This is a genomic window from Micromonospora lacuserhaii, from assembly GCF_036902735.1.
In the GTDB taxonomy this organism is placed as follows: Bacteria; Actinomycetota; Actinomycetes; order Mycobacteriales; family Micromonosporaceae; genus Micromonospora.
In genome coordinates this window covers 1-57,371 of sequence record NZ_JBAKHO010000032.1, presented here as the reverse complement: position 1 = coordinate 57,371, position 57,371 = coordinate 1, and the positions used below count along the sequence as shown (strand labels likewise).

At 72.7% G+C, this 57,371-nt stretch carries 52 protein-coding genes and 1 riboswitch (1 of these 53 running past the window's edge); of the genes, 40 read left to right on the top strand and 12 right to left on the bottom strand.

From position 1 onward, the window contains the following. Positions 1 to 1,190, bottom strand: partial view of a peptidase C39 family protein gene (locus V6U81_RS19585; protein WP_334491290.1) — the 5' portion only. The gene continues 142 nt to the left of window position 1, outside the view; the window shows 1,190 of its 1,332 coding nt (coding positions 1-1,190); it begins with the start codon at positions 1,188 to 1,190; the stop codon falls past the left edge of the window. 204 nt (positions 1,191 to 1,394) lie between these two features. On the opposite strand from V6U81_RS19585, the gene V6U81_RS19580 reads away from it, so the two are divergent. The 4 genes from V6U81_RS19580 (at position 1,395) to V6U81_RS19565 (ending at position 6,499) form a co-directional block, all read left to right on the top strand. Further along, a complete protein-coding gene (locus V6U81_RS19580) occupies positions 1,395 to 3,254 on the top strand; it encodes a M14 family metallopeptidase (RefSeq protein WP_334491288.1) in 1,860 nt (619 codons plus the stop codon). Positions 3,255 to 3,318: 64 nt separating this feature from the next. After that, positions 3,319 to 3,478, top strand: a riboswitch (cobalamin riboswitch). Between the two features lie 87 nt (positions 3,479 to 3,565). Next, positions 3,566 to 4,504: an ABC transporter substrate-binding protein gene (locus V6U81_RS19575; protein WP_334491286.1), complete on the top strand. Its 939-nt coding sequence runs from the start codon at positions 3,566 to 3,568 to the stop codon at positions 4,502 to 4,504. A gap of 166 nt (positions 4,505 to 4,670) precedes the next feature. Further along, positions 4,671 to 5,699: a FecCD family ABC transporter permease gene (locus V6U81_RS19570; RefSeq protein ID WP_334491304.1), complete on the top strand. Its 1,029-nt coding sequence runs from the start codon at positions 4,671 to 4,673 to the stop codon at positions 5,697 to 5,699. Continuing rightward, entirely contained in the window at positions 5,696 to 6,499 is an 804-nt protein-coding gene (locus tag V6U81_RS19565; protein ID WP_334491284.1) for an ABC transporter ATP-binding protein, read from the top strand. Before V6U81_RS19570 ends, V6U81_RS19565 begins: the two co-directional genes overlap by 4 nt. Here V6U81_RS19565 and V6U81_RS19560 read toward each other — a convergent pair. From V6U81_RS19560 to V6U81_RS19550, 3 genes are all read right to left on the bottom strand, one after another. Next, complete coding sequence (locus tag V6U81_RS19560; protein WP_334491282.1) at positions 6,483 to 7,253, bottom strand: VOC family protein; 771 nt, start codon at positions 7,251 to 7,253, stop codon at positions 6,483 to 6,485. The genes V6U81_RS19565 and V6U81_RS19560 overlap by 17 nt on opposite strands. A gap of 83 nt (positions 7,254 to 7,336) precedes the next feature. Further along, on the bottom strand, positions 7,337 to 8,113 hold the full coding sequence (locus tag V6U81_RS19555; RefSeq protein WP_334491280.1) for a VOC family protein: 777 nt from the start codon (positions 8,111 to 8,113) through the stop codon (positions 7,337 to 7,339). Between the two features lie 127 nt (positions 8,114 to 8,240). Beyond that, positions 8,241 to 10,379, bottom strand: a complete 2,139-nt coding sequence (locus tag V6U81_RS19550; RefSeq protein ID WP_334491278.1) for a HelD family protein — start codon at positions 10,377 to 10,379, stop codon at positions 8,241 to 8,243. A gap of 388 nt (positions 10,380 to 10,767) precedes the next feature. Here V6U81_RS19550 and V6U81_RS19545 point away from each other — a divergent pair, with 388 nt between their 5' ends. From V6U81_RS19545 to V6U81_RS19535, 3 genes are read left to right on the top strand one after another with little or no spacing between them, the layout of a single operon-like run. Continuing rightward, entirely contained in the window at positions 10,768 to 11,352 is a 585-nt protein-coding gene (locus tag V6U81_RS19545; protein WP_334491276.1) for a helix-turn-helix domain-containing protein, read from the top strand. Positions 11,353 to 11,391: 39 nt separating this feature from the next. After that, positions 11,392 to 12,681, top strand: coding sequence for an MFS transporter (locus V6U81_RS19540; RefSeq protein ID WP_334491274.1), 1,290 nt, complete (start codon positions 11,392 to 11,394; stop codon positions 12,679 to 12,681). 33 nt (positions 12,682 to 12,714) lie between these two features. Next, positions 12,715 to 13,566, top strand: coding sequence for a menaquinone biosynthetic enzyme MqnA/MqnD family protein (locus V6U81_RS19535; protein WP_334491273.1), 852 nt, complete (start codon positions 12,715 to 12,717; stop codon positions 13,564 to 13,566). Positions 13,567 to 13,656: 90 nt separating this feature from the next. Here V6U81_RS19535 and V6U81_RS19530 read toward each other — a convergent pair whose 3' ends face one another. Next, complete coding sequence (locus V6U81_RS19530; RefSeq protein WP_334491271.1) at positions 13,657 to 14,607, bottom strand: serine hydrolase; 951 nt, start codon at positions 14,605 to 14,607, stop codon at positions 13,657 to 13,659. Next, positions 14,607 to 15,596, bottom strand: a complete 990-nt coding sequence (locus tag V6U81_RS19525) for a hypothetical protein (RefSeq protein WP_334491269.1) — start codon at positions 15,594 to 15,596, stop codon at positions 14,607 to 14,609. The genes V6U81_RS19530 and V6U81_RS19525 overlap by 1 nt, the downstream gene beginning before the upstream one ends. A gap of 373 nt (positions 15,597 to 15,969) precedes the next feature. On the opposite strand from V6U81_RS19525, the gene paaA reads away from it, so the two are divergent. From paaA to V6U81_RS19390, 27 genes are all read left to right on the top strand, one after another. Beyond that, positions 15,970 to 17,037, top strand: coding sequence for a 1,2-phenylacetyl-CoA epoxidase subunit PaaA (paaA, locus tag V6U81_RS19520; RefSeq protein ID WP_334491267.1), 1,068 nt, complete (start codon positions 15,970 to 15,972; stop codon positions 17,035 to 17,037). After that, on the top strand, positions 17,034 to 17,321 hold the full coding sequence (paaB, locus tag V6U81_RS19515) for a 1,2-phenylacetyl-CoA epoxidase subunit PaaB (RefSeq protein ID WP_167999671.1): 288 nt from the start codon (positions 17,034 to 17,036) through the stop codon (positions 17,319 to 17,321). Before paaA ends, paaB begins: the two co-directional genes overlap by 4 nt. Then, on the top strand, positions 17,318 to 18,043 hold the full coding sequence (gene paaC / locus V6U81_RS19510) for a 1,2-phenylacetyl-CoA epoxidase subunit PaaC (protein ID WP_334491261.1): 726 nt from the start codon (positions 17,318 to 17,320) through the stop codon (positions 18,041 to 18,043). The genes paaB and paaC overlap by 4 nt, the downstream gene beginning before the upstream one ends. Beyond that, complete coding sequence (gene paaD, locus V6U81_RS19505; RefSeq protein ID WP_334491259.1) at positions 18,037 to 18,513, top strand: 1,2-phenylacetyl-CoA epoxidase subunit PaaD; 477 nt, start codon at positions 18,037 to 18,039, stop codon at positions 18,511 to 18,513. Before paaC ends, paaD begins: the two co-directional genes overlap by 7 nt. Continuing rightward, the gene (paaE, locus tag V6U81_RS19500) at positions 18,510 to 19,619 is read left to right on the top strand and encodes a 1,2-phenylacetyl-CoA epoxidase subunit PaaE (protein WP_334491257.1); all 1,110 of its coding nucleotides are present in this window, start codon (positions 18,510 to 18,512) and stop codon (positions 19,617 to 19,619) included. Before paaD ends, paaE begins: the two co-directional genes overlap by 4 nt. Positions 19,620 to 19,949: 330 nt before the next feature. Further along, entirely contained in the window at positions 19,950 to 21,140 is a 1,191-nt protein-coding gene (gene mqnC, locus V6U81_RS19495) for a cyclic dehypoxanthinyl futalosine synthase (protein WP_334491255.1), read from the top strand. A gap of 241 nt (positions 21,141 to 21,381) precedes the next feature. After that, entirely contained in the window at positions 21,382 to 22,596 is a 1,215-nt protein-coding gene (locus tag V6U81_RS19490) for a hypothetical protein (protein WP_334491253.1), read from the top strand. 335 nt (positions 22,597 to 22,931) lie between these two features. Beyond that, the gene (locus V6U81_RS19485) at positions 22,932 to 24,137 is read left to right on the top strand and encodes a cell wall anchor protein (protein WP_334491251.1); all 1,206 of its coding nucleotides are present in this window, start codon (positions 22,932 to 22,934) and stop codon (positions 24,135 to 24,137) included. 181 nt (positions 24,138 to 24,318) lie between these two features. Then, positions 24,319 to 25,578, top strand: a complete 1,260-nt coding sequence (locus V6U81_RS19480) for an LPXTG cell wall anchor domain-containing protein (protein ID WP_334491249.1) — start codon at positions 24,319 to 24,321, stop codon at positions 25,576 to 25,578. A 109-nt stretch (positions 25,579 to 25,687) separates the two neighbouring features. After that, entirely contained in the window at positions 25,688 to 26,398 is a 711-nt protein-coding gene (locus V6U81_RS19475) for a demethylmenaquinone methyltransferase (RefSeq protein ID WP_334491247.1), read from the top strand. A 68-nt stretch (positions 26,399 to 26,466) separates the two neighbouring features. Then, positions 26,467 to 26,691: a hypothetical protein gene (locus V6U81_RS19470; RefSeq protein WP_334491244.1), complete on the top strand. Its 225-nt coding sequence runs from the start codon at positions 26,467 to 26,469 to the stop codon at positions 26,689 to 26,691. Between the two features lie 134 nt (positions 26,692 to 26,825). Then, positions 26,826 to 28,100, top strand: a complete 1,275-nt coding sequence (locus V6U81_RS19465; protein WP_334491242.1) for a geranylgeranyl reductase family protein — start codon at positions 26,826 to 26,828, stop codon at positions 28,098 to 28,100. A 131-nt stretch (positions 28,101 to 28,231) separates the two neighbouring features. Then, the gene (locus tag V6U81_RS19460) at positions 28,232 to 28,597 is read left to right on the top strand and encodes an NADH-quinone oxidoreductase subunit A (protein ID WP_088959279.1); all 366 of its coding nucleotides are present in this window, start codon (positions 28,232 to 28,234) and stop codon (positions 28,595 to 28,597) included. Positions 28,598 to 28,611: 14 nt separating this feature from the next. Beyond that, entirely contained in the window at positions 28,612 to 29,289 is a 678-nt protein-coding gene (locus V6U81_RS19455; RefSeq protein WP_334491239.1) for a NuoB/complex I 20 kDa subunit family protein, read from the top strand. Further along, complete coding sequence (locus V6U81_RS19450; RefSeq protein WP_334491237.1) at positions 29,286 to 30,023, top strand: NADH-quinone oxidoreductase subunit C; 738 nt, start codon at positions 29,286 to 29,288, stop codon at positions 30,021 to 30,023. The genes V6U81_RS19455 and V6U81_RS19450 overlap by 4 nt, the downstream gene beginning before the upstream one ends. Beyond that, positions 30,020 to 31,345 carry an NADH-quinone oxidoreductase subunit D gene (locus V6U81_RS19445; protein WP_334491236.1) on the top strand — a complete coding sequence of 442 codons (1,326 nt, stop codon included), beginning with the start codon at positions 30,020 to 30,022 and terminating at the stop codon, positions 31,343 to 31,345. Before V6U81_RS19450 ends, V6U81_RS19445 begins: the two co-directional genes overlap by 4 nt. Continuing rightward, entirely contained in the window at positions 31,342 to 32,409 is a 1,068-nt protein-coding gene (nuoE, locus tag V6U81_RS19440) for an NADH-quinone oxidoreductase subunit NuoE (protein WP_334491235.1), read from the top strand. Before V6U81_RS19445 ends, nuoE begins: the two co-directional genes overlap by 4 nt. Beyond that, positions 32,406 to 33,722, top strand: a complete 1,317-nt coding sequence (gene nuoF, locus V6U81_RS19435; RefSeq protein WP_334491233.1) for an NADH-quinone oxidoreductase subunit NuoF — start codon at positions 32,406 to 32,408, stop codon at positions 33,720 to 33,722. Before nuoE ends, nuoF begins: the two co-directional genes overlap by 4 nt. Beyond that, positions 33,722 to 36,229, top strand: a complete 2,508-nt coding sequence (locus V6U81_RS19430) for an NADH-quinone oxidoreductase subunit G (RefSeq protein WP_334491232.1) — start codon at positions 33,722 to 33,724, stop codon at positions 36,227 to 36,229. Before nuoF ends, V6U81_RS19430 begins: the two co-directional genes overlap by 1 nt. Before the next feature lie 61 nt (positions 36,230 to 36,290). Continuing rightward, complete coding sequence (gene nuoH / locus V6U81_RS19425; RefSeq protein ID WP_334491231.1) at positions 36,291 to 37,643, top strand: NADH-quinone oxidoreductase subunit NuoH; 1,353 nt, start codon at positions 36,291 to 36,293, stop codon at positions 37,641 to 37,643. Between the two features lies 1 nt (position 37,644). Continuing rightward, complete coding sequence (gene nuoI, locus V6U81_RS19420) at positions 37,645 to 38,307, top strand: NADH-quinone oxidoreductase subunit NuoI (RefSeq protein WP_334491230.1); 663 nt, start codon at positions 37,645 to 37,647, stop codon at positions 38,305 to 38,307. After that, positions 38,304 to 39,074 (top strand): NADH-quinone oxidoreductase subunit J, encoded by a 771-nt coding sequence (locus V6U81_RS19415; protein WP_334491229.1) that lies wholly within the window; start codon positions 38,304 to 38,306, stop codon positions 39,072 to 39,074. The genes nuoI and V6U81_RS19415 overlap by 4 nt, the downstream gene beginning before the upstream one ends. Beyond that, positions 39,071 to 39,370 (top strand): NADH-quinone oxidoreductase subunit NuoK, encoded by a 300-nt coding sequence (gene nuoK, locus V6U81_RS19410; protein WP_088959269.1) that lies wholly within the window; start codon positions 39,071 to 39,073, stop codon positions 39,368 to 39,370. Before V6U81_RS19415 ends, nuoK begins: the two co-directional genes overlap by 4 nt. Before the next feature lie 11 nt (positions 39,371 to 39,381). After that, positions 39,382 to 41,340 (top strand): NADH-quinone oxidoreductase subunit L, encoded by a 1,959-nt coding sequence (nuoL, locus tag V6U81_RS19405; protein WP_334491227.1) that lies wholly within the window; start codon positions 39,382 to 39,384, stop codon positions 41,338 to 41,340. Between the two features lie 61 nt (positions 41,341 to 41,401). Continuing rightward, positions 41,402 to 42,934, top strand: a complete 1,533-nt coding sequence (locus tag V6U81_RS19400; RefSeq protein WP_334491225.1) for an NADH-quinone oxidoreductase subunit M — start codon at positions 41,402 to 41,404, stop codon at positions 42,932 to 42,934. Further along, positions 42,931 to 44,484 (top strand): NADH-quinone oxidoreductase subunit NuoN, encoded by a 1,554-nt coding sequence (nuoN, locus tag V6U81_RS19395; protein ID WP_334491223.1) that lies wholly within the window; start codon positions 42,931 to 42,933, stop codon positions 44,482 to 44,484. Before V6U81_RS19400 ends, nuoN begins: the two co-directional genes overlap by 4 nt. 90 nt (positions 44,485 to 44,574) lie before the next feature. Continuing rightward, on the top strand, positions 44,575 to 45,660 hold the full coding sequence (locus V6U81_RS19390; RefSeq protein ID WP_334491221.1) for a polyprenyl synthetase family protein: 1,086 nt from the start codon (positions 44,575 to 44,577) through the stop codon (positions 45,658 to 45,660). A 45-nt stretch (positions 45,661 to 45,705) separates the two neighbouring features. Here the strand turns inward: V6U81_RS19390 and V6U81_RS19385 are convergent, their stop codons facing one another. After that, positions 45,706 to 46,893, bottom strand: coding sequence for an MFS transporter (locus tag V6U81_RS19385; protein WP_334491219.1), 1,188 nt, complete (start codon positions 46,891 to 46,893; stop codon positions 45,706 to 45,708). A 157-nt stretch (positions 46,894 to 47,050) separates the two neighbouring features. Between V6U81_RS19385 and V6U81_RS19380 the strand changes: the two genes are divergently transcribed. The 3 genes from V6U81_RS19380 to V6U81_RS19370 all read left to right on the top strand — a co-directional run bounded on the left by V6U81_RS19380 (position 47,051) and on the right by V6U81_RS19370 (position 49,194). Then, positions 47,051 to 47,833 (top strand): IclR family transcriptional regulator, encoded by a 783-nt coding sequence (locus V6U81_RS19380; protein ID WP_334491217.1) that lies wholly within the window; start codon positions 47,051 to 47,053, stop codon positions 47,831 to 47,833. Positions 47,834 to 48,004: 171 nt separating this feature from the next. Further along, the gene (locus V6U81_RS19375) at positions 48,005 to 48,499 is read left to right on the top strand and encodes a sigma-70 family RNA polymerase sigma factor (protein WP_280840715.1); all 495 of its coding nucleotides are present in this window, start codon (positions 48,005 to 48,007) and stop codon (positions 48,497 to 48,499) included. After that, positions 48,496 to 49,194, top strand: a complete 699-nt coding sequence (locus V6U81_RS19370) for an anti-sigma factor family protein (RefSeq protein WP_334491215.1) — start codon at positions 48,496 to 48,498, stop codon at positions 49,192 to 49,194. Before V6U81_RS19375 ends, V6U81_RS19370 begins: the two co-directional genes overlap by 4 nt. A gap of 8 nt (positions 49,195 to 49,202) precedes the next feature. On the opposite strand, the gene rarD is transcribed toward V6U81_RS19370, so the two are convergent. The 4 genes from rarD to eccE all read right to left on the bottom strand — a co-directional run bounded on the left by rarD (position 49,203) and on the right by eccE (position 53,055). Further along, positions 49,203 to 50,123, bottom strand: a complete 921-nt coding sequence (gene rarD, locus V6U81_RS19365; protein WP_334491213.1) for an EamA family transporter RarD — start codon at positions 50,121 to 50,123, stop codon at positions 49,203 to 49,205. Beyond that, complete coding sequence (locus V6U81_RS19360; RefSeq protein ID WP_334491211.1) at positions 50,120 to 50,617, bottom strand: GNAT family N-acetyltransferase; 498 nt, start codon at positions 50,615 to 50,617, stop codon at positions 50,120 to 50,122. The genes rarD and V6U81_RS19360 overlap by 4 nt, the downstream gene beginning before the upstream one ends. 117 nt (positions 50,618 to 50,734) lie before the next feature. Beyond that, on the bottom strand, positions 50,735 to 51,121 hold the full coding sequence (locus V6U81_RS19355; RefSeq protein WP_334491209.1) for a phage holin family protein: 387 nt from the start codon (positions 51,119 to 51,121) through the stop codon (positions 50,735 to 50,737). A 53-nt stretch (positions 51,122 to 51,174) separates the two neighbouring features. Then, positions 51,175 to 53,055: a type VII secretion protein EccE gene (eccE, locus tag V6U81_RS19350; protein WP_420884044.1), complete on the bottom strand. Its 1,881-nt coding sequence runs from the start codon at positions 53,053 to 53,055 to the stop codon at positions 51,175 to 51,177. 195 nt (positions 53,056 to 53,250) lie between these two features. Between eccE and V6U81_RS19345 the strand changes: the two genes are divergently transcribed. Next, positions 53,251 to 53,568 (top strand): WXG100 family type VII secretion target, encoded by a 318-nt coding sequence (locus tag V6U81_RS19345; RefSeq protein ID WP_334491300.1) that lies wholly within the window; start codon positions 53,251 to 53,253, stop codon positions 53,566 to 53,568. A gap of 26 nt (positions 53,569 to 53,594) precedes the next feature. After that, a complete protein-coding gene (locus V6U81_RS19340; protein ID WP_334491207.1) occupies positions 53,595 to 53,888 on the top strand; it encodes a WXG100 family type VII secretion target in 294 nt (97 codons plus the stop codon). A 48-nt stretch (positions 53,889 to 53,936) separates the two neighbouring features. On the opposite strand, the gene mycP is transcribed toward V6U81_RS19340, so the two are convergent. Beyond that, complete coding sequence (gene mycP, locus V6U81_RS19335; RefSeq protein WP_334491206.1) at positions 53,937 to 55,211, bottom strand: type VII secretion-associated serine protease mycosin; 1,275 nt, start codon at positions 55,209 to 55,211, stop codon at positions 53,937 to 53,939. A gap of 154 nt (positions 55,212 to 55,365) precedes the next feature. Here mycP and V6U81_RS19330 point away from each other — a divergent pair. Beyond that, positions 55,366 to 57,371: SseB family protein (locus V6U81_RS19330; protein ID WP_334491205.1), on the top strand; the 2,006-nt coding region annotated here is incomplete at its 3' end.

Below are 57,371 nucleotides of genomic sequence, written 5' to 3'. Positions count from 1 at the left end.
CGCGAATAGACGTGCCGGACCGCGTCGTTGCTCGGCGAGGCGGGGTCGTTGGCGATCACGTCGCCCGCGGCGGTGAAGCCGATCACCACCATCAGGTGCCCGGAGGTGCCGTAGCCGGCCCCGTCCAGCTCGCTGGCGAGGAAGGACTGGCTGGTCACCACGGGGATGCCGGCGGCGATGAAGTGTTCCAGCTCGTCCAGCGAGTGCAGCCGGGTGACCCGCCCCTCCAGGCCGGGGAAGCTGGCCGCGTACGCGGTGTTGAACGGCCAGTTGCCGGCGCCGTCGTACTGGTGGTCGTAGGTGGACCGGGCGGCGTGGTTGACGGTGGGGTCGGGGTAGGTCGGGTCGACCCAGGCGGTGTCGGCGGCGGTGGGCCGGCGACCCCAGTACTCGATCACCATCTCGGTCGAGGTGGGTGAGCACCAGGCCTCGCCGCCGCCGTCGTACTCGGGGTAGTGGCCGGCGTGGACGTTCTGCGAGTAGCGCGGTACGGCCAGCTCGGTGCCCCAGGCGATGCCGCCGGCGCTGGGCGGCACGGTGAACCGGTCGGGCACGGACGAGCTCATCGCGCCGACCGCCCGGACCGTCGGGGTGGCGGTGGTCGCCGGGTCCCGGTAGAGGGTCAGCCGGAGCTGGTACGCCCGGAGCAGCACACCCTTGGCCGCATCGTCGATGGCGAAGGTGTCGGTCCAGACGCTGGACGTCTTGTCGCCCTGCTTGTCGACGCTGGTCCGCTTGATGTCGGCGTCGCCGGAAGCCCAGCGCCCCATGACGTACCAGGGGGTGCGGGTGCCGGTGGTGTAGGTGCCCTGGAGTTCGACCTGGATCCAGGTTCCGGCGGGGGTGTCGGCGTTCCAGGAGGCGACCAGTTCGCTGGCGCCGAAGCCGACCTCGGTGACCGGTGTCGTCCAGGTGCCGTACGCCCAGGTCCGCTTGATGTTGGTGTGCGGGTCCTTGTAGACGGTGGTCCCGACCGGGGTGCCGAGGGTGAGCCCGGCGGCGGTGACGGCGGTGCCGGCGGCGGTGCCGGAGCGCCAGTCGGTGTCGCCGGTCCAGTTCTGCCAGGTGATCTGCTCGTCGTGCACGAGCGCGGTGACCGGGTCGGCCTGGGCGGCGGTGGTCGCGTCGAGGAGGGTCAGCGCGGCGACGCCGGCGAGGGCGACCGCGCGCAGGGGGATGCTGGCAACCATGGCAACTCCGCGAGGTGAGGCAGCGTTGCCGTTCACTGTCCCGCTCGGAGGGAAGTTTCGCCAGAGGGCTGCCGAAGGAAAATCGTTGCCGGTGTGAGGATCCGGTCGGGATGGGTCATGGCAGCGATGGATGTTGATATGACCATGTGACTGCTGGTGAAGTGGCGGACAACGGGATCTCCCCGTACCCCGAGGAGGTTGTCCATGGCCCTCCGCACATCCCCCCTCCGGCGCGGCCTCGCCCTGGCCGTCGCCGCCGGCCTCGGCCTCGTCACCGTCGCCGCCGGGCCGGTCTCCGCACGACCGTCCGCCGAACCCGCACCGGCCGCCGCCGGCTACCGGGTGCTCGGCCCGCGCACCTTCGCCGACCGCAACGCGGTCGCCCGCACCGGCGCGGCGATCGACTACTCCGAGCACGGCGTCCTGCACGTCTCGGCCACCCGCGCCGAGGCCGCCGCGATCGGCCGGCTGGGGTTCCGGCTGGAGGCCGACCCCGCGCCCGCCCCCGTCGGTGACGCCGGCACCCTCGCCTTCCCACCTGCCGACTCCAACTACCACGACTACGCGGAGCTGACCGCGCTGGTGAACCAGGTCGTCGCCGACCACCCGTCGATCGCCAAGAAGAGCAGCATCGGCACCTCGTACGAGGGCCGCGACCTGATGGCCGTGAAGATCTCCGACAACGTCGGCACCGACGAGAACGAGCCGGAGATCCTCTTCAACGCCCAGCAGCACGCCCGCGAGCACCTGACCGTCGAGATGGCGATCTACCTGCTCAACCTCTTCACCGACAGCTACGGCACCGACTCCCGGATCACCAACCTCGTCAACTCCCGGGAGATCTGGATCGTCCCCACCGTCAACCCGGACGGCAGCGAGTACGACATCGCCACCGGCTCGTACCGCTCCTGGCGGAAGAACCGGCAACCCAACAGCGGCTCGTCGTACGTCGGCACCGACCTGAACCGGAACTGGGCGTACCAGTGGGGCTGCTGCGGCGGCTCGTCCGGCTCCACCTCGTCGGAGACCTACCGTGGCCCGTCCGCCTTCTCCGCCCCGGAGACCCAGGCGCTGCGCAACTTCGTCAACAGCCGGGTGGTCGGCGGGGTGCAGCAGATCAAGGCCAACATCGACTTCCACACCTACTCCGAGCTGGTGCTCTGGCCGTTCGGCTACACCACCTCGAACACCCCCACCGGGATGAGCGCCGACCAGTACAGCACCTTCGCCACCATCGGCCAGCAGTTGGCGGCCACCAACAACTACACCCCGGAACAGTCCAGCGACCTGTACATCGCCGACGGCACCAGCATCGACTGGATGTGGGCCGCGCACGGCATCTGGGCGTACACCTTCGAGATGTACCCGGGCTCGTCCACCGGCGGCGGTTTCTACCCGCCCGACGAGGTGATCCCCGCCCAGACCTCGCGGAACCGGGAGGCGGTGCTGCTGCTCTCCGAGTACGCCGACTGCCCGTACCGGGCGATCGGCAAGCAGTCCCAGTACTGCGGCACCGGCGGCGGTGGCACCACGGTCTGGTCGGACACCTTCGAGACCGCCACCGGCTGGACCACCAACCCGGCCGGCACGGACACCGCCACCACCGGGGCGTGGGAGCGCGGCGCCGCCCAGGCCACCAGCTCGTCGGGGGCCAAGCAACTCGTCCCGTACGCCGGGAGCAACGACCTGGTCACCGGCCGGCTCGCCGGCACCGCGGCCGGGGACTACGACATCGACGGCGGGGCGACCAGCGCCCGCTCCCCGGCGGTGACCCTGCCCGCGACCGGCACGCTGACCCTCTCGCTGGCCTGGTACCTGGCGCACGGCTCCAACGCCTCGTCGGCGGACTACTTCCGGGTCAGCGTGGTCCACGCCGGCGGCACCACCACCCTGCTCAACCAGGCCGGTGCGGCAGCCGACCGGGACGGCGCCTGGGCGGTGGCGAACCTGAACCTCACCCCGTACGCCGGCCAGTCGGTGCGGATCCAGGTGGAGGCGGCGGACGCCTCCGGCGCCAGCCTGGTCGAGGCCGCTGTGGACAACGTCACGATCACCGCGTCCTGAATCCGGGTGGGGCCCCGGACAAACCCCCGCCGGGGCCCCACCCACCCTCCCGTCCGGACGATCTCCGCTGGTCGTGCGCTACCGTGACACCGATCAACCCGCAGCGAAGCCGGTGCGAAACCGGCGCTGTCCCGCAACTGTGATGCCCCCGCCCGGGGTCCGGCGCCGCCGGAGACCCGGAACGGGGGACGAGTCAGGTCGCCTGCGGTTGGTCGCGACACGCGCTCTCGAGGAAGGGCGCCTCGCGGACGGGTACGCGCAGGCGGCCCCTGTCGGCGAAGCAGCACACTCCTCGACCGACAGGAGGACAGATGTCCCGACGTACCCCCCGGCTCCTGGCCGCCACCCTCGCGGTGGCCGCCCTGACCCTCGGCGCCTGCGCCGAGAAGACCTCGACCGACACCCCCGCCGCCGGCGCCAGCTCCGCGGCCGCCACCTTCCCGGTCACGGTCGGCAAGTTGACGCTGGAGAAGCGCCCGGAGAAGATCGTCTCGCTCTCGCCGTCGGCGACCGAGATGCTCTTCGCGATCGGCGCCGGCAAGCAGGTCACCGCCGTCGACGACCAGTCGAACTACCCGGCGGACGCGCCGAAGAGCGACCTCTCCGGCTTCCAGCCGAACGCCGAGGCGATCGCCGGCAAGAGCCCGGACCTGGTGGTGCTCTCCAACGACACCAACAAGATCGTCGCCCAGCTCACCACGCTGAAGATCCCGGTGCTGCTCACCCCGGCCGCCACCACGCTGGACGACAGCTACCAGCAGATCACCGACCTGGGCACGCTGACCGGCCACCCGGCCGAGGCGGCCGACGTCACGAAGCTGATGAAGGACGACATCGCCAAGCTGACCAAGGACCTGCCGCAGCGGGCGAAGAAGCTGACGTACTACCACGAGCTGGGCCCGGAGCTGTACAGCGCCACCAGCAAGACCTTCATCGGTTCGATCTACGCGCTGGCCGGCCTGGAGAACATCGCCGACGCCTCGGACGCCGACGGGAAGAACGGCGGCTACCCGCAGCTCTCCCAGGAGGTCATCGTCAAGGCGAACCCCGACTTCGTCTTCCTGGCCGACACCAAGTGCTGCAAGATGACCCCGGCGGCGGTCAAGGCCCGCAGCGGCTGGGCCGGCGTCAGCGCGGTCAAGAACAACCAGGTGGTCGCCCTGGACGACGACATCGCCTCCCGCTGGGGCCCGCGCGTGGTCGACCAGCTCCGGACGATCGTCGACGCGGTCGCCAAGGTCCCGGCGTGACCCACCGCCGTCGGTGACGGTGCCACCCACGCAACCCCGGCCGGCCGGGACGCCTGACGCGTCCCGGCCGTCCGCCGTGCCCGGAACCGGGGCGTCCGCCGCCGCGCCGGGCCGCCGCCCGGTCACCCGGTTCGGGTCCAGCGGGGGTACGCCCCGACCGGCCGGGCTGCGCAAGCGGTGGCTCGTCGCCGGGATCGGCGCGGTGCTCGTCGCCCTGGTCGCCGGGGTGTCCCTCGGCCCGGTCAGCCTGCCGCCCGGCAGCGTCGCCGCCGAACTGCTCAACCTGCTGCCCGGTGTGCACCTGGAGAGCGGGCTCAGCGAGCAGGAGATCGCCATCGTCACCGAGCTGCGGCTGCCCCGGGTGGTGCTCGGCCTGCTGGTCGGCGGGCTGCTCGCCCTGGCCGGCGGCGCGTACCAGGGGGTGTTCCGCAACCCGCTGGCCGACCCGTACCTGCTGGGCGTGGCGGCCGGGGCGGGGCTGGCGGTCACCGCGGTGATCGCCCTCGGCGCGGGGACGGCGGCGCTGAGCGGGCTGCCACTCACCGTGCCGCTGGCCGCGTTCGTCGGCTCGCTCGGCGCGGTGGCCATGACCTACCTGCTCGGTGCGGCCGGCGGGCGCAGCCGCTCCCCGGCGACGCTGATCCTGGCCGGGGTGGCGGTCTCCGCGTTCCTCTCCGCCGGGCAGACCTACCTGCTGCAACGGCACTCCGACAGCATCCAGCAGGTCTACTCGTGGCTGCTCGGCCGGCTCGCCACCGCCGGCTGGGACGACGTCCGGCTGATCCTGCCGTACTTCCTGCTCACCGCCGTGGTGGTGCTGCTGCACCGGCGGGAGCTGGACGTGCTCTCGGTCGGCGACGACGAGGCCCGCAGCCTCGGCCTGCACCCGCAGCGCTCCCGCTACCTGCTGATCGTCGCCGCCTCGCTGGGCACCGCCGCGGCGGTCTCCGCCTCCGGGCTGATCGGCTTCGTCGGGATCATCGTTCCGCACACCGTGCGGCTGCTCGCCGGGTCGAGCTACCGGGTGATCCTGCCCCTCTCGCTGCTCTTCGGGGCCGCCTTCCTCGCCCTGACCGACGTGGTCGCGCGGACCGCCGCCGCGCCGGCGGAGATCCCGATCGGCGTGGTCACCGCCCTGCTCGGCGGCCCGTTCTTCGTCCTGGTGCTGCGCACCTCCCGGCGGGTGTTCTCATGACGGCGCCGGCGGTGCGGGTGCGCGACCTGCACGTGAAGCTCGGCGGCGTGCCGATCCTGGCCGGGGTCGACCTCACGGTCGCCCCGGGTGAGTGGGTCACCGTGATCGGCCCGAACGGCGCCGGCAAGTCGACCCTGCTGCGCGCCGTCGGCGGCCTGCTCCCCGCGCCGCACGCCATCTCCCTCTTCGGTACGCCCGCCGAATCGCTGCGCCGCCGCGACCGGGCCCGGGTGGTGGCCACCGTCGCCCAGTCCCCGGTGGTGCCGGCCGGGATGTCGGTACTCGACTACGTCCTGCTCGGGCGTACCCCGTACATCCCGCCGCTGGGCCGGGAGTCGGCCGCCGACCTGGCCGCCGTGGACGACGTGCTGGACCGGCTGGACCTCGGTGCGTTCCACGGTCGGGAGCTGGCCACCCTCTCCGGCGGTGAGCGGCAGCGGGTCTTCCTGGCCCGGGCGCTCGCCCAGGGCGCCACCCTGCTGCTGCTCGACGAGCCGACCAGCGCGCTGGACATCGGCCACCAGCAGGAGGTGCTGGAGCTGGTCGACCAGCTCCGCCGGGAGCACGGCCTGACCGTGCTCGCCACCATGCACGACCTCTCCATCGCCGGCGAGTACGCCGACCGCCTGGTGCTGCTCGCCGAGGGCCGGGTCGCCGCCGTCGGCCCGCCCGCCGAGGTGCTCACCGAGCATCTGCTCGCCACGTACTACCGCGCGACCGTCCGCGTCGTCGACGGCGACCACGGCCCCCTCGTCGTCCCCGTCCGGCCCGGCCCCCGACCGCTCAGATCGGAGCAGTAGGCCCCAGGATCGAGAACAACGCCCCCTGTGGATCGGTGAGCACCGCGAACCGGCCCCGGGGCAGATCGGTCGGCGGGAGGAACACCTGCCCGCCCAGCCGGTGCGCCGCGTCGGCGACGGCGTCGGTGTCGGACACCGCGAAGTAGACCATCCAGTGCGACGCGAGGTCGCCCCAGTCATCGCCGATCATGGGCATCATCCCGGCGACGGAGCGGCCGGCCAGCTGCCAGGTGGTGTAGGTGACCGGGCCCATCGGTTGGTCGTCCGCCGTCCAGCCGAAGACCGACCCGTAGAACTCCTTCGCCCTGTCCCACTCCCGCGTGGTCAGCTCGGCCCAGGTCAGCGAGCCGGGTACGTCGAACACGTCCGCGCCGGGCATGCCGAGCGACTGCCACACCCCGAACGGAGCCCCGGCCGGGTCGGCGAAGAGCGCCGTCCGCCGGGAGCCCGGGATGTCGACGGGACCTGTCAGGACCCGACCACCGGCGGCGGTCACCCGCTGGCCGGCCGCGTCGGCGTCGTCCGTCGCCAGGTAGATCACCCAGGCGGGCGGCTGTTGCGGGCCGGCACCCGGCCCGGACCCGGCCACCGGCCTGCCCTGCTGGTGGAAGACGAGGTGACCGGCGTCCGTGGGTCCCGGATCCGCCCCAGCGACGGCCCAGCCGAACAGGGGCGCGTAGAAGCGCGCCGCGCCAACGGGGTCGGTGGTGAACAGGTCGACCCAGGCGGGGGTCCCCGGTGATGGCTCGGTCATGGATCGGCTCCGGTTCCTGTGCTCGTCGGGGCGACTCGTCGCTCGATTGATGGTCGTACCCGGGGGCCGACAGGCGAGGGCGATCAACCCGCGCCGGGGCGGGCCAGGGCGATGACGTTGAAGAGGGCACCGTGGGGATCGCGCAGGGCGGCGAAGCGCCCGGCCGGGATGTCCCGGGGTGGGACCAGGATGGTGCCGCCCAGTTCGGTGGCGCGGGCGGCGGCCGCGTCGGCGTCGGCAACCGCGAAGTACACCGACCAGTACGCGGGTAGGTCCGCGGGGTAGCCGTCGCCCAGCGGAGGCGTCATCCCGGCGACGATCCGGGTGCCGAGCCGCCAGCCGGTGTAGGTGACCGGGCCCATCGGCTGATCGTCCGGATGCCAGCCGAAGACCAGCTCGTAGAAGACCTTCGCGCCCTCAGGGTCGGGGGTGACCAGCTCGTTCCAGCTCATCGCGCCCGGCACGTCGAAGACCTCGGCCCCCGGCATCGCCATCGGCTGCCAGACGCTGAACGTCGCCCCGGCCGGGTCGGCGAAGACCGCCATCCGCCCTCGGTCGGAGACCTCGAACGGGGGTACCAGCACCTGCCCGCCGGCCCGATCGACGCGGCGGGCCACCAGGTCGGCGTCGTCGGTCGCCAGGTACGTCGACCAGATCGGCACCTGGTCCGGGATGGCTGGCGGTCCGGCGCCGGCAACCGCCCGGCCACCGAGGAGGAAGACGGTGTAACCGCCGGCCTCCGGCTCGGGGTCGATCCGGCCGGTCCAGCCGAACAGCTCCGGGTAGAACCGCCGCGCGTCGGCGAGACCCGGGGTGGCCAGGTCGGCCCAGCAGGGTGTGCCCGGCGGGACGGTGCTCACGTCGGCCCCTCTCGGCTGGGGGCGGCCACGCCGGCAGCCCTGCCGGCATCGTGGCACCGAATCCCCGCCGTACGGGGCAGATCGGGCAGAACGTCAGCTAAACCGTCGACCCTCGTCGGGCGCCGGCTCAGCCGAGCGGGGCGGGCAGCGGTGCGGTGTGCAGCACCGACAGCCGGGAGACCGCCCGGGTCAGCACCACGTACAGCCGGTTCAGGCCGCGCGGCTCGGCCGCGACGATCGCGGCCGGCTCGACGACCACGACGTGGTCGTACTCCAGGCCCTTGACCAGGGTCGCGGGCACCACGGTGACCCGCTCCGCGGTCTGCACGTCCTCGGCGGTCGCGGTGGCGACGCCCGCGGCGGCGAGCGCCGCGCGGAGCCGGTCCACCGCGTCGTCGGCGGCGATCACCCCGACCGAGCCGTCGTGCGCGAGCGCCGCCCGCACCTCGGCCACCGTCGCCGCCGTCAGGTCGGTCACGGTACGCACGTCGAGCGCGCCGTCGTGGCGCAGCGACTCCGCCGCGGGTACGTCCACCGCGAGCGCCGGCAGCAGCCGGTTGGCGAACGCGACCACCACCGCGGGCACCCGGAAGCCGATGCTCAGCGGCACCACGGCCGCGTCCGGCTTGCCCAGGTGGGCCAGGGACTCCCGCCAGTCGGTGGCGGCCCACGGGGCGGTGCCCTGGGCCAGGTCGCCGAGGAGGGTGATCGAGCCGTGCTCGCTGCGCCGGGCGATGGCCCGGCACTGCATCGGGGAGAGGTCCTGCGCCTCGTCGACCACCACGTGCCCGAAGCCGGCCGGCCGGTCCAGCAGCCCGGCGGCCTCGTCGATCAGGACCGTGTCGGCAAGGGTCCACCTCGTCGCCTTCGGGGTGCGGCCGAGGGTGGTGCCGGTCGTCGTCGTCCGGCGGCGGGGCGCGGGCACGGCGTCCGCGGCCGCCTGCTCGCCCCCCGGTGCCGTCCTGCCGAGCAGCAGCGCCTGCTCCTCGGCGGTGAGCAGCCCGTCGGCCGCGGCGGCGAGCGCGGCCGGGTCGCCGAGCAGGGTGTGCACCAGCCCCTCCGGCGTGAGCGCCGGCCAGACCGCGTCGAGGAATTCGGTGACCGGCTTGGCCCGGCCCATCCGGCGCAGCCAGGCGTCGCTCGGCGACTCGGCCCGGCGCGCCTCGGCCTGGCGTTGCAGCAGCCCGACCACCCGGGCCCGGACCCGTTCCCGGCCGGTGGTGTAGGGCAGCCCCTCGCGGCGGGTCTCCTCGACGATCCGGTGCAGCGGGTCCAGGCCGATCCGCCAGCGGAACGACCCGTCCGACACCATGATCGGCTCGGTCGGCGCCCCGATGTGCGCCTCGACGGCGCGGCGCAGCACCTCCGCCATCCGGACGTCGTGCTTGAGGGTCGCCACCGCCGGGTCCTCGACCGCGCGTACCGGCACCCGGGCGACCAGGTCCTCCACCGTGGCCTGCGCGACCTCGACCTCGCCGAGCGCCGGCAGCACCGCCGCGATGTACGACAGGAACGCCCGGTTCGGCCCGACGATCAGCACACCGGCCCGGCGCAGCCGCTCCCGGTGCAGATAGAGCAGGTACGCGGCCCGGTGCAGCCCGACGGCGGTCTTGCCGGTGCCCGGCGCGCCCTGGACGCAGATCGAGTCGGCCAGGTCGGCGCGGACCAGCTCGTCCTGTTCCGGCTGGATGGTGGCGACGATGTCCCGCATCGGCCCGACGCGGGGGCGCTCGATCTCGGCGGTGAGGATCCGGCTGGCCGTGCCCAGCTCCTCGCCCCGGTCCAGGTGCTCGTCCTCGAAGCTGGTCAGCGCGCCGCCGCTGAACCCGAAGCGGCGCCGGACGGCGACGCCCTGCGGGTCGCGGGCGCTGGCCCGGTAGAACGACCGGGAGATCGGCGCCCGCCAGTCCAGCACCAGCGGTTCGCCCCGCTCGTCGGTGACGTGCCGGCGGCCGACGTGGTATTCCCGCCCGGCGTGTTCCGCGCCCTGCTCGCCGCTGTGCCGGCCGTCGGCGACCCCGCCGAAGTCGAGCCGGCCGAAGAAGAGCGGGGTGGTCGGGTCGTCGGCCAGCTCGGCGACCCGTCGGGCCATGTGCCGGCCGAGCTGCTCGGCGGTGTACGCGTCGCCGGCGACCTTGTCACCGGTGGCGAAGAGCGCCTCGGCGCGTTCCCGCATCCGGCGCAGGGCGAGGCGGGAGGTGTCCAGGTGGGCCCGCTCGGCGGCGAGCTCCGCGTCCAGGGTCTGTTCTTGGGCGTGCAGGGTCATCCACGTACTCCTCAGACACGGGAAAAACGCTGCCGCTCGCGTTTCCGACTCGTCGGTCGGCGCGGGGACGTCCGCTGCGGTGCATACTCACCGCGGCCGTCGGGCGGAAGGAAACAGCCTACTCCCGTCCCGGGGGGCGGCAACCGATTTTCCGTCCGTTCCGGAGGGGTGGTACCGCCCTCGGGTAGCAGCACGACGTCGTCCGGTCGGCTCTGCGCCAGCACCTCCCCGATCGCCGCGAGGTTGGCATCGATGTCCCAGCCGGTGGGGATCTGGCCGATGGTCACGGACGTCCTCATGCCGAGATCCTGCCCCGGCCCGGCCCGGCCCGGCCCGGCCGCCGGGCGGGGTGATGGTGCGGGGGAGCCGGGGCCGGGATCATGGGGGGATGACCGAGGCGCGTCCCGAGCAGCGCCGGATGACGATCAGCGACCCGCAGGTGATGCGGGCGCTGGCCCATCCGGCCCGAATCGCGATCATCGAACATCTGGCCAACAAGGAGGACGGCGCGACCGCCACCGAGTGCGCCGAGATCGTCGGGCTGTCCCCGAGCGCGACCAGCTACCACCTGCGGGCGCTGGCGAAGTTCGGCCTGGTCGAGCAGGCGCCGAGCCGGGGCGACGCCCGGGAGCGGGTGTGGCGCTCCTTCGGCAACAACTGGTGGGTCGAAGCCGGTCATGACGCGGGGGCGGACGCCCGCGCCGCCGAGCAGGCGCTGGTGGAGGCGCACGCGGCCCGGGACATCGAGCGGACCCGCGCCTGGCTGAGGCGGGCCGGGGAGGAGCCCGCCGAGTGGTACGACGCCGTGGTGCTCAGCAACTCGACGCTGCTGCTCACCGCCGAGGAACTGGTCGGGCTCAACGAGGCGGTGATGGCGTTGTTCGAGCCGTACCGGCAGCGGAACCGGCAGGCCGACCCGCCGGCGGGGGCGCGCCCGGTGGCAGCGCAGTACAAGGTGGTGCCGCTGCCGTAGGGGTTGAGTCGATCAGTCGTGAAGCATTATTTTCGAAGCATGTCCTTCACAACTGGTCCGTCGCGCTGGTCCGACGTCTGGCTCGCCGCCGCCGCCCGGGGCACCACGATCTGCGGCGAGTTCCTGGCCGCCACCGCGCTGGCGCTGGCCCTCCAGGCCTCCGGCGCCGGCAGCCTCGCCGTCTCCGGCCTGCTGCTCGCCGCCACCCTGCCGCTGGTGGTCCTCGCCCCGCTGGCCGGGCGCGTCGCCGACCGGGTGGACAGCCGCACCCTGCTGGTCACCGTCGGCGCGGTGCAGTCGGCGATCTGCCTGCTGCTCGCGTACGCCGCACACCCCGTGGTGATCGTGGCGCTGGTGGGGCTGCTCGCCTGCGGGCTCGCGCTGACCCAGCCCTGCCTGGCGGCCCTGCTCCCGGCGATGGTCCGCCGCGACGACCTGCCCCGGGCCAGCGCGGTGCACCAGACCGCCGTCTCCGTCGGCGCGCTGGGCGGCCCGGTGCTGGCCGGGCTCCTGGTGGGCGGGTTCGGCACCCGGATGCCGCTGCTGCTGAACGCGGCGAGCTACCTCGCGCTGGTCGCCGCCGGGCTGCTGCTGCGCACCCGACGGGGTGGCCGGCCGACCGCGCCCGCAGTCGGGGCCGCCGCCGCAGCCGTCCCGGTCTGGAAGCTGCGACAGGACCCGCTGATGCTCGCCATGGTGGTCACCACCGCCGCGGTGATCACGGCGATCGGCGGCATCAACGTCATCGAGGTCTTCTTCATCCGCGAGACCCTGGACGCCTCCGCGACCGTCTACGGGCTGGTGGGCGCCGCCTGGATGGCCGGGATGCTGCCGGGCAGCTGGCTCGCCGCCCGGTTGGCCCACCGGCTCACCGACGACGGCGCCCTGCTGTACGGCGTGCTCCTGACGCTCGGCGGCTGCTCCCTGATGGTGGTGCTCGCCGCCGCCGTGCCGGCGGCCGCGCTGCTGGTCCCGCTCTGGCTGGTGGGCGGCGCGGCGAACGGCGGGGACAACGTCTTCGCCAACGTGCTGACCGCCCGCCGGGTGCCGGAGGCGGTGCGCGCCCGGGCGTACGCGGTCAACGGCGCGGCGGTGCAGGGCGGGTCGATGGCCGGGTACCTGATCGGCGGCGCGCTGCTGGCCGTGCTGCCGCCCCGACCGCTGATCGCCGGCCTCGGGATCGCCGGCCTGCTGGTGGCGGTCGCGTTCGTCCCCGTCGTCGCCCGCTCGGTCCGCCGGGCCCGGTCCGACGGGAGCCCGACGGCGGCGCCGGCCGCGACCAGCGGTCCGGCGGATGCGGAGTTGGCCACTCCCCGGGCCGCCCGCTGAGCCGGCGCCGACCGGCGGGGATACCGTCGGGTCATGGCTGAGCGCGTGGCACGCCCCCGGGTAGGGCACATCCAGTTCCTGAACTGCCTGCCGATCTACTGGGGGCTGATGCGCTCCGGCGCGCTGCTCGACGTCGACCTGCACAAGGACTCCCCGGACCGGCTCAGTGCCGCGCTCGTCGCCGGCGACCTGGACATCGGCCCGATCTCGCACGTCGAGTACCTGCGGCACGCCGACGAGCTGCTGCTCCTGCCCGACCTGGCGGTGGGCAGCGACGGGCCGGTGCTCTCGGTCAACGTGGTCTCCACCAAGCCGCTCGCCGAGCTGGACGGCGGCCGGGTCGCCCTCGGCTCGACCTCGCGGACCGGCGTGCTGCTCGCCCGGTTGCTGCTCGGCGAGCGGTACGGGGTCCACCCCGAGTACTTCCGCTGCCCGCCCGACCTGACCCAGATGCTGCTGGAAGCGGATGCCGGCGTGCTCATCGGCGACGTGGCGCTGCGCGCGCTCTACGAGGCGCCCCGCCGCGGCCTGGAGGTGACCGACCTCGGGCAGGCCTGGCGCGACTGGACCGGGCTGCCGATGGTCTTCGCCGTCTGGGCGGTACGCCGCGACTTCGCCGCCGCCCACCCCGGCATGGTCAAGGAGGTGCACGAGGCGTTCCTGCGCTCCCGCGACCTCTGCCTGGCCGAGCTGGACCAGGTCGCCGAGGCGGCCGCCCGCTGGGAGCCGTTCGACGCGGCGACCCTGGCCACGTACTTCCGTACCCTCGACTTCTCGCTGGGCGAGCGGCAGGTCGCCGGCCTGCGGGAGTTCGCCCGGCGGGCCGCGGCGATCGGTGAGGCCCCGGCGCTGCCCGACGGCGGCCCGGAGTTCTTCGCCGGCTGACCGCGCCGCGAAAGCCAACCCGCCGAAACGGCGATGTGGCGGTGCCCCCGGGACCGGGGCACCGCCACATCGGGCGTGACGGGAGCAGGCTCAGGTGTCGGAGCGGAGCACCGCCTCGGTGATCTTCTGGCAGTTCTTCATGCCGTAGTCGTAGCCCATCCCGATCGGGTAGCGGACCATCACGCCCATCGTCCAGTTGTCGCCGATCGCCAGGCAGTTGACGTGCATCTCCTGCTCGCGGGTCCGGTCGACCCAGCCGTTCTTGATGGCGATCGTCTTCTGCTCGGCCTCCGGGAACGCCTTGCGGATGCCGAAGTCACCCTCGCCGCGCACCTGCCGCATCTCGTTCAGCAGCCACTTGGTCCACTTCGGACCGGCGGCGCGACCGTCCTTGATGCAGGCGCCGAGCCGCGCGGTGTCCCGGGGGGAGAGGTTCGTCCGGCTCCAGCCGCCGTCGGCGGCCGGACCGCTGTCGGTGGTCTTGCAGATGGAGACCATCCGCTTGATCGAAGGGGACCGCCCGACGCTGTTGTAGAACTTCTCGGCGAGGGTGTTGTCACTGTCCCGGATGATCCGGGTGGCCTCGGCGAGCCTGGCGTCGCTCGGCTCCTGGCCGGCGTCGTCGGCCCGGCGCAGGTAGTCGGCGACGATCCAGGACTTGATCAGCGACGCGGTGGTGCTGGTCTCGCCCATGTTCTTCGAGCCGATGAACTTGCCGGTCCGGGTGTCCAGCACGCTCCAGGCGTACCAGCCCTTGATGTCGAGGTCGATCTGCTTGTCCGCGAACGGCAGCGGCTCCAGCGACGGTGACGGGGAGGGCGTCGGCTTCGCGCGGCTACTGCGGTCGGTCGGCGCCGTGGTGGTCCGGTCCGGGTTGGACGGGTCGCCCCAGTGCGACGCGGCGCTGGACACCAGCGGGGAGCCGGGCAGCAGTCGGAGCGAGACCAGCACCAGACCGATCATGATGGCCGCGAAGGCGATCAGCTTGAGCGGCTGGTTGTCCCGCCGGCCGCCGCGGTCACCGCGACGGTTGCCGGCCATCAGAGCTTCCCGACGGGCTGCTGCGGCACCTTGAGGGCGGCGCCGGGCTGCGGGCTGACCAGCTGGGTGGCGACGCTGGCGCAGATCTTGGCGCCGTACTCCAGCTTGCTGCTCTGCGGGTACCGCAGCATCACGGCGAGGCTCCACTTGTCGGTGACGGCGAGGCAGTTGACGTGCCAGTTGCCGTCGGAGTTGATCGGGGTCCAGCCGTTCTTGATGCTCACCGGTCCCTGCGCCTTGATCTCGGCGGGCAGGCCGTCGACGATGCCCCACTTGCCGCCGCCGGAGCGCGCCTGCTGCTGGGTGACGCTGCCGCGGACCTTGGCCATCTCGTTCAGCACCCACTTGGTCCACTTGCGGCCGGCGGCCTTGCCGTCGGCGATGCAGTCGCCGAGCTTGACCGCGTCCCGGGGGGACATCCGGGTGAAGCTCCACCAGCCCTCGTAGCCGGGGGCGGTGCCGCGCGTGGTGTCGGTGAGGCCGCAGATGCTGATCGCCCGCTTGACCACCGGGCCGGGCTGCCCACCCGCCGGCACCTTGTACGAGCCGCCGGCGGCCTTGTAGACCCGGTTCGCCGCATCGTCGTTGCTGTCCCGGATCGCAAGGCTCGCGTCCTTCTTCAGCGCGGCCGTGGGCTCCTTGTCGCCGAGCTGGCGCAGGTAGTCGGAGACGATCCAGGCCTTGAGCATCGACTCGGTCGAGTTGGTCGAGGCCATGTTCTTGGAGCCGGAGACCTTGCCGGTCGTCCGGTCCATCAGGGCCCAGCCGAAGAAGTCGCCCTTGAAGTTCACCGCGACCGGGCCGGCGGTGAGGGTCGGCGGCGGGGGCGCGGTCGGCGTGGGGGCGGGCACCTGTTCGACGGCGCCGCCGCCGATGCCGCCGAGCCCGCCGCCGTCGCCGGCCAGCTTCGCGTACGCGGTGGGCACCAGCAGGCCGGCGCCGAGCAGGACCGCCAGGACGGCGAGCACCATGGTCACGCGGGATCGCATGAGTGGGTGAGCTCCAGATGTCAGGGCCGGGGGGACCGGCTGTTTTCCGAATGTGTCGGCCTGACCGCCGAGGCCGGGGGAGGTGGCCGTCGTCTTTGGTGGCGATCGTCAGCAGCCGATCGGTGTGACCCGGGGAAGTCTACGTCCGGACCGGCGACGCGCCAGAACCTGACGCCTGGCAACTTGCCGCGAAGCCGGGATTAAACGCCGGTATGCCGCCCTTGGGAGGATTCACCTTCTCTCGGTGACGCAAGTCATAGCAGCGGCCAGGGCCTGGTGCCCACCCCCCGCGGCCGGCCGGTGACGGAAAGGCACCTCGGAATCCTGTTACACCCTCTGGTGTCATCAGGGGCGAGCTGTAACACTTGGTGTCATGTATGGCAACGACTTCGCCGCCGAGGAGGACACGCCCGGCGGTGGCCTGCTCGGCCAGGTCGAGGCGGCCGAGGCCGCGCTGCGTGCGGCGGCAGCCCGCGGCCGGGCCGACGGTCCCGGCCCCGGCGGTGACCTGGCGGCCTACTTCGCCGAGGTGATCGACGCCGACCAGAAGATCGAGCCGCGCGACTGGATGCCCGAGGCGTACCGCCGGACGCTGATCCGGCAGATCGCCCAGCACGCGCACTCCGAGATCATCGGGATGCAGCCGGAGGGGAACTGGATCAGCCGCGCCCCCTCGCTCAAGCGCAAGGCGATCCTGCTGGCCAAGGTCCAGGACGAGGCGGGGCACGGCCTCTACCTCTACGCCGCCGCCGAGACCCTCGGGGTCAGCCGTGACGAACTCGTCCAGCTCCTGCTCGACGGCCGGCAGAAGTACAGCTCGATCTTCAACTACCCGACCCTGAACTGGGCCGACGTGGGCGCGATCGGCTGGCTGGTGGACGGCGCGGCGATCGTCAACCAGGTCCCGCTCTGCCGCTGCTCCTACGGGCCGTACGCCCGGGCCATGATCCGGGTCTGCAAGGAGGAGTCGTTCCACCAGCGGCAGGGCTACGAGATCCTGCACGTGATGGCCCACGGCACCCCGGAGCAGAAGGCGATGGCCCAGGACGCCGTGGACCGCTGGTGGTACCCGTCGCTGGCCATGTTCGGCCCGCCGGACGGTGACTCGACCCACTCCGAGCAGTCGATGGCCTGGAAGATCAAGCGGTTCTCCAACGACGAGCTGCGCCAGCGCTTCGTGGACATGTGCGTGCAACAGGCCGAGATCCTCGGCCTGCGGATCCCCGACCCCGACCTGCGCTGGAACGACGAGCGGCAGGCGTACGACTACACCCAGCCGGACTACGACGAGCTGATGCGGGTGATCAAGGGCAACGGGCCGTGCAACCGGCAGCGGATGGAGCACCGCCGGGCCGCCCACGCCGACGGCGCCTGGGTACGCGAGGCCGCCGCGGCGTACGCCGCCAAGCGGACGGTGCAGAAGGAGAAGGTGGCCGCGTGAGCACTGAACACACCCCGCTGTGGGAGGTCTTCGTGCGGGCGCGGCGCGGGCTGTCGCACACCCACGTCGGCAGCCTGCACGCCCCCGACGCGGAACTGGCCCTGCGCAACGCTCGGGATCTCTACACCCGCCGGCAGGAGGGCGTGTCGATCTGGGTGGTGCCGGCGAGCGCGATCACCGCGTCCAGCCCGGACGAGAAGGACGCCTTCTTCGACCCTGCCGCCGACAAGGTCTACCGCCACCCCACCTTCTACGAGGTGCCGGACGGGGTGGCTCACCTGTGAACGGCCCCTTCGACTTCGTCCTCTCCCTCGGCGACGACGCCCTCGTGGCGGCACAGCGGCTCGGCGAGTGGGCCACCCGCGCGCCGGAGATGGAGGAGGACATCGCGCTGGCCAACATCGCCCTCGACCAGCTCGGTGCCGCCCGCCTGCTGCTGACGTACGCGGGTGAGCTGGAGGGCGCCGGCCGGGACGAGGACGCGCTGGCGTACCTGCGCGACGACCGGGAGTTCCGCAACTGCCTGCTGGTGGAGCTGCCCAACGGCGACTTCGCGGTGACCATGGTGAAGCTGCTGCTGCTCTCGGCGTACCAGGTGCCGCTGTACACCGCGCTGGCCGGCTGCGCCGACGAGCGGCTCGCCGCGATCGGCGCCAAGGCGCGCAAGGAGTCCGCGTACCACCTGGACCACTCCTCGCTCTGGGTGAAGCGCCTCGGCGACGGCACCGAGGAGTCGCACCGCCGGGCCCAGGCCGCGGTGGACCAGGTCTGGCCGTACCACCACGAGCTGTTCACGGCGGATCCGGCGGCGCCGGTCGACCCGGCCACCCTGCGGGCCGACTTCGACGCCGTCGTCTCCGCCGTGTTCGACGACGCGACACTGACCCGCCCGGAGACAAGCTGGACGCCGGGCGGCGGCCGGGACGGCGTGCACACCGAGCACCTGTCGTACCTGCTCGCCGAGATGCAGGTGCTGCACCGGGCGCACCCGGGGGCGACGTGGTAGCTCCCCGGGAGGCCGTGGCGGCGGTGGTGGACCCGGAGATCCGGGTGATCACCATCGACGAGCTCGGCATCCTGCGGGCGGTCGACGAGGACCCGGCCACCGGCCGGGTGGTCGTCACCATCACCCCCACCTACACCGGCTGCCCGGCGATGGACGTGATCCGCTCCGACATCCGCCGGGCCCTGGCGGCCGCCGGCCACTCCGACGCCGAGGTCCGGACGGTCTACAGCCCGGCCTGGAGCACCGACTGGATCTCCGACACCGGGCGGGCGAAGCTGGCCGACGCGGGCATCGCCCCGCCGGCCCCGGTGCGCGCCGGCACGGTCGTACCGTTGACGCTGTCGGTTCGCTGCCCGCGCTGCGGCTCGCTGGAGACCGAGCAGGTCAGCCGGTTCGGCTCCACCGCGTGCAAGGCGCTCTGGCGGTGCCGTTCCTGCCTTGAACCCTTCGACCACCTGAAGGCGCTGTGACTGTCACGATCACCCGACCGGTCCGTCGCCGGCCGGCCTTCCACCCGCTCTCCGTCGCCGCCGTCGACCGGCTCACCGACGACGCCGTGGCGATCACCTTCGCCGTGCCCGAGGAGCTGCGGGAGACCTTCGCGTTCTCCGCCGGCCAGCACCTCACCGTGCGGCGCGCGGGGGAGGACGGCGCGGAGGTGCGGCGGTCGTACTCGATCTGCTCCACGCCGGACGACCTGGCCCGGCACGGCCGGCTCCGGATCGGCGTGCGGGAGATCCCCGGCGGCGCCTTCTCGGCGTACGCCTGCGGCGCCCTGCGCCACGGTGACACCGTCGAGGTGCTGCCCCCGCTGGGGCACTTCACCGCCGCGTTCGCGCCGGACCGGGTCCGCCACTACGGCGCGGTGGTCGCCGGCTCCGGCATCACCCCGGTGCTCGCGCTGGTCGCGACGGCCCTGGCCGTCGAGCCGGCCAGCACCTTCACCCTGGTGTACGGCAACCGCACCGCGAACACTGTGATGTTCGCCGAGGAACTGGCCGACCTGAAGGACCGCTATCCGACCCGGCTGCACCTGGTGCACGTGCTTTCCCGGGAGGAGGGCGAGTCGCCGCTGCTGTCCGGGCGGATCGACGCGGAGCGGCTGGGCCGGCTGCTGGAGACCATCGTGCCGGGCGACGTCATCGAGGAGTGGTTCCTCTGCGGCCCGTACGCGATGGTGGTGGCCGCCCGGGAGCTGCTGACCGGGCGCGGCCTGCCGGAGTCGGCGGTGCACACCGAGCTGTTCCACGTCGACGCGCCGCCGGAGCCGGTGCGCCGCCCCGGTGACGAGCCGGGGGCCGGGGCCGAGGTGACCATCGTGCTGGACGGCCGGTCGTCGCGCTTCACCATGGGCCGCGACGAGCGGGTGCTGGACGCCGCGCTCAAGGTCCGCAGCGAGCTGCCGTACGCCTGCAAGGGCGGCGTCTGCTCGACCTGCAAGGCGAAGGTGGTCTCCGGCGAGGTGACCATGGCCCGCAACTACGCGCTGGAGCCGGACGAGCTGGCCGCCGGGTACGTGCTGACGTGCCAGTCCAGCCCGACCACCGACAGCCTCACCGTCGACTACGACGCGTGACGTGGGGTGCGGTGGGCCCAGGTTTCACGCAGGGTGCCTGCCTCGCGTAGCTCGGCCGCCCCTCGTCGCCTCCTTTGCTCTGCTTCAGTGAAAGCAACACTCCCTTGAGCAGGCATTTCCTTTGTCGGGTCGCCGGAGCTGGCGCGGGTGCTTTGCCTACCGTAGGTGACTGTTGCGCGGGAGGCAGCAGAGCAAAGGCGGGGGACCGCGGTGTCTGTTCGACCGCCGGTGTCACGGGCAGTGCCGGTCGTGGCCGCCATCGCGCCGGAGACATCACATCGGGGTGGCCGCTCTTCGCCCCGTCACGAGCGGCGACGTAGGCTCGGAGGCGTGACGGTGAGCCGGGAGATCGACGACATCCTGCAGCGCGGCGCGGACGGCGGGCGGATCACGCCCGACGAGGCCCTGTTGCTCTACACCGAGGCGCCCTTCCACGCGTTGGGCGAGGCGGCGGACGCGGTGCGCCGTCGGCGCTACCCGGACAACATCGTCACGTACCTGATCGACCGCAACATCAACTACACGAACGTCTGCGTGACGGCGTGCAAGTTCTGCGCGTTCTACCGGGCCCCCAAGCACAAGGAGGGGTGGACCCACCCGACCGAGGAGATCCTTCGCCGCTGCGGCGAGGCGGTCGAGCTGGGCGCCACCCAGGTGATGCTCCAGGGCGGCCACCACCCGGACTACGGGGTGGAGTACTACGAGGAGCTCTTCTCCTCGGTCAAGCAGGCGTACCCGCAGCTCGCCATCCACTCGATCGGGCCGAGCGAGATCCTGCACATGGCGAAGGTCTCCGGGGTCAGCCTGGACGAGGCGATCGCCCGGATCAAGGCCGCCGGGCTCGACTCGATCGCCGGCGCCGGCGCGGAGATGCTCCCCGACCGGCCGCGCAAGGCGATCGCCCCGCTGAAGGAATCGGGCGCGCGCTGGCTGGAGGTCATGGAGCTGGCGCACCGGCAGGGCCTCGAGTCGACCGCCACGATGATGATGGGCACCGGCGAGACCAACGCCGAGCGCATCGAGCACCTGCGGATGATCCGCGACGTGCAGGACCGGACCCGGGGCTTCCGGGCGTTCATCCCGTGGACGTACCAGCCGGAGAACAACCACCTCAAGGGCCGGACCCAGGCCACCACCCTGGAGTACCTGCGGCTGGTCGCGGTGGCCCGGCTCTTCTTCGAGACCGTCCCGCACCTGCAGGCCTCCTGGCTCACCACCGGCAAGGACGCCGGCCAGCTCGCGCTGCACATGGGCGTCGACGACCTAGGCTCGATCATGCTGGAGGAGAACGTCATCTCCTCGGCCGGCGCCCGGCACCGCTCCAACCTGCACGAGCTGATCGGGATGATCCGTACCGCCGGCCGGATCCCGGCCCAGCGGGACACCCTCTACAACCGGCTGGCCGTGCACCACACGCCGGCGGACGACCCGACCGACGAGCGGGTGGTCTCGCACTTCTCCTCGATCGCGATGCCGGGCGGTGGCGCCGGAAAGACGCTGCCGCTGGTGGAGGCGCACTGACCCGCTGAAGACCGGCCCCGGCGGTGGTCGTCCGATCGGCCGCCGGGGTTCCGCCGAGCGGGTGTATTCGGCCACGTGGCAGGGGGTGCTGGCCCCGCAGATCGCCATCAATCCCGGCAATCCGGGGCTGATCGGCCATCGCGCAGGTCATAACGGTTTGGGATGAAGGGTGGCGAGGGGCATCGACGGCCGCTAACGTGCGGCGGCGTACCTCTCATTCTTCCCACGGGGGAAACCTTTCATGAGCTTCCACAACCGACCGCTCGCGCGGCTCGGCGCTGCCAGCCTGCTCGCCGCCGGCGCGCTCGCCGCGTTCGGCGCCCCGGCGCACGCCGCCGGCACGGAGACCGACCTGTCGCTCGACGTGGTCGGCACCCGGGTCGCCACCAACGCCGGCGAGAAGATCGCCTTCGCCAAGGTGCGCAACCTCGGGCAGAACACGCCGAGCGAGCTGTTCATCCACGCCGACCTCGCCGGCTTCGACTACAGCAAGTTCACGATCTGGCCGCTCGACACGGACAACTGCAACCCGGAGGGCGACCGCGAAGGGGTGCGGGCCTGGACGTGCGCCGTGCCGCAGGACCAGCTGCCCGGCCCGGGCGAGACCCTGGAGTTCCCGCTCCTGGCCTTCAAGGCGAACTCGACCGCGACGAGCTACTCCGGCGACGTCACGTACACGATCTCCTCCAAGGACGACACCAACCCGGCGAACAACACCAGGGTCGGGAAGCTCGAGTTCACCGCGGAGCAGGGCGTCGATCTGGGCGTGCTGGTCTCGGACGTGACCAAGGCCGTCGAGCCGCCGGCCGACGATCCCGAGGCGCCCAACAACCCGCCGCTCTACCCCGGCGACACCACCAAGGCCTTCGGCACCCTGGTCAACCAGGGCGACCGCACCACCGACGGGGTGCGGCTGACCATCAAGCTGCCCAAGGGTGTCACCTTCGCGGTGAAGTTCACCGACTGCGTCCACTCGGCCGACAACCGGACGGCCACCTGCGACCTCACCGACCTCCAGTTGGCTGAGGGCGGTGACGCGCTCTACTTCCAGCTGCCCATCCAGGTCGCTGCGGACGTCAAGGCGCCGGTGGCCCTGAAGCCCGGTACGGTCACCGCGGTCGCGCTGGGCCAGTTGGACCCGGACGTGAAGCCCCTGGCGCCGGCCAAGCCGAAGCTGCCGGCGGGGATGAAGCTGGCACCGGCGCACGAGATCGACCCGAGCGACAACAGTGACGACTTCGCGGTGATCGTGGCGGCGAAGCCGAACGGTGGCGGTGGTGGCACCGGTGGCGACAGCGGCAACGGCGGCGGCGGTCTGCCGGTGACCGGCCCGCAGGCGGGTCTGATCGGTGGCGTCGGTGTCGCGGCGGCGATCGCCGGTGGGGTGCTGTTCCTGGCGGCGCGTCGTCGTCGGGTGGTGCTGGTGACGCCGGGCGACGAGAAGTCGACGGCCTGAGGCACGTCCTCCATCGGCCCGTGAGGGCCGTTCACATAACGCAGGGCGGTGCGGGCGGGATGGGAAACCATCCCGCCCGCATCTTTTCCCGCCACCAACCACAGAGGACGGTGGTTTCTCGAACGGCCAGGTCGTGGTCCGGAGATGCTGAACGGGTCGGCCGTTCGGGGGAGGTGGCGGTCACCTCGAGGCCGACAAGAGTCATCAATACCGGCACTTCGGGTCGTCCGCCGGCGTCCGACGCCGAGTCGCCCGGCGCGCGGGGTGGCGAGGTGGATCGCCGCCCGCTAATGTCCGCCCGATCCACCTTTTCTCTTCCCACGGGGGAACCTTCCATGATCTTCCACAACCGACCGTTGGCGCGGCTCGGCGCCGCCGCCCTGCTCGCCTCCGGCGCGTTCACCGCGCTGGGCGTGCCGGCGTACGCGGCGGGCACCGGGACCGACCTGTCGCTCGACGTCGCCGGCACCCGCATCGCGGCGAACGTCGAGGGCAAGGCTGCGTTCGTCAAGATCAGCAACAAGGGCGAGAACACGCCGTCGAAGGCGCAGGTCATCATCGACATCGCCAAGCTCGACCCGGCGAAGGCGGGCGTGCTGCCGTTCGCCGACGAGTGCGAGCCCGGCACCGCCAGCACCTGGGTGTGCACCCTGACCGAGCGGGAGATCCCGGCCCCCGGCGCCACCGTGGAGCTGCCGTTGGTCATCTTCAAGGACACCGTTCAGGGCGCCTACTCGGCGCCGGTCACCTTCACCGTGCAGTCGCCGGAGGACACCGACCCAACCAACGACTCCAAGACCGTCCAGGTCGAGTTCACCGAGGAGAGCGGCGTCGACCTCTCCGTGCTGGCGCCGGACGTGGATCGCCGGATCAAGCCGGAGGACTGGGACACCGACCCGGCCAAGGCGCCGCTGCTGAAGCCGGGCGAGGAGACGATCGCCCAGGCGTTCATCTTCAATCAGGGCGACATGATCGCCGACGGTCTCGACCTGAAGGTCACCCTCCCCAAGGGGGTCACCTTCAGCTGGGACCTCAAGGAGTGCGAGTTCAGCGCCGACCGGCGTACCGCCGACTGCCAGGCCGGCCTGCTCAAGCTCAAGCCGGGCGAGGACCTCTGGGGCGTCTTCCCGGTGAAGGTCGCCGCCGACGTGAAGGCGCCGGTGAGCCTGACCGGCGGCATGGTCACGGTGAGCGCTCGCGGTGAGCTTCCGGCCAACGAGAAGACCCTGGCCGCGACCGGCTCCACGCTGCCCTCGTTCCTCAAGGAGGCGGCGGCCGGCGCGAAGGCGACCGACATCGACGAGAGCGACAACAGCGACAACTTCGCGGTGATCGTGGCGGCGAAGCCGAACGGTGGCGGTGGCGGCACCGGTGGCGACAACGGCAACGGCGGCGGCGGTCTACCGGTGACCGGCCCGCAGGCGGGTCTGATCGGTGGCGTCGGTGTCGCGGCGGCGATCGCCGGTGGGGTGCTGTTCCTGGCGGCGCGTCGGCGTCGGGTGGTGCTGGTGACGCCGGGCGACGAGAAGCCGACGGCCTGAGCATCGTCGAGCTGACGTAGGGCGGTGCGGGCGGGATGGGCGACCATCCCGCCCGCACCGTTTCATCCGTTCGGACCGGTGTGGACGGAAAGCGCCTGTCGCGGCTGGCGCAGGCCCATCGATGTCCGATAACGTCCGGCCGGTTCGCAACCTTCCGTTCTTCCCTAACCCCGGGGGACCGATGACACTGTTCCACCGCACGGCCCTGGCCCGTCTCGGCGCCGTGGCCCTGCTCGCCGCCGGTGGCGTGGCCACCGGCGCCGCGCCCGCACAGGCCGCCGACCAGGCGGACCTCCAGCTGATCCCGCTCAGCTACGAGCTGGCCAAGGGCGTCAAGGAGGCCAAGGCCAAGCCGTTCAAGTTCACTGTCGACAACACCCGCAGCGCTGTCGACGCCAAGGACGTCTCGGTGACCGTCGAGACCAAGGACCTCAAGGACAACAAGGTCGGCGTGGTCGTCCCGGACGGCTGTGAGGTCGATGGCACCGCCTTCACCTGCCTCCTCGGCGACCTGGCCGGTGGCACCACCGAGGACTTCTACATCCCGCTCTTCTCCACCGGCGGCCGCGGCGCCGCCGGCACCCTGGTGGTCACCATCAGCTCGGCCACCGCCGACCCCAACCTCGACGACAACACCGTCGAGCACGACATCACCGTCGCCCGCCCCGGCTACGACCTCACCACCTGGGCGCAGGACGTCTACGCCGACGTGACGGTCGACGGCGACGAGGCCGGCGAGTCGGCCCTCAGGGGCGTCAAGCCGGGCGAGACCGCGCCGCTGGACTGGGTCGTCTTCAACGACGGCAGCCGGCGGGCCACCGGCATCGCGTACGGCATCACCCTGCCGGCCGGCGTCACCTTCGCCGAGGTGCCGGAGGGCTGCGTCGAGCAGGAGCTCGGCGGGTTCGCGCAGGCGTACTGCGAGGACGCCGGCGCGGTGCTGCGGCCGGGCCAGTTCTACACCGCCGACGTGCGGGTGAAGGTCGGCGCGGGCGTCACCGAGAAGCTGCTCCGCCCGGGCTTCGTCTTCGCCGCCGGTCTGGACGCCGCCGAGGGTCAGCCCGAAGAGGAGCCGCAGGTCGCCACCGGCGCCCAGCGGCGGACCTTCACCGAGACCGACGACGGTGACAACACCGCCCAGTTCGACGTCTTCGTCGACCTGACCGTCGAGCCGACCCCGACCGGTTCGCCGACCGCGAGCCCGACGGCGACGCCGACCGCGACCCCGACCGGTCAGCCGACCGGCGCCCCGACCGCGAGCCCGACCGCCGGTGGCGGCAGCGGTGGCGGCGACGGCGGCCTGCCGGTGACCGGCACGCAGGTCGGCCTGATCGGCGGCATCGGCGGGGCGATCCTGCTCGCGGGCGGGGCGCTGCTGGTGCTCTCCCGCCGGCGCCGGGTCGTGCTGGTGACCCCGGGGGACGAGAAGTCCGAGGACTGATCTTCTGCCACGGCAAAGGGCGGGGTGGGTGACCACCCCGCCCTTTCTGCGTACCCGGGCGGCGAGACCCAGCGGCCAGCGGCCACGGTCGGGCTGGCAGAGTGGAGGGGTGAGCCGTTCCCCGCAGGGCCAGCGCGCCAGCCTGGACAAGCAGCCGCACGAGGTCGCCGCGATGTTCGACGGCGTGGCCGCCCGCTACGACCTGACCAACACCGTGCTCTCCTTCGGGCAGGACCGGTCCTGGCGGCGGGCGACCCGCGCCGCGCTCGACCTGCGTCCGGGGCAGAAGGTCCTGGACGTCGGCGCGGGCACCGGTGTCTCGACCGAGGAGCTGGCGTACTCCGGGGCGTACGCGGTGGGCGCGGACCTGTCGCTGGGGATGCTGCACGCCGGCAAGCGGACCCGCCCGGCGGTGCCGCTGCTGGCCGGGGACGCCTTGCGGCTGCCGTTCGCTGACGCCAGCTTCGACGCGGTGACCATCTCCTTCGCGCTGCGCAACGTCAACGACACCGACGCGGCGCTGCGTGAGCTGGCCCGGGTCACCCGGCCCGGTGGCCGGCTGGTGGTCTGCGAGTTCAGCACCCCGGTCAACCCCGCCTTCCGCACGGTCTACCTGTCGTACCTGATGCGGTCGCTGCCGGCGGTGGCGCGGGCGGTCTCCAGCAACCCCGACGCGTACGTCTATCTCGCCGAGTCGATCCGGGCCTGGCCGGACCAGCCGGCGTTGGCGGCGCGGATCGGCGCGGCCGGCTGGGGGCAGGTCGCCTGGCGCAACCTGACCGGTGGCGTGGTCGCGCTGCACCGGGCGGTTCGCGACTGACGGGGCATTCAGCCGTCTGTTTCGTGAATATCGGTTTTTAGTCTACTTTGCCCCGTAGGCTCGCCCCCATGACGGCAGCAGACAAGCCGGACGTGCCGACCGACGACGACGCGGCCGAACTCATCGCCCAGCTCAGGGAGCTGGCCGGCGCCGATCCCACCGACGTCCGTCAGGTGGTCGCCGAGGTGCTGGCCGCGCTCGACCGGGCGGCCGGCGGCGCGCTGCGCGAGCACCTGCCCGAGACGATCCGGGCCGACGCCGGCCTGGACCCGGCGAGCCCCGTGCGGCGCTGATCCCCAGGTCGACGCCGCCCCGAGTGTTTCCGGCAAGTTAGGTACCCCTCAGCGGTCCGGGGTGTAACGCCGGTCATAGACTCCAACCCGATCGGCTTGTGAAGCATTTCACGAGCACGCGGGAGGAGGCGCAGATGACTTCGGTGGAGAACGACGCCGACGTGATCGTGGTGGGCGCCGGTCCCGGAGGATCGGCGACGGCGTACCACCTGGCGCGGCACGGCGTACGCGTGCTGCTGCTGGAGAAGACCGAGTTCCCTCGCGAGAAGGTGTGCGGGGACGGGCTCACCCCCCGGGCGACCCGGCAGCTCATCCGGATGGGCGTGGACACCTCGCCCGAGGCCGGCTGGCTGCACAACAGGGGCCTGCGGGTGATCGGCGGCGGGGTACGCCTCGAACTGGACTGGCCCGACCTGGCCAGCTTCCCCAACTACGGACTGGTCCGTACCCGGCTGGACTTCGACGACCTGCTCGCCCAGCGGGCGGTCGCCGCCGGCGCCAAGCTGCGCACCAGCGTCAACGTCATCGGTCCGGTGCTCGACGCCGACGACCGGGTGATCGGCGTGCAGGCCGAGGCCGGCCCGGACAAGGAACCCGTCGCCTTCCACGCGCCGCTGGTGGTCGCCGCGGACGGCGTCTCCGGCCGCTTCCCGCTCGCCCTCGGGCTGGCCAAGCGGGAGGACCGGCCGATCGGGGTGGCCGTGCGGCGCTACTACCGCTCGCCCGCCAAGCACGACGACAACTACCTGGAGTCCTGGCTGGAGCTGCGCGGCAAGGGCAGCGACGCCCTGCTCCCCGGCTACGGCTGGATCTTCGGCCTCGGCGACGGCCGGGTCAACGCCGGCCTCGGCATCCTGAACTCCTCCTCCGCCTTCGGCAAGACGAACTACCGGCGGCTGCTCACCGACTGGCTGGCCAACACCCCGGAGGACTGGGGGATGACCGACGAGACGAACGCCGAAGGGCCGATCCTGGGCGCCGCGCTGCCGATGGGCTTCAACCGGGTCCCGCACTACACCCGGGGCGTCATGCTGGTCGGCGACTCCGGCGGCATGGTCAACCCGTTCAACGGCGAGGGCATCGCGTACGCGATGGAGTCCGGCGAGCTGGCCGCGGAGATCGCGGTCCAGGCGCTCGCCCGGCCGGCCGGCCCCGAGCGGGAGCGGGCGCTGATGGCGTACCCGCAGGAGCTGAAGGCGCGCTTCGGTGGCTACTACCGGCTCGGCGGAATCTTCGTCAAGCTGATCGGCCGTCCCGAGGTGATGCGGATGGCGACCAAGCACGGCATGCCGCACCCGACGCTGATGCGCTTCGTGCTCAAGCTGCTGGCCAACCTGACCGACCCGCGCGGCGGGGATGCGATGGACCGGGTCATCAACGCGATGACGAAGGCGGCACCGGCCGTCTAGACCACCGCGTTCGGGCCGCGAGGCCCGGGCGCGGACAGAGATCGACCCCCGCTGGCGGACGTCACGAGGGACGTGAATAGTGTGATTTTCGCCAAGTACCAGGGGCAGGGGAAGGACGAGCAGGAGAAAAGATGTCGCTCTCGCCTTACGCACCGATCATCGGGCTGTTCGCCCTCGCCGCGGGGTTCTCGCTGTTCTCCGTGGCCGCCGCCCGCTTCGCCGGTCCCCGGCGCTTCAACAAGGCCAAGCTCGAGGCGTACGAGTGCGGCATCGAGCCGAGCCCGCAGCCCGTCGGCGGCGGCCGGTTCCCGATCAAGTTCTACCTGACGGCGATGCTCTTCATCGTCTTCGACATCGAGATCATCTTCCTGTACCCCTGGGCGGTCTCGTTCGACGCCCTGCCGATCTTCGGCTTCGTGGAGATGGTCATGTTCATCGTCGCGGTCTTCGTCGCTTACGCCTACGTGTGGCGGCGCGGCGGCCTGGACTGGGACTGAGGGAGGTACGTCAGATGGGCATCGAGGAGAAGCTCCCGGCCGGCGTCCTGCTCACCTCCGTGGAGAAGCTGGTCAACTGGTCGCGGAAGTCGTCCGTCTGGGGCGCCACCTTCGGCCTGGCCTGCTGCGCCATCGAGATGATGGCCGCCGGCGGTCCGCACTACGACATGGGCCGCTGGGGCATGGAGGTCTTCCGGGCCTCGCCGCGCCAGGCCGACCTGATGATCGTGGCCGGTCGGGTGAGCCAGAAGATGGCCCCGGTCCTGCGCCAGATCTACGACCAGATGGCCGAGCCCCGCTGGGTGCTCTCCATGGGCGTCTGCGCCAGCAGCGGCGGCATGTTCAACAACTACGCCATCGTCCAGGGCGTCGACCACGTGGTGCCGGTCGACATGTACCTCCCGGGCTGCCCGCCCCGGCCCGAGATGCTCATCGACGCGATCCTCAAGCTTCGCGAGAAGATCATGTACGAGCCGCTGGGCGCGAACGGGCGCAAGATGCTGGCGGCCCGCCAGGAGCGCGGCGACGTCCCGGTCGTGCCGTACGGCTCGATGCCGTCCTCGTACCGCAACGACAAGGCCCGGCGTGCCGAGTGGACCCAGGCGGTCCGCGAGGGGCGCGAGGAGCAGTTGCGGATCGAGAACTGGATGAACGCCCAGAACCACCTCCACGCGCACGGGGGCCCGAAGTGACCGCACCGAACGACAGGAACAACGACGGCGGGGTACCGGTACCGGTCACCCCGGCGGGGGCCAGCACCGGCGCCCCGGCCGAGTACCCGCCGTCCAGCCCCGCCGGCCGCGGCATGTTCGGCATGCACGGCACCGGCGACGTCTCCGGCTACGGCGGCCTGGTCCGCCAGCGCAAGCCGATCGAGGAGACCCCCCGGCCGTACGGGAGCTACTTCGACGAGGTCCGCGACGCGCTGGAGGAGGCGTACTCGGGCTTCGCCGACGCGATCGAGAAGGTCGTGGTCGACCGCGGCGAGCTGACCCTGCACGTCCGCCCCGAGCGGATCGCCGAGGTCTGCCAGGTGATGCGGGACGACATCGGGCTCCGCTTCGAGCTCTGCTCCTCGGTCTCCGGGGCCGACTACCTCGGCGCCGACGAGCGCCGGCTGCACGTGGTCTACCAGCTCACCTCGATGACCTACCGGCGTCGGGTCCGGCTGGAGGCCGCGGTCTCCGTCGAGCAGCCCCACCTGCCGAGCGTCACCGCCGTCTACCCGACCGCCGACTGGCAGGAGCGGGAGGCGTACGACATGTTCGGCATCGTCTTCGACGGCCACCCCAACCTCACCCGGATCCTCATGCCGGACGACTGGGAGGGTCACCCGCAGCGCAAGGACTACCCGCTCGGCGGCATCCCCGTCGAGTACAAGGGTGCGGAAATCCCGCCGCCGGACCGTAGGAGGTCCTACCAGTGACCACGTCCAACTACGCGACCGAGCGTGAGACCACCGAGGGGAAGGTCTTCACCGTCACCGGTGGGGACTGGGACCAGGTCGTCTCGGGCACCGACCCGATCAACGACGAGCGGATCGTCGTCAACATGGGTCCGCAGCACCCGTCCACGCACGGCGTGCTCCGGCTGATCCTGGAGCTTGAGGGCGAGACGGTCCGCGAGGCCCGCTCGGTCGTCGGCTACCTGCACACCGGCATCGAGAAGAACCTCGAATACCGCAACTGGGTCCAGGGCTCGACCTTCGTGACCCGGATGGACTACCTCTCCCCGCTGTTCAACGAGACGGCGTACGCGCTGGCGGTGGAGAAGCTGCTCGGCATCACCGACGAGATCACCGAGCGGGCCACCACCATCCGGGTGCTGATGATGGAGCTGAACCGGATCTCCTCGCACCTGGTCTGGCTGGCCACCACCGGCATGGAGCTGGGCGCGATCTCGATCATGCTGTACGGCTTCCGCGAGCGGGAGTACATCCTCGACATCTTCGAGACCATCACCGGCCTGCGGATGAACCACGCGTACATCCGGCCGGGCGGCGTGGCGCAGGACGTGCCGGACGAGGCGATCGTCAAGATCCGCAACTTCCTCACGATGATGCCGAAGAAGCTCAAGGAGTACGAGGACCTCCTCTCCGGCCAGCCGATCTGGACCGAGCGGACCAAGGGCGTCGCGGTGCTCGACGTGACCGCCTGCGTCGCGCTCGGGGTCACCGGCCCGGTGCTCCGCTCCGCGGGCCTGGCCTGGGACCTGCGCAAGACGATGCCGTACTGCGGCTACGAGACGTACGAGTTCGACGTGCCGACCCACCCGGACGGTGACGTCTGGGGCCGCTACCTGGTCCGGCTCGCCGAGATCCGGGAGTCGCTGAAGCTGGTCGAGCAGGCGCTGGACCGGTTGAAGCCGGGCCCGGTGATGGTCGCCGACCGCAAGATCGCGTGGCCGGCGCAGCTCGCCATCGGCGTCGACGGCATGGGCAACTCGCTGGAGCACGTCGCCAAGATCATGGGTCAGTCGATGGAGTCGCTGATCCACCACTTCAAGCTCGTCACCGAGGGCTTCCGGGTCCCGCCGGGCCAGGTGTACGTCGGGATCGAGTCGCCCCGCGGTGAGCTGGGCGTGCACGCGGTCTCCGACGGCGGCACCCGCCCGTACCGCGTGCACTACCGGGAGCCGAGCTTCGTCAACCTCCAGGCCCTCCCGGCGATGGCCGAGGGCGGCCTGATCGCCGACGTGATCGCCGGTGGCGCCTCGCTGGACCCCGTGATGGGTGGTTGTGACCGATGACCTTCAGTGAAACGACTCGCGAGCGGGCCAGGGAGATCGTCGCCCGGTACCCGGCCGACCGGTCCCGCTCGGCGCTGTTGCCGCTGCTGCACCTGGTGCAGTCCGAGCAGGGCTACGTCTCCCCGGCCGGCGTCGAGTTCTGCGCCGAGGTGCTCGGGCTGAACAAGGCCCAGGTCGGCGCGGTGGCGACCTTCTACACCATGTACAAGCGCCGGCCCACCGGCGACTACCTGGTCAGCGTCTGCACCAACACGATGTGCGACGTGCTGGGCGGCCAGGCGGTCTACGACACCCTCGCCGAGCACCTCGGCGTCGGGCACGACGAGACCACCGCCGACGGGAAGATCACCCTGGAGCACGCCGAGTGCCTCGCGGCCTGCGACTACGGCCCGGTGATGACCGTCAACTACGACTTCTTCGACGGCGTCGACCCGCAGACCGCCCTCGGCGTGGTCGACGAGCTGCGCTCCGGCGGCCGGCCGATGCCGACCCGCGGCGCCCGGCTCTGCACGCTCAAGGAGATGGCGGTCCAGCTCGCCGGCTTCGCCGACGAGCGGGAGGGCGCGGTCGCCGACGGCGGGCCGGGCGAGCCGACCCTGCGGGGCCTGCGCCTGGCCGAGCAGCACGGCATCTCGGTACCCGGCTACGACCCGAACACGCCGATCCGGAGCAAGGCCGAGGCCGACAAGGCCGCCGCCAAGGCCAAGGCCGCGGAGGCCGCCAAGGCCGAGCCCGCCAAGGCCCCGGCCGGCGGCAGCACCGCCCCGGACGTCAAGGCCCCGGACGGCAAGTCGCCGCAGGTGCGTACCGCCGAGACCCGGCAGCCCGACGCGGCGACCGCCGTGCCGGACGCCCCCGGCACCAAGCTCCCGGTGGACACCACCGCGCCGGCGCCGCGCGACGCGCGGGAGGCGGTGGCCGCCGGCGTGGCGGCCAACCCGCCGGCCGGTGACGGCAAGCCCGCCGGCGACGAGGCCGGTGCCCAGGAGCGCAACCTCAAGGAAGCGGAGGCGGGCGCCAACGGCGGCCCCGCGGTCGCGAGCGAAACGGGGGGCCAGAAGTGACCACTCCTCGGCCGGAGACGCTGGCCAAGCTGACGCCCGTGCTGACCAAGCGCTGGCTGTCGCCGGATGCCTGGCGGATCGGCACCTACGAGAAGCTCGACGGCTACGCGGCGCTGCGCAAGGCGCTCAAGGCCCACCCGGACGACCTGATCCAGCTGATCAAGGACTCCGGGCTGCGCGGCCGGGGTGGCGCCGGCTTCCCGACCGGTCTCAAGTGGGGGTTCATCCCGCAGGGCGACGACAAGCCGCACTACCTGGTGGTCAACGCCGACGAGGGCGAGCCGGGCACCTGCAAGGACCTGCCGCTGATGACGCACGACCCGCACGCGCTGATCGAGGGCGTGATCATCGCGTCGTACGCGATCCGGGCCAGCCGCGCCTACATCTACATCCGGGGCGAGGCGGTGCACGCCGCGCGCCGGCTGCGCAACGCGGTGCGGGAGGCGTACGACAAGGGCTACCTCGGGAAGAACATCATGCGTTCCGGGTTCGACCTGGAGCTGGTGGTGCACTCCGGCGCCGGGGCGTACATCTGCGGTGAGGAGACCGCGCTGCTGGACTCGCTGGAGGGCTTCCGGGGCCAGCCCCGGCTGCGCCCGCCGTTCCCGGCGACCCACGGCCTGTACGCCAGCCCGACCGTGGTCAACAACGTCGGCACCATCGCCAGCGTGCCGCCCATCGTGCTGGGCGGCGCGGACTGGTGGAAGACCATGGGGACGGAGAAGTCCTCCGGCCCGATGATCTACTCGCTCTCCGGCCGGATCGCCAACCCCGGCCAGTTCGAGTGCTCGATGGGGATCACCCTGCGCGAGCTGATCGAGCTGGCCGGCGGGATGCAGCCCGGGCACAACCTGAAGTTCTGGACCCCGGGCGGCTCATCGACGCCGCTGCTCACCGCCGAGCACCTGGACGTGCCGCTGGACTTCGAGGGGGTGGCGGCGGCCGGCTCGATCCTGGGCACCACGGCCACCCAGATCTTCTCCGACCAGGACTGCCCGGTGTACGCGACCTACCGGTGGCTGGAGTTCTACCACCACGAGTCGTGCGGCAAGTGCACCCCGTGCCGCGAGGGCAACTACTGGATGGTCCGGGTCTACCGGCGGATCCTCGCCGGCCAGGGCACCCACGAGGACCTGGACACCCTGCTCGACACCTGCGACAACATCCTCGGCCGGTCGTTCTGCGGTCTGGGTGACGGTGCGACCAGCTCGGTGACCTCGTCGCTGAAGTACTTCAAGCAGGACTACCTCGACTACATCGAGGGACGTACCGCGCCGAAGCTCTCCGACAAGCAGCTGGTTGGAGCTCACTGATGACGGACGTAGCCAAGCAGACCGAGACGGTCACGCTCACCATCGACGGCGTCGAGGTCACCGCCCCCAAGGGCGCGCTGCTGATCCGGGTCGCCGAGCAGTTGGGCACCGAGATCCCCCGGTTCTGCGACCACCCGCTGCTGGCCCCGGCCGGCGCCTGCCGGCAGTGCCTGGTCGAGGTGGAGGGGCAGCGCAAGCCGGTCGCCTCGTGCACCCAGACCGTCGCCGACGGCATGGTGGTCCGCACCCAGCTCACCTCCCCGGTCGCCAAGAAGGCGCAGGAGGGGGTGATGGAGCTGCTGCTGCTCAACCACCCGCTCGACTGCCCGATGTGCGACAAGGGCGGCGAGTGCCCGCTGCAGAACCAGGCGATGTCCACCGGCCGCACCGACTCCCGCTTCCACGAGCACAAGCGCGAGTACGAGAAGCCGATGTCGATCAGCAGCCAGGTGCTGCTGGACCGCGAGCGCTGCGTGCTCTGCCAGCGCTGCACCCGGTTCTCCGAGGAGATCGCCGGCGACAAGTTCATCGACCTGATGGGCCGGTCGTCCGCCGAGGAGATCAACATCTACCGGGACGAGGCGTACGGCGAAGAGGGCGACGCGGGCGACGTCCCGTTCAACTCCTACTTCTCCGGCAACACCGTGCAGATCTGCCCGGTGGGCGCGCTCACCGGCAGCCAGTACCGGTTCCGGGCCCGCCCGTTCGACCTGGTCTCCAGCCCCAGCGTCTGCGAGCACTGCTCGGCCGGCTGCGCCCAGCGCACCGACTGGCGGCGCGGCAAGGTGCTGCGCCGGCTGGCCGGCGACGACCCGCAGGTCAACGAGGAGTGGAACTGCGACAAGGGGCGGTGGGGCTTCCAGTACACCCGCGCCTTCGACCGGATCACCACCCCGCGGGTACGCGACGCGAGCACCGGTGAGCTGCGCGAGGCCTCCTGGAGCGAGGCGCTGACCCGGGCCGCCGAGGGGCTGCGCGCCGCCCGGGACGGCGGCCGGGGCACCGCGGTGCTCACCGGCGGCCGGCTCACCGTCGAGGACGCCTACGCGTACGCCAAGTTCGCCCGGGTGGCCCTGCACACCAACGACATCGACTTCCGGGCCCGGCCGGTCTCCCGCGAGGAGGCCGACTTCCTGGCCAGCAGCGTCGCCGGGGTCACCGAGGTGACCTACGCGGACGTGGAGAAGGCGTCCACGGTGGTGCTGGTCGGCCTGGAGCCGGAGGAGGAGTGCCCGATCCTCTTCCTGCGGCTGCGCAAGGCGTACCTGAAGAAGAAGTTGACCGTCTACGCGATCGCGCCGTTCGCCACCCGCGGCCTGGAGAAGCTCGGGGCCAAGCTGGCCCGGGTGGTGCCGGGCGAGGAGGCGAGCGTGCTCGCCGAGCACGACACGGTGGCCGAGGCGCTCAGCGCCGAGGGCGCGATCCTCTTCGTCGGCGAGCGGCTGGCCAGCGTGCCGGGCGGGCTCTCCGCCGCGGCGGCGGTGGCCCGGCGGACCGGCGCGAAGCTGGCGTGGGTGCCGCGGCGCGCGGGTGACCGCGGCGCGGTCGACGCGGGCTGCCTGCCCAACCTGCTCCCCGGCGGGCGTCCGGTCACCGAGCCGGCCGCCCGGGCGGAGCTGGGCGAGGCCTGGGACATCCCGGCCGGGGTGATCCCGAGCCAGGCCGGGCGGGACACCGACGGCATCCTCACGGCGGCCGTCAACGGCCAGCTCGGCGCCCTGGTGGTGGCCGGCGTGGACCCGGCCGACCTGGCCGACCCGCGGCTGGCCGAGGAGGCCCTGGACGCGGTGCCGTTCCTGGTCAGCCTGGAGCTGCGCAACTCGGCGGTGGCCCGCCGGGCGGACGTCGTCCTCCCGGTCGCCCCCGTGGTCGAGAAGGCCGGCAGCTTCCTGGACTGGGAGGGCCGGCTGCGTACCTTCGAGGCGGTGCTGAACACCGTCGCGATGACCGACGGTCGGGTGCTCGACGCGCTCGCCGCGCAGCTCGACGTCCGCCTCGGCACCGGTGACGTGCCGAGCATCCGGCGCGAGCTGGGTGGCCTGCCGCCGACCCGGGTGGATCGACCGGCCGTCCCCACGGTGGAGCCGGCCTCCGTCCGGCAGCCCGGGCCCGGCGAGGCGGTACTGGCCACCTGGCACCAGCTGATCGACCTGGGCAGCCTCACCGACGGCGACGAGCACCTCGCCGGCACCGCCCGCCCGCCGGTGGTCCGGCTGGCGAAGGGCACCGCCGACGCGATCGGTGTCGCCGACGGCGACCCGGTCACGGTGGGCACCGACCGGGGGGCGCTGACCCTGCCGGCCGAGATCACCGAGATGCCGGACGGGGTCGTCTGGCTGCCGACCAATTCACCCGGCTCGACCGTCCGGCGCAGCCTCGGGGCCGCGTCCGGCACGGTCGTGCGGATCTCCGTTCCCGCCCCGACCGCGGCCATTCCGGCCGGTCGGGTCGCGGCGGACGAGGCCGGGCGCCCGGGTCCCCTCCTCAACGCCGGGGGTAACCAGTGAGGGCGAGGAGTGAACGAGCGCAGCGAGTGAGCCCCGCAGTCCCGAACGAAAGGTGGGCACGGTGAACGTCCTCCTCGCGCAGGACCCGACGCTGGCCGACTTCGGCAAGGACCCCTGGTGGCTGGTCCTCGGCAAGATCGTCTTCGCCTTCGCCTTCGGCCTGCTGGCCACGCTGCTCGGCGTCTGGTTCGAGCGGCGGGTCGTCGGCTACATGCAGGTCCGGCCCGGCCCCAACCAGGTGGGCCCGTTCGGCCTGCTGCAGACCCTCGCCGACGGCCTGAAGATGGCCTTCAAGGAGGACATCCTGCCGCGGGCCGCGGACAAGGTCGTCTACTTCTTCGCGCCGACCATCTCGGTGATCTGCGCGGTGACCGCCCTGTCGGTGGTGCCGTTCGGCCCGATGGTCAGCATCTTCGGCCACCACACCCCGTTGCAGGTCACCGACGTGTCGGTGGCGGTGCTGGTGCTGCTGGCCTGCTCGTCGATGGGCATCTACGGCATCGTGCTGGGCGGTTGGGCCTCCGGCTCGACCTACCCGCTGCTCGGCGGTCTCCGCTCCAGCGCCCAGATGATCTCGTACGAGGTCGCGATGGGGCTGAGCATCGTGGCGGTGTTCATGACCGCCGGGACGATGTCCACCAGCGGGATCGTCGCCGCGCAGGCGAACGGCACCCAGCTCAGCATCGGCGGCGCGGAGATCCCGGCGCCCGGCTGGTACGCGATCCTGCTGCTGCCCAGCTTCATCATCTTCTTCATCGCCACCGTCGGTGAGACCAACCGGGCGCCGTTCGACCTCCCGGAGGCCGAGTCGGAGCTGGTCGCGGGCTTCATGACCGAGTACAGCTCGCTGAAGTTCGCGCTCTTCATGCTCTCCGAGTACGTCTCGATGGTGACCATGTCCGCGGTCACCACGACGCTCTTCCTCGGCGGCTGGCGGGCGCCCGCGCCGATCACCACCTTCTGGGCCGGCGCCAACTCCGGCTGGTGGCCGATGCTCTGGTTCTTCGGCAAGGTGCTGATCCTGGTCTTCGTCTTCGTCTGGCTCCGGGGCACCCTGCCCCGGCTCCGCTACGACCAGTTCATGCGGTTCGGTTGGAAGGTCCTGCTCCCGATCAACCTGGTCTGGATCCTGGTCCTCGCCGGGCTGCGCTCCATCGAGGACTGGCAGTCGCGGGACCGGCTGCTCGCCACCGCCATCGGCGCGGGGGTGCTGCTGCTGGCCACGGTCTTCTGGCCGAGCCGGAAGCCGGAGCCGAAGCCGTCCCTGCAGGAACAGGCCAACAACCGGCCGTACGGCAGCTTCCCGCTGCCGCCGCTGGATCTTCAGGTACCACCGAGCCCGCGCACCAAGCGCGTGGTCGCCGAGCGGGAGCCGGCCAACATCGCCACCGGCTCCGACTCCAGGGAGGTGTGACGTGGGCGCGATCACCGGAACGTTCAAGGGCTTCGGTGTCACCTTCTCGCACATGTTCAGGAAGGTCGTCACCACCGACTACCCGTTCAAGCCGCCGGTCTCGGCGCCGCGCTACCACGGGCGGCACATCCTGAACCGGCACCCGGACGGCCTGGAGAAGTGCATCGGCTGCGAGCTGTGCGCCTGGGCCTGCCCGGCGGACGCGATCTACGTCGAGGGCGGCGACAACACCGACGAGCAGCGCTTCTCGCCGGGTGAGCGGTACGCCAGCATCTACCAGATCAACTACGCCCGGTGCATCTTCTGCGGGCTCTGCATCGAGGCCTGCCCGACCCGCTCGCTCACCATGAGCAACGAGTACGAGCTGGCCCGGGACAACCGGCAGGACCTGATCTTCACCAAGGAGCAGCTGCTCGCGCCGCTGCTGCAGGGGATGGAGCAGCCGCCGCACCCGATGCGACTGGGCGACAGCGAGAAGGACTACTACGTCGGCGCGCTGACCAACCCGGGCACCTCGGCCGGCGCCGAGCACTCGGCCAACAACCCCGGCCGGTACCAGGTCGACCAGCACCCCGGGGTGACCTTCCCCGGTGCCGAGCAGGCGGCCCAGCGGGCCGAGGCGACCAACGGGTCGGCAGGCCAGGGCAAGGAGGGCACGGCATGACCACCCAGACGGTGCTCGCCGCGGCGGGCCAGGTGTCCGGGGGTGAGCAGGTCACCTTCTGGATCCTCGCCCCGCTCGCGTTGATCGGCGCGATCGGCATGGTGTGGGCCCGCAACGCGGTGCACTCCGCGCTCTGGCTGGTGCTGACCATGCTCTGCCTGGGCGTGTTCTACGTGCTCCAGGCGGGGCCGTTCATCGGCATGGTGCAGATCATCGTCTACACCGGCGCGATCATGATGCTCTTCCTCTTCGTGCTGATGCTGGTCGGTCGGGACGCCTCCGACTCGCTGATCGAGACGCTGCGCGGCCAGCGGGTCGCCGCGGTGGTGCTCGGCCTCGGCTTCGCCGGCCTGATCGGCACCGGCCTCTACCGGGCCCTCAAGGGCGTCACCGCGGTGGGCCTGGAACAGGCCAACGCGGAGGGGAACGTGCAGGGCATCGCCCGGCTGCTCTTCACCAAGTACGTCTTCGCCTTCGAGCTGACCTCCGCGCTGCTGATCACGGCGGCCGTCGGCGCGATGGTGCTGGCGCACGTGGAGCGGCGCAAGGAGGACCGAATGGATCAGGTCGCCACGATGAAGGCCCGGTTCCGCCCCGGCAACTACCCCGGCCCGAAGCCCGGCCCGGGTGTCTTCGCCACCTCCTCCTCGGTGGCCACCCCGGCCCGCCTGCCCGACGGCCGGCTGACCGACCGCAGCACCCCGGCGATCCTTCCGCAGCGGGAGCTGACCGCCGAGGAGACCACGCTGAAGGGGACGGACAAATGACGCCGGACTACTACCTGATCCTCGCCGCCGTGCTCTTCACCATCGGTGCCGTCGGCGTGCTCGTCCGGCGCAACGCGATCGTGCTGTTCATGTGCGTCGAGCTGATGCTCAACGCGGCCAACCTGACGCTGGTCACCTTCAGCCGGATCAACGGTGACCTCAACGGCCAGATCATGGCGTTCTTCGTGATGGTGGTGGCCGCGGCCGAGGTCGTGGTCGGGCTCGCGATCATCATGTCGATCTTCCGGACCCGGCGCTCCGCGAGCGTCGACGACGCCAACCTGCTGAAGTACTGAGGGGCCCTGCGGTGGATGAGATTCTGACGTACGCCCAGGCAGAGCCGGCCGGCACCGTCGCCTACGCTCCGGCTGGCGGCCTGCTGAGCAGCGTCTGGCTGCTGGTGGCCATCCCGCTGGTCAGCGCGGCGATCCTGCTGCTGCTCGGCCGGCGGGCCGACCGCTGGGGGCACTGGCTCGGGGTGGCGGCCATCGGCGCCGCGTTCGTGCTGGGGCTCAGCTCCTTCTTCCAGCTGCGCGGGCTCGAGAACAAGTCGGTCGAGCTGAGCCTCTGGGACTTCATCACGGTCGGCGGCCTGAAGGTGGACTTCGGTCTGCTCTTCGACCCGCTGGCCGCGGTCTTCGTGCTGCTGATCACCGGGGTGGGTTTCCTGATCCACCTCTACGCGGTCGAGTACATGGCGCACGACGAGGGCCGGCGACGGTTCTTCGCCTACTTCAACCTCTTCGTCGCCGCGATGCTGCTGCTGGTGCTCGGCAACAACTACGTGATGCTCTACTTCGGCTGGGAGGGCGTCGGTCTGGCGTCGTACCTGCTGATCTCCTTCTGGTACGGGCGGCCGAGCGCGGCCACCGCGGGCAAGAAGGCGTTCCTGATGAACCGGGTCGGCGACGCCGGCCTGGCCATCGGCATCTTCATCATGTTCGCCACCCTCGGCACCACCCAGTACGACGAGGTCTTCAACGGCGTCGGCGCGCTGGCCGGCGGCACCGTGCTGGCGCTGGGCCTGCTGCTGCTGCTCGGCGCGGCCGGCAAGTCCGGTCAGTTCCCACTCCAGGCCTGGCTGCCGGACGCGATGGAGGGCCCGACCCCGGTGTCGGCGCTCATCCACGCCGCCACCATGGTCACCGCGGGCGTCTACCTGATCGCCCGGTCCAACCCGATCTTCTCGGCCAACTCCACGCTCCAACTGGTCGTGGTGAGCGTCGGCGCGCTGACCCTGCTGATGGGCTGCATCATCGGCGCGGCCAAGGACGACATCAAGCGGGTGCTGGCCTGGTCGACGGTGAGCCAGATCGGCTACATGTTCCTCGGCGTCGGCCTGGGCGGCGGCGCGTACGCGCTGGCGATCATCCACCTGCTGGCGCACGGCTTCTTCAAGGCCAACATGTTCCTCGGTGCCGGTTCGGTCATGCACGGCATGAACGACCAGGTGGACATCCGCCGCTTCGGCGGGCTGTCGAAGTACATGAAGATCACCTGGATCACCTTCATGATGGGCTGGCTCGCCATCATCGGCATGTGGCCGTTCTCCGGCTTCTTCTCCAAGGAGCCGATCATCGTGGCCGCCTTCGAGCGGGAGGGCTGGACGGCCTGGCTCTTCGGCGGCGCCGCGCTGCTCGGCGCCGGGCTGACCGCCTTCTACATGACCCGGCTCTTCGTGCTCACCTTCCACGGCCCCAAGCGCTGGACCGAGGAGATCGAGCACCCGCACGAGTCGCCGAAGCTGATGACGATCCCGCTGATCCTGCTGGCGATCGGTTCGGTCGGCGCCGGCTTCCTGCTCGCCACCTCGGTGCCGGACTGGCTGACCGCCACCGCCGGCCTCGGCGGCGAGAAGGCGGAGCACAGCCCGGTCCTGGCGCACTGGCTGATCACCGCGCTCTCGCTGCTGGTCACCGTGCTCGGTGTCGGGCTGGCCTGGGCGCTGTTCCGCAACGGCACCGCCACCGAGCCGCAGCCGGCCGGGGTCCTGGTCACCGCCGCCCGGCGCAACCTCTACACGGACGCCTTCAACGAGGCGGTCTTCGAGAAGCCGGGCATCTTCCTCACCCGGGCGCTGGTCTTCCTCGACAACCGGGGCATCGACGGGCTGGTCAACGGTCTCGCCGCGGCGGTCGGGGGCGGCTCGGGTCGGCTCCGGCGGCTGCAGACCGGCTTCGTCCGGTCGTACGCGACGTCCATCCTCACCGGCGCGCTGCTCGTGGTGGCGGCGTTCCTGGCCGTGCAGGCGGGGTGGCTGGCGTGATCGACCTCTTCCCGGCCGCCGCCGGCGGACCACGCAGTGACGACGGAGGTAAGGCCGCATAATGTCCAACTTCCCGTTCCTCTCGGTGCTGACCGTGGCACCGCTGGTCGGCGCCCTGGTCGTGGCCCTCCTGCCGCGCCGCCGGCCCGACCTGGCCAAGCAGGTGGCCTTCGGCTGGTCGCTGCTGGTGCTGGCGCTCTCCGTGGTCATGTGGTTCGCGTTCCAGGCGGACGGCGACCGGCTCCAGTTCCGGGAGTCGTACCCGTGGATCCCGACCTGGGGGGTCAGCTTCACCTTCGCCGCCGACGGCATCGCGCTGGTCATGCTGATGCTGATCGCGATCCTGGTGCCGCTGGTGATCCTGGCGTCCTGGCACGACGCGGAGGCGTCGAGGCGGTCCGTGCCGGTCTACTTCGCCCTGCTGCTCATCCTCGAGTCCACGATGATCGGCGTCTTCGCCGCCGCCGACGTCTTCCTGTTCTACGTGTTCTTCGAGGTCATGCTGGTGCCGATGTACTTCCTGATCGGCAGCTACGGCGGCCACCAGCGGCAGTACGCGGCGGTGAAGTTCTTCCTCTACTCGCTGGTCGGCGGCCTGTTCATGCTCGCCGCGGTGATCGGCCTCTGGGTGGTCGGCGGGAAGACCTTCGACTGGCAGGCACTGACCCAGGTGGACATCTCCACCGGCACCGGCCGCTGGCTCTTCCTCGGCTTCTTCCTCGCCTTCGCGATCAAGGCGCCGTTCTTCCCGTTCCACACCTGGCTGCCGGACGCCGGTGGCGCCGCGCCGGCCGGGGCCGCCGCGCTGCTGGTCGGCGTGCTGGACAAGGTCGGCACCTTCGGCATCCTGCGCTACTGCCTGCCGCTGTTCCCCGAGGCGTCCCGCTGGTTCGCCCCGTGGGCGCTCGCGCTCGGCGTCATCGGCATCATCTACGCGGCGCTGCTGGCGGTCGGCCAGTCCGACCTGAAGCGGCTGGTGTCGTACACCTCGATCGCGCACTTCGGCTTCATCGGGGTCGGCATCTTCGCCTTCACCACCCAGGCCGGCACCGGCGCGGTGCTCTACATGCTCAACCACGGGCTCGCCACCGGCCTGCTCTTCCTGGTGGTGGGCATGCTGATCGCCCGCCGCGGCTCGGCGATGATCCGGGACTTCGGCGGCGCCGGCAAGCTGGTGCCACTGCTGGCCGGGGTGCTCTTCTTCGCCGGTCTGGCGTCCCTGGCGCTGCCCGGCACCGCGCCGTTCGTCTCCGAGTTCCTGGTGCTGATCGGCACGTTCACGGTGAACAAGCCGGTCGCGGTGATCGCCACCGTGGGCATCATCCTGGCCGCCGCGTACGTGCTCTGGATGGTGCAGCGCACCACCCAGGGGACGCTCAACCCGGAGCTGGCCGAGGTCGAGGGGATGCGCCGGGACCTCAGCCTCCGGGAGAAGGCAGTGGTCGCCCCGCTGATCGCCCTGATCGTGCTGCTCGGCTTCTATCCCAAGCCGGTCACCGACGTCATCAACCCCGCCGTGCAGGCGACCATGAACGACGTCGGCCGGACCGATCCCGCCCCGACGGTCGGCAGCGTCCAGGAGGCCGCAAAATGACCGAGCTCAAGTTGCCGTCGATCGACTACGCGGCGCTCGCTCCGATCCTGATCATGCTCACGGTGGCCCTGCTCGGCGTGCTGGTGGAGGCCTTCGTGCCGCGCCGCCACCGGCACCTGGTGCAGCTCACGCTGGCCCTGCTGGCGGTGCTCGGCGCGCTGGTGATGGTGGTGCTGCACGCCGACGACCGGCTGATCACGGCCGGCGGCGCGATCGCCGTGGACGGCCCCACGCTCTTCCTCCAGGGCGCCATCCTGGTGCTCGCCGCGATGGCGCTGCTGCTGATCGGTGAGCGCTCGGTGGAGCGCGGCGGCGCGTTCGTGGCCCAGGCCGCGCTCACCGCCGAGTCGGCCGACGACCGGCGGCAGGCCGAGGGGAGCAACGGCGCCACCGAGGTGTACCCGCTGACCACCTTCGCGATCGGCGGCATGCTGATCTTCGTGGCGGCGAACGACCTGCTGACCATGTTCATCGCGCTCGAGGTCTTCTCGCTGCCGCTCTACCTGCTCTGCGCGCTGGCCCGTCGCCGGCGACTGCTGAGCCAGGAGGCGGCGATGAAGTACTTCCTGCTCGGGGCGTACTCGTCGGCGTTCTTCCTGTTCGGGGTGGCGCTGATCTACGGGTTCACCGGCGGCATGCCCGGCCGGTCGGCCGGCGTCGACTTCGCCACCGTGCACGCCGCGGTGAGCGAGTCGCCGGCCAGCCCGGTGCTGCTCTTCGCCGGCATGGCGCTGCTCGCCATCGGCCTGCTCTTCAAGGCCGCCGCGGCGCCGTTCCACGTCTGGACCCCGGACGTCTACCAGGGCGCCCCGACGCCGGTCACCGCCTTCATGGCGGCCTGCACCAAGGTCGCCGCGTTCGGCGCGCTGCTGCGGGTGTTCCACGTGGCGTTCGCCCAGGCCGCCTGGGACTTCACCCCGGTGCTGGGCGCGGTGGCGGTGCTGACCATGCTGGTCGGCGCGGTGCTGGCGGTCACCCAGACCGACATCAAGCGGCTGCTGGCGTACTCGTCGATCGCCAACGCCGGCTACCTGCTGGTGGGGGTGCTCGCACCGACCGGCCGGGGCGTCTCCGGCACGATGTTCTACCTGGCCGCGTACGGCTTCTCGGTGCTCGCCGCGTTCGCCGTGGTCACCCTGGTCCGAGACGCCGACGGCGAGGCCGGCCACCTGTCCCGCTGGGCCGGGCTGGGCCGCCGCTCGCCGTTCTACGCCGCGATCTTCACCTTCATCCTGCTGGCCTTCGCCGGCATCCCGCTGACCAGCGGCTTCACCAGCAAGTTCGCCGTCTTCGGCCCGGCGCTGGAGAGCGGGCACGTCTGGCTGGTGGTGGCCGGCGTGCTGACCAGCATGGTGCTGGCCTTCCCGTACCTGCGGGTCGTGGTGATGATGTGGCTCTCCGAGCCGGGCGAGTCCACGCCGACCGTGACGGTCCCGGGCGGGCTGACCGCGACCGCGCTGATGATCGGGGTGGCCGCCACGCTGATTCTGGGCGTGGCGCCGGAGCCGCTGCTGGACCTGGCGAACGACGCCGCCACGTTCGTACGATGATCCACTTCGGGTGGCTCGCGGGGCCGGTGCGCGGTGCGCGCCGGCCCCGCGGCCGTATCCCCGCCCCGGAGCAGGTCGAACGGGTGTGGCATGGTTGATGGTGTGGTGATTCCGGCGGGCGAGCGTTCAGATGCCGTCGGCTCCGGTGGTCGTCGGAGCCGGGCGGGCACGAGTCAGGTCGGCGCGCTCGGCGTGCACCTCGCCGATCCGCGGGTCGAGGCCTCCGTGCTGCGTCTGCTCGGCGGCGTCGAGACCGAGCTGCGGGCCAGTGTGGCCAGCGCCGACCCGTTCGTCACCGAGGCCGCCCGCCACCTGGTCGAGGCCGGCGGCAAGCGGTTCCGGCCACTGCTGGTGGCGCTGGGCGCCCAGTTCGGCGACCCGGAGCGGGCGGAGGTCGTCCCGGCCGCGGTGGTGATGGAGCTCACCCACCTGGCCACCCTCTACCACGACGACGTGATGGACGAGGCCGCCGTGCGGCGGGGCGCCCCGAGCGCCAATTCCCGCTGGACCAACTCGGTGGCCATCCTGGTCGGCGACTACCTCTTCGCCCGCGCCGCGGACATCTCCGCCGAACTCGGCACCGAGGCGGTACGGCTCCAGGCGCGCACCTTCGCCCGGCTGGTGCACGGTCAGATCGCCGAGACGGTCGGCCCGCGCGCCGACCAGGACCCGGTCGACCACTACCTGCACGTCATCGCCGAGAAGACCGGTTCGCTGATCGCCACCTCCGCCCGCTTCGGCGGTCTGTTCAGTGGCGCCACGCCGGAGCACACCGAGGCCCTGGCGGGCTACGGCGAGACCATCGGGGTGGCCTTCCAGCTCTCCGACGACCTGCTCGACATCGCCAGCGAGTCGGTGCAGTCCGGTAAGACCCCCGGTACCGACCTGCGGGAGGGCGTGCCCACCCTGCCGGTGCTCTACGCCCGGGCGGCGGACGACTCGGACGCCGCCTCGGTGCGGTTGCGGGAGATCCTGGCCACCGGCCCGCTGGTCGACGACGCGCTGCACGCCGAGGCGCTCACCCTGCTCCGCGAGTCCCCGGCGCTCAAGCGCGCGCGGGAGACCGTCCGCAGCTACGCCGAGGACGCGAGGGCCCAGCTCGCCCCGCTCCCGCAGGGCCCGGCCCGCCGCGCCCTCGAATCCCTCTGCGACTACATCGCCGACCGCACCAGCTGACGCCCCCCGGGCGCGCCGCGACGCGCGCCGGTGCCAGGCGTGGCGTCAGGGGGCGGGCCGGGTCAGCATCCGGCTGCCCGTGAGCATGAGGGCGGCGGCGGCGAGCATGGCGACCGCCGCGATCGACCACATCGCCGGATAGCCGAGGCTGGCGGCGGCGGCGCCCAGGCCGAGCGGGCCGACGCAGCCGCCCGCGTACACCCCGGTCTGCGTGATCGAGGTGGCGGCGGCCGGGGCCTGCGGGTGCAGCTGGACCACCGCGAAGTTCATCAGCCCGGGCCAGGCCCAGCCCAGCCCGAAGCCGAGCACCACGCCGGCCACCAGCGACGCCGTGCCGGCCAGGGCGAGCAGCGCCAGGCCGGCCGCCCCGACCACCAGCATCCCGGCGATCAGCGCGACGTGGCCGCCCTCCCGGCGGTCGGCCAGCCAGCCGGCGCAGATCCGGGCGGTCACGCAGACCACACTGCCCAGCGTCAGGGTGAGGCCGGCCAGTCCCGGGGCGAGCCCGCGGGTCACCGACGAGTCCACCAGGAAGGTGCCCAGGGCGTTGGCCGCAGCCGCCGCCAGCGTCGCGGCCAGCCCGATCACCACCAGGGCCGTGGTGGCCCGCCCCGCGCGGGCCGGGGCGGCCCGGCCGGCCCGACCGGCCTCCCCCGGGGGTACGGCGGGCAGCGCGGCCAGCGCCGCCACCGCACCGGCCACGAAGGCCCAGCGCCAGCCCGCGGTCAGCGCGATGGCCGGCACCGCCACCCCGGCCAGCAGGGTGGAGACCGGGATGGCGGACTGCTTCACGCCGAACGACAGCCCCTGCCGCCGGGCCGGGACGTGCCGGGCCAGCGCCGAGTTGCTGGCGAGCTGGCCGAGGGCGTTCGCCGCCGCGCTCAGCCCCAGCAGGGCGACCAGCACCGGGTACGACCGGGCCAGTCCCGCGATGGCGAGCAGGCAGCCGGCGGCGAGCAGGATGCCCACCCGGGCCACCACCGCCGGGCCGTACCGCTCGACCAGCCGGCCGGACGGCACCGAGGCCAGCGCGCTGACGCCGAAGTAGAGGGAGACGGCCAGGCCCAGCCCGGCGGGGGAGAAGCGGAGGTCGTCGCCCATCTGCACGGCCAGCCCGCCGACCAGGAACACGGGCAGCACGCAGGCGATGGTGGTGGCGACCGCCCCGGAACCGGCCCGCAGGGGGCTCACGGCCGGACGGCTCGGTGCGGGGATGAGCGCGGTGTCGGTCATGGTCAGGCCAACCTACGCGAGTCCGCTAGCCGACAACTCGGCGTGTCAGACCGGTACACGCCGGGTACGGGGTCTTTTGAGATCCTCGACCCGAACGGGCGTTCCGTCCCGAGGTCTTTTTTCATATGGTGTAAGTCCCCCGGCTGCGGAGGTGGTTGTGCGCGACCCCCTGGCGGAGCCTTCGGACCTGATCCGGAGCGTCTCCCGCGCGCTACGCGTGCTCGAGTCGGTCGGTCGCGCCCCCAAGGGACTGACCGTCAAGCAGATCGCCCGGCGCTGCGAACTGACCGTGGCGACCACCTACCACCTGGTGCGTACGCTGGCCTACGAGGGCTACGTGATCCGTCGCGAGGACGGCACCTACATCGTGGGGCTGGAGGTCGCCGACCGTTACCGGGAGCTGGTGACGGCGTTCCGCGGGCCGCCCGCCGTCGGGGAGACGCTGCGCCGCGCCGCCGTCGACACCGGCTGGAGCCACTACCTCGGCCGCTTCGTCGGCGGCCAGGTGGCGGTCACCGCGGTCGCCGAAGGGCCCCGCTCGCCGTACCTGGAGGATCTGGTCCCCGGCTTCGACGAGGGGGCGCACGCCACCGCCCTCGGCAAGTCGCTGCTGGCCACCCTCACCGCTGAGCAGCGCTTCCGCTACCTGCGCGAGTACGGCATGCGCCCGTTCACCACCGCCACGCTGACCAGCACCGAGGCGTTCGAGGCCGACCTGGCCGCCGGGGACCGGCGCGGCATGCAGCTCGAGCTGGGCCAGTTCCGGCAGGGGGTGGCCTGCGCCTCCGTGCTGGTCACGCCCGACAAGGACATGGAACGCCGGGTGGTGCTGGCCTGCGCGCTGCCGGCCAGCGAGATGATGACCTCCGCCCGGGTGGTCCGGGCCAAGCTGCTCACCGTCGCGCGCGCGGTCGCCGACGGCATCGCCGCCGACGCCTGACCCGCCACGACGCGGCGCGCCGGCCCGCGTGGTCGCCGCACCGATGGCGCCGACGTGAACAGCGGTCACCGGTGAACCGATCCGGGTCACCGCGCGTATTCACGAGCGGACACACATCGCCCCGACGCGCCGGAGAGCGAGGGGATCACCATCAGCGACCACGACGCCCAACTGCTGCGCGCGCTGCACGACGAGCACGCGGAGGCGCTGTACGCGCATGCGCTGCGGCTGGTCAACGGCGACCGGACGCGGGCCGAGGACCTGGTGCAGGAGACCCTGTTGCGGGCCTGGCGCCATCCGGAGTCGCTGGACCCGCGGCGCGGCTCGGTCCGCGCCTGGCTCTTCACCACCGCGCGGAACCTCGCCATCGACGCCTGGCGTCGACGGTCCACCCGGGTCGGTGAGGTGTTCACCGACGAGTTGCCCGAGCCGCCCGAGGCGGTCGACGAAGCGGAGCGCGCGGTGGAGGCGTGGACCGTCGCCGAGGCGTTGAACCGGCTGAGCCCGACCCACCGGGAGGTGCTGGTGGAGTGCTTCTACCAGGGCCGTTCGGTGGCCGAGGCCGCCGCCCGGCTGGGCGTGCCGCCCGGGACGGTCAAGTCCCGCACCCACTACGCACTCCGCTCACTACGGTTGGTCCTGGCCGAGATGGGGGTGACCGGATGACCCGCTGCGAGTTCGCGCACGACGACGGCGCGTACGTGCTGGGCGCCCTGGCCCCCGCCGACCGCGCCGCCTACGAGCGGCACCTGGCCGGCTGCGCGGCCTGCCGGGAGGCGGTCGCCGAGATCGCCGTGCTGCCCGGGCTGCTCGGCCGGCTCGACCCGGCCGCGCTGGACGAGTTCCTCCCGCCGCCGCCGGAGACCACCCGGGTGCCCGCGCTGCTCGACGCCGCGCGGGCCCGCCGGCGCCGCGAGCGGTCCCGCACCCGCCGCCGGTACGCGCTGACCGGCCTGGCCGCCGCCGCGCTCGCCCTGGTGGTGGGGGTCGGCGCGACCAGCGCGCTGCGCCCCGCCGCGCCGCCCGGGCCGACGGTTCAGGCCGTCCGGATGGTCGCCATGCAGCCGGTGGCGGCGAAGGCGCCGGTGCACGCCGAGATCGGCCTGACCGGCACCGACTGGGGCACCCAGGTCACCATGCACTGCGGGTACGACGCGACGTCCGGCTACCACAAGGCGTACGCCTTCCGGCTGGTGGCGCACGGCCCGGACGGCGCGACGGAGCAGATCGGCTCCTGGCTGGCCGCGCCCGGCGACGACGTCCGGCTCACCGGCGGGACCCGGTTCACCGACGCGGAACTGGTCCGGCTGGAACTGCTCCGCGCCGACGGCACCGTCGTGCTGGGCTACGACGTCGGCTGACGCACCGGTCACCGGGTGGCGGTGACCGGTTCCGCGATGCGGGCGGCGGCCCGGGTACGGCGGGTGTGCCGCAGCGCGTCGACGGTGAACACGATCAGCGCGACCCAGACCAGGGCGAAGCCGGCCAGCCGGGCCGGCGGCATCGGCTCGTGGAAGATCAGCACGCCGCAGCCGAGCTGGAGGATCGGGGCGAGGTACTGCAACATGCCGAGCGCCGACAGCGGCAGCCGGTTGGCCGCGCCGGCGAAGAGCAGCAGCGGAATCGCGGTGGCCGCGCCGGCCAGCACCAGCAGCGCGGTGTGCCCGGCCGAGACGTGCCCGAACGTCGACTCGCCCCGGCGGGCCAGCCAGCCCAGGTAGGCCAGGGCGGGCAGCGCCAGCACCGCCGACTCGACGAAGAGCCCCTCCGCGGCGGGCAGTCCGAGTCGCTTCTTCACCAGCCCGTACCCGGCGAAGCTGAACGCCAGGGTCAGCGCCAGGTAGGGCAGCCGGCCGTAGTCGACGGTGAGCACCGCGACGGCCGCCGCGCCGACGCCCAGCGCGGCCCACTGCGCCGGGCGCAGCCGCTCGCGCAGCACGAAGACGCCGAGCAGCACCGAGACCAGCGGGTTGATGAAGTAGCCGAGCGCGGTCTCCACCACCCGGTCGGAGTTCACGCCGTAGATGTAGGTGCCCCAGTTGACCGCGATCAGCGCCGCGGCGACGCCGATGCCGGCCAGCGTCCGGGGCCGGCGGGCCAGCGCCCGCAGGAACCCGACGTTGCGCAGCGCGGCGAGCAGCAGCGCCACGAAGACCACCGACCAGACGATCCGGTGCGCCAGGATCTCGATCGGCCCGGCCGGCCGGAGCAGCTTCAGGTAGATCGGGAAGAAGCCCCAGAGCAGGTACGCCCCGAGGCCGTAGAGGTAGCCGAGCCGGATCTGGTTCACCCCTCCACCGTAAGGGGCGAAGTGGTGCCGTGTTCCTTTCCGGTGACCGGCCTCACCGGTTGTTCGCGCTGGTCCAGCTCCATGAACCGGCCCGGCGGCACCTCGGTGAAGCCGAGCTTCGCGTACACCCCGTGGGCATCCATGGTGGCCAGCAGGATCCGGCGTACGCCGAGCCCCGCCAGGTGGTCACGGACCGCCTCGGCCAGCCAGCTGCCCAGCCCCCGGCCCCGCTCCTCCCGCGCCACGTAGACGTCGCAGAGCCAGCCGAAGGTCGCCCCGTCGGTGACCACCCGGGCGACCGCCACCTGCCGGTCGTCCGCGACCCGGTGCACGGCGTACCCGATCGAACCGGCGAAGGCGCGGGCCACCGTCTCCCGGTCCCGCCCCAGCGCCCAGTACGCGTCGGTGGAGAGCCAGTGGTGCACCAGCCCCAGGTCGAGTTGGTCGGGATCGGTGCTGAGTCGGTAGCCGTCGGCGCGGGTCAGAGTGAACACCGCTCCGACGCTAGCGGGCACGCGGGGACGGCGCGCCAGCCAATTCCCGCCTGCTGGCCGCCGCACGCCCGCCGCTGCGCGCCGTCACCGGGCCGCACCCGGCCGTGCTGACGAAGGTCAGTCGCGGTCGAGGATGGCGCCGAGGATCCAGGTCACGATGCCGACGAAGAGCGCGCCGAGCACCGCCTCCGGCCAGAAGCTGTCCACATGGAAGGGCAGCCCGGCCTGGTCGGCGATCCAGCTGGTGAGCAGGAAGAGCAGGCCGTTGACCACCAGCGCGATCAGCCCCAGGGTCAGCAGGTAGAAACCGCAGCCCACGGACTTGATGATCGGCTGGAGCACCGCGTTGACCACGCCGAAGATCACCGCGACCAGCACCAGCGTGGTGACCGTCTCGACGGCCGAGTCGGAATTCAGCGAGATGCCGGGGATCAGCAGTGTCGCCAGCCAGAAGGCCACCGCCGTGGAGCCCAGCCGGATCAGAAGGCCCTTCAAGAAACCCATGGCGCGCATCGTGCCACGGGAGATCCACCCGGGGAACCCTCCGCCGGGCCGGGTCAGCGCCGACCCGGCCGTCCGATCAACTGCGACTCGATCGGAGTCGGGGAGAGCAGGGCCCAACGCAGCGCCCGCCGGTTCACCACCGCCACCATGTCCTCCCGGATCCGGGTCAGCCACTCCGCCGACCCGCCCAGACCCAGGGCGGCACCGGCCAGCGTCGCCTCCGCCGGGTCCAGCGGTTGCAGCACCGCCAGGTCGGCCCGGCCCAGGGCGTCCAGGTCGGCCGGTGTCAGCTCGTCGCGGACCACCAGCGTGGCCGACCAGGCCGCGCCCGGCGTCGATTCGGCCGGCGCCGTGCCGGCATCCGCCACCAGGAGCAACGGGCGCAGCGGCGAGCCGGCCGCCCGGGCCACCGAGCGGCCCGGCGGGACCACCGCGACGGCGCCGCCGACACCCCGGACGAACGGTTCCCATTCGCGTGGCCGCCCGGTGCGCACCACCACCACGGCGCCCAGTGCCATCGCCCGCAGCACCAGCAGCTGCGCCGCCCGCACCCCGCCCACCAGCGCCAGCCGGGTGCCCTCCGCGCGGAAGAGCCGGACGGTGACCGCGCCACCGTGCCGATTCGCGCCCACCATCAGCCCGGCGTCGCCGAGGGTCAGCTCCAACTGTTCCGGACCGTCGACCGCGGGGACGCCGGCCACCGCCAGGGGCAGGGTGGCGGCCAGGCCGTCGAGCTGCGCCCCGTCCAGGCGAACCACCTCGCCACCGGCGTCGGCGACGAGCCGGCGCAGCCCCTGCGCCGCGGCATCCAGCTCGGCGACGCTCCAGGCGCTGAGCCGTACCGTCGCCTCGACCGGGACCGGCGCGGAGTCGGCACCGACGCGCGGGCCGGCGCAGAGCGACACGGTGGTGGCCGTCGCGGGCAGCGCCAGCAGTCTCGGCACCAACCGCCGGCCCAGGTCGGCGCGCGGGTCGGGCCAGCGCCGCAGCCGGAAGGCGGCCTGTGCCAGGCCGCCGGAGCGCACCAGCTGCCAGCTCTCCCGGGTCGGCTGGTCGCCGTCGTGGTGGGCCAGTTCCCCGAGTACGCGCAGCGCGGCGGGCGCGCCGAGCGGCCGGGTGGTGGTCGAGCCGAGCCGGCGGACGATCCGTCGCACCGTGCCGGAGAGGGCCCGGCGCAGCTCCTCGTCGGACCAGCCGTCCACCCGCAGCACCCGGACGGCGAGCAGGGCCCGCTCCTGCCCGGGCAGTCGTCCCTCGGTCAACTGCCGGTAGGACGTGCCCGCCGTGCCGCCGGCCACCGCCGGCGAGGCGTGCAGCAGCAGCTGGACCCGCACCGGCGGCTGCTCGGGCGCGCCGGGTGGCAGCAGCGTGGCCGGCGCCGGCAGCGCCCGAGGGCCGTCGCCGAGCAGGTCGCCAGGGTCCCCCAGGTCGAGCAGCGCGGTCAGCCCGGCGGCGTCGTCGACGGCGGCGACCGGGCCGCCGGCCAGCTCCACGGTGCGCAGCGTGGCGCCCGGCAGGACCAGCTCCAACAGCGCCTGCGGACCGGCGGCCGGAGCGAGCGCGCGCCGTCGGGTGAGGTAGCCGACCCCAGTGCCCAGCCACTCGAAGAGCCACCGGCCGCGCCAGCGCGCCCAGGCCAGGGCGGCCAGCAGCGCGGCGCCGGCGAGGGCGAGCACGGTCGGGCCGACGCCCCGGCCCAGCGCGGCGACGGGCAGCGCCACCGCCACCTGCGCGGCGGCCACCTGACCGGCCCGTACGGCGCTGGCCGCGCGGGGGCCGGCCGGGGTCCACCGGACCGGCGGCGGGTGGTGGTCCACCCTGGCCGGACCTCCGGTCGTACTCGCCGTCACCGGGTCTCCTCCCGCTCCGCGCGTGGGGTGCCGTGCCGCCGCCGGACCACGATCTGATCGCACCGCGACGGCGGCGTGACCCATCGTAGGCGGCGACTGTGTCCGGGGTTGTCCACAGGGGAGGACGAGGGGGTAGCACGACGGCGATCGGACGGCTACCGTCAGCGACGAGTTTCGCTGACCGTCACGCCGTGAGCACAGCGCGGTGACCGGTATGGAGCGTCCATCGTGGATGCTTCGACGGCCAGCCACGATCGAGGAGGCGAGGTGACGTCCGGGGTGTCCCAGACCCAGGCAGAAGCCGCGGTGATGCAGCAGACCGCTGCGAAGTTCGAGCAGGTGGACCAGTCCCTGCAGACCATGCTGAGCGGGCTGATGGCCGAGCTGGAGGTGCTGCAGCAGGCCTGGCGCGGGGCCGGCGGGCGCTCCTTCGAGCAGGTCAAGCAGCAGTGGTCGCAGGACCAGGCGGCGTTGCAGCGGGCGCTGCGGGAGACCGCGTCGGCGATCCGCACCGCCGGCCAGCAGTACGACGTCTCGGACTCCGAGGCGGCCAGCCGGGTCGCCGGCACCAACCGCGGCATCCAGTTGCCGCTGTAACCAGATCCCGGGGAGGGGAGCATCCGATGGACCACGGTGTGCTGGTCGTCAACTTCGCCGCGCTGCAGCAGGCCAGCGCGGACATCCAGAAGGCTCTGAACACGCTCGACTCGCAGCTCGGCCAGCTGGAGCGGGACGCCGCGCCGCTGGTGGGCAGCTGGGCGGGTGAGGCCCGGCAGGCGTACGAGCAGCGGCAGGCCCGGTGGCGGTCCGCGTCGCAGGACCTCCAGGCCGTGCTGCGCGACATCAAGCTCGCGGTGGACGACTCCGCGTCCGACTACCTCAACACCGAGAAGAGGAACGTCGGCCTGTTCCAGTGAGCACCCCGGCGGCGGCGCCCGACGGTACCGTCGGGTTCCGCCGCCCGCTCAGGCCGGCCCGGCGGGTCGCCAGCCGCGGCGGGCGCCTCGCGGCAGCACCACGGCCAGCAGCACCAGCAGCGTCACCACGGCGGCGGTGACCGAGGCGACCAGCAGCGCGCGGTCCTGCGCCGCGGCGCGACGCGCCTGCCGGGCGAGCGCCACCGGGTCGGGCCGGTCCGCCGGGAGCGCCGCCGGACGGGCCGCCGTCGCCGCTTGCGCGCCCGTCTCGACGACCGCCCGGTACGGGTTGAGCACACCGGCGCCGTACCCGCCCCGGTCGCCGCCCGGCGCCGGGTCCGCGGTGTCCATGATCCGGCGCGCCACCTGCGCCGCGGTCAGGCTCGGCCGGTACTGCCGGACCAGCGCCGCGGTCGCCGCCACGAACGGGGCGGCGTAGCTGGTCCCCTCCGCCCGGCGGTGCCCCTGCTCGGGAGCGGCCATCAGCACGTCGCTGCCCGGCGCCACCACGTCGACGTACGGCCCGGTCTGGGAGAACGCCGCCCGGGCGCCGCCGGCGGTGATCGCGCCCACCCCGAGCACTCCGTCGTACGACGCGGGGTAGGGGCGGGGGTCGCCGCTGTCGTGCAGGTTGCCGGCGGCGGCCACCACGACCACGTCGCGCCGTACCGCGTAGTCGACCGCCTCGCGGACGGCCGGATCGTCGGCGTACAGCACCACGGAGAGGTTCAGCACGTCGGCGTCGTGGTCCACCGCCCACCGGATCGCCCGGGCGAAGTCGGTCGCGCTGACCGTACGCCCCGACTCCCGCCCCTGGACCACCTGCTGCTCGCTGACCCGGACCGGCAGGATCCGGGTCCCGGTCGCCAGCCCGTGGAACGGCAGCCCGGCCTCCTCCGCAGCGACGATGATGCTGGCCACGCCGGTGCCGTGACCGGCGCAGTCGCGGGTGCCGTCGCCTCCCGGGTCGAGGAAGTCCGCCCCGTCGAGGATTCGACCGCGCAGCTGCGGATGCCGTCGGTCGACCCCTGAGTCGATCACCGCCACGGTCACCCCGGCACCGTCGGCCAGGGGGGTGAGCCGCTCCGGGGCGTACCGCCGCTGGGGCCACGGGGTGGCCGTGACCGGGCGGGCCGGGGCGAGCGGGGTGGTGCAGGCGGGGACGGCGGCGCCGGCCACGACCGGGCCCGCCGTGGGGGCGACGGAGACGGCCGGTGCGGCCGGACGGGCCGCGGCGAGGGCGGACACGGCTACGGCCGGCAGGGCGGCCAGCAGGGCCGCCGCCGCGCCGGCCACGGTCGGGCGCGTACCGGAACGGGACATCGACCGCCTCCGTATCGTGTCGACTCGGGGACGGAATGTTATCTCCTCGGCGTGCGGCAGGCGGGCCGCCCGCCGCTCGGCCCATTGTGATCTTGTTGCCACCTTGTAGGTTGTACGCGATGCCTATGGCCTGTTCGCGGGAGGAGAGGTGGCCGTGACCGACTGGGAGCCGGCTACCGAGGCCGAGACGGCGATGCGCGACGCACTCCAGGCCAACGACCAGGAGTTGTACTTCCGCATCCTGGCCCAGACCGAGCTGTTCCTGCCGGTCTCCGCCCAGGCTCTCGCCGGTGAGGCGCCGATGGGTTGGGGCACCTGGACCACCGGCGGGCGTACGCACGTGCTCGCCTTCACCTCGACCGCCGCGGTGCACGCCTGTCTCGGCGCCACCGCCGGGCCCAGCCGGCGCCGGGCGTTCGCCGACCTGGCCACCGACTGGCCGCACCACGAGTGGTGGCTGGCGGTCAACCCGGGCCTGCCCGTCGAGGGGTACCTGCCGGCGTGGTTCGTCTCCCAGCTCTCCCGTGGGGACGTCCGCCTGCCCGGCCGCACCATGGGCGCGCGGGCCCGTTTGGAGCGGGCGGAGACGCTCGCCCGTGCCCGGGGCGACGCCGCCCCCGGTCAGGAGCCCTCGTCGGCTCCGCCGCCCGGCGTTCCCACGACCGGCGGCTGGACACCGCCGCGCCCGGCCGTGCCGGCCGGCGCGCCAGCGTCCGGTGCCACGGCCATCGGCGCCGTCCCGGAGGGCCGCTCCGACCTCGCAGCCGTCCGAATACCCGGCACGTCGCCGGCCTCCCCCGGGTCTGGCACGGACGCGGACGACGCGGGTGCGGTCGACGGGGGAGCGCGCGCCGGCAACGGCCGGGTCCCCGCCGCCCCGGGGGGCCCCACCGACCTGCTCCGGCCCTCCCCGCTACGCCGTCGGTCGCTGGGGGAGGAGACCGGTCCGGCGAACGGTCGCAGCTCCTTCTTCGAGCCCGCCCCGGGGCGGGGTGGAGCGGTCCGGTCACCGCGCGACAACCCGCTGCGCGCCGGCGACCGCGCCGCCCCGTCGCCCCGACCGGGCCTCGGCGGCCAGCCTTTCCCCCGTCGTCGGCCGGCGACGAACCTGCCCGACGACGACCCGACCCGGGCGTTCCAGGTGGACGACGACCCGACCCGGGCGTTCCGGGTGGACGACCAGGTGACCCAGCCGATCCCGGCGCCCGCACCGGCCGACCGCCGGCCGGACCCGCTGGCGGAGGAACCCACCCGGGCGTTCCGGCTCGACCCGCCCGCGGCCGAGGCGACCCAGGTGCTGCCGCGTCGCACCCTGGGACCGGCTGACGAGCAGACGCAGCGCCTGCCCGACCCGACGGTACGGCCGGTCCCCCCGGCCGCCCCTGCGTCGTTCGCCGAGGAGCTGCCGGCCTCGATCGCCGAGCCGGTCTCCGGCCCTCCGGCGCCGCGTCGGGGCTTCTCGCCCATCGTCATCGAGGGCACCGTCATCGAGTCCCGGGATCTGCCGGGGCCGCACGAGCCGGACCCGGTCACCGCCGCCTTCGGCTGGCGGCCGACCGTCGGCGCTCCCCGGGTCGACGACGAGGCCGCCGACGTGTCCGCCCCGTCCTCTCCGGCGCCCGGCTCCCGTCCGGGGACGGTCGACGCCGAGCTCGCCAGCATCGCGTTCCCCGCCGGCGCCGCCTTCCCCACCGCGCCCGCGACCACCGGCCCGGTCGACGCCGCGCCGTCGAGCACCGGGCCGTCGAGCACCACGCCGTCGAGCACCGGGCCGTCGAGCACCGGGAGGTTCGGCGCCGCGCCGGCGAGCAACGGGCCGGTCGACTCCGGCCCGGCGACGACCGAGCCGGTCGAGTCCCGCCCGGCGACGACCGAGCCGGTCCGCGCCCCGTTCGCCGGCCCCACGACCGTGCCGCGGACCCCCGCGAACGGGACGCCGTCGGACCTGGACCCGGCGTGGCTGTCGTCCGGCGGTGCCCCGGCGGCCGGTGTTACGCCGGACGACGCCGGCCCGGAGCCGACGTTGCGAACCACGCCGTCCGCCGGCACCGGGCAGGCCGCGCCGACCGCCGCCCAGGCCGCGCCGACGCTCGCGCAGGCCGCGCCGACCGCCGCCCAGGCCGCACCGACTCTCGCGCAGGCCGCGCCGACCGCCGCGCA

Excerpts from the sequence above, each read along its gene's own strand:
- V6U81_RS19580 (WP_334491288.1), top strand. The coding sequence starts at position 1,395 with ATGGCCCTCCGCACATCCCCCCTCCGGCGCGGCCTCGCCCTGGCCGTC.
- V6U81_RS19575 (WP_334491286.1), top strand. The coding sequence starts at position 3,566 with ATGTCCCGACGTACCCCCCGGCTCCTGGCCGCCACCCTCGCGGTGGCC.
- V6U81_RS19565 (WP_334491284.1), top strand. The coding sequence starts at position 5,696 with ATGACGGCGCCGGCGGTGCGGGTGCGCGACCTGCACGTGAAGCTCGGC.
- V6U81_RS19560 (WP_334491282.1), bottom strand. The coding sequence starts at position 7,253 with ATGACCGAGCCATCACCGGGGACCCCCGCCTGGGTCGACCTGTTCACC.
- V6U81_RS19550 (WP_334491278.1), bottom strand. The coding sequence starts at position 10,379 with ATGACCCTGCACGCCCAAGAACAGACCCTGGACGCGGAGCTCGCCGCC.
- V6U81_RS19545 (WP_334491276.1), top strand. The coding sequence starts at position 10,768 with ATGACCGAGGCGCGTCCCGAGCAGCGCCGGATGACGATCAGCGACCCG.
- V6U81_RS19540 (WP_334491274.1), top strand. The coding sequence starts at position 11,392 with ATGTCCTTCACAACTGGTCCGTCGCGCTGGTCCGACGTCTGGCTCGCC.
- V6U81_RS19535 (WP_334491273.1), top strand. The coding sequence starts at position 12,715 with ATGGCTGAGCGCGTGGCACGCCCCCGGGTAGGGCACATCCAGTTCCTG.
- V6U81_RS19530 (WP_334491271.1), bottom strand. The coding sequence starts at position 14,607 with ATGGCCGGCAACCGTCGCGGTGACCGCGGCGGCCGGCGGGACAACCAG.
- V6U81_RS19525 (WP_334491269.1), bottom strand. The coding sequence starts at position 15,596 with ATGCGATCCCGCGTGACCATGGTGCTCGCCGTCCTGGCGGTCCTGCTC.
- paaA (WP_334491267.1), top strand. The coding sequence starts at position 15,970 with ATGTATGGCAACGACTTCGCCGCCGAGGAGGACACGCCCGGCGGTGGC.
- V6U81_RS19490 (WP_334491253.1), top strand. The coding sequence starts at position 21,382 with ATGAGCTTCCACAACCGACCGCTCGCGCGGCTCGGCGCTGCCAGCCTG.
- V6U81_RS19485 (WP_334491251.1), top strand. The coding sequence starts at position 22,932 with ATGATCTTCCACAACCGACCGTTGGCGCGGCTCGGCGCCGCCGCCCTG.
- V6U81_RS19480 (WP_334491249.1), top strand. The coding sequence starts at position 24,319 with ATGACACTGTTCCACCGCACGGCCCTGGCCCGTCTCGGCGCCGTGGCC.
- V6U81_RS19470 (WP_334491244.1), top strand. The coding sequence starts at position 26,467 with ATGACGGCAGCAGACAAGCCGGACGTGCCGACCGACGACGACGCGGCC.
- V6U81_RS19465 (WP_334491242.1), top strand. The coding sequence starts at position 26,826 with ATGACTTCGGTGGAGAACGACGCCGACGTGATCGTGGTGGGCGCCGGT.
- V6U81_RS19460 (WP_088959279.1), top strand. The coding sequence starts at position 28,232 with ATGTCGCTCTCGCCTTACGCACCGATCATCGGGCTGTTCGCCCTCGCC.
- V6U81_RS19455 (WP_334491239.1), top strand. The coding sequence starts at position 28,612 with ATGGGCATCGAGGAGAAGCTCCCGGCCGGCGTCCTGCTCACCTCCGTG.
- nuoE (WP_334491235.1), top strand. The coding sequence starts at position 31,342 with ATGACCTTCAGTGAAACGACTCGCGAGCGGGCCAGGGAGATCGTCGCC.
- V6U81_RS19430 (WP_334491232.1), top strand. The coding sequence starts at position 33,722 with ATGACGGACGTAGCCAAGCAGACCGAGACGGTCACGCTCACCATCGAC.
- V6U81_RS19415 (WP_334491229.1), top strand. The coding sequence starts at position 38,304 with ATGACCACCCAGACGGTGCTCGCCGCGGCGGGCCAGGTGTCCGGGGGT.
- nuoK (WP_088959269.1), top strand. The coding sequence starts at position 39,071 with ATGACGCCGGACTACTACCTGATCCTCGCCGCCGTGCTCTTCACCATC.
- V6U81_RS19400 (WP_334491225.1), top strand. The coding sequence starts at position 41,402 with ATGTCCAACTTCCCGTTCCTCTCGGTGCTGACCGTGGCACCGCTGGTC.
- nuoN (WP_334491223.1), top strand. The coding sequence starts at position 42,931 with ATGACCGAGCTCAAGTTGCCGTCGATCGACTACGCGGCGCTCGCTCCG.
- V6U81_RS19390 (WP_334491221.1), top strand. The coding sequence starts at position 44,575 with ATGGTTGATGGTGTGGTGATTCCGGCGGGCGAGCGTTCAGATGCCGTC.
- V6U81_RS19385 (WP_334491219.1), bottom strand. The coding sequence starts at position 46,893 with ATGACCGACACCGCGCTCATCCCCGCACCGAGCCGTCCGGCCGTGAGC.
- V6U81_RS19370 (WP_334491215.1), top strand. The coding sequence starts at position 48,496 with ATGACCCGCTGCGAGTTCGCGCACGACGACGGCGCGTACGTGCTGGGC.
- V6U81_RS19355 (WP_334491209.1), bottom strand. The coding sequence starts at position 51,121 with ATGGGTTTCTTGAAGGGCCTTCTGATCCGGCTGGGCTCCACGGCGGTG.
- eccE (WP_420884044.1), bottom strand. The coding sequence starts at position 53,055 with ATGGGTCACGCCGCCGTCGCGGTGCGATCAGATCGTGGTCCGGCGGCG.
- V6U81_RS19340 (WP_334491207.1), top strand. The coding sequence starts at position 53,595 with ATGGACCACGGTGTGCTGGTCGTCAACTTCGCCGCGCTGCAGCAGGCC.
- mycP (WP_334491206.1), bottom strand. The coding sequence starts at position 55,211 with ATGTCCCGTTCCGGTACGCGCCCGACCGTGGCCGGCGCGGCGGCGGCC.